The organism is Microbacterium sp. (assembly GCF_047606685.1).
Lineage (GTDB): Bacteria > Actinomycetota > Actinomycetes > Actinomycetales > Microbacteriaceae > Microbacterium.
Genome location: NZ_JASGEC010000074.1, coordinates 1 through 52,330 on the forward strand (window position 1 = coordinate 1; position 52,330 = coordinate 52,330).

Annotated in this window: 48 protein-coding genes; 24 read left to right on the plus strand and 24 right to left on the minus strand. The window is 69.9% G+C overall.

The features are described 5' to 3' along the window. A partial coding sequence (locus QM611_RS08955) for an MFS transporter (protein ID WP_415079565.1) occupies positions 1-388 on the minus strand: 388 nt, incomplete at its 3' end. A gap of 98 nt (positions 389-486) precedes the next feature. On the opposite strand from QM611_RS08955, the gene QM611_RS08960 reads away from it, so the two are divergent. Then, on the plus strand, positions 487-894 hold the full coding sequence (locus QM611_RS08960; RefSeq protein WP_415079566.1) for a winged helix-turn-helix transcriptional regulator: 408 nt from the start codon (positions 487-489) through the stop codon (positions 892-894). A 315-nt stretch (positions 895-1,209) separates the two neighbouring features. Here QM611_RS08960 and QM611_RS08965 read toward each other — a convergent pair whose 3' ends face one another. Both QM611_RS08965 and QM611_RS08970 read right to left on the minus strand, forming a co-directional pair. Then, the gene (locus tag QM611_RS08965; RefSeq protein ID WP_415079567.1) at positions 1,210-2,082 is read right to left on the minus strand and encodes a DUF2262 domain-containing protein; all 873 of its coding nucleotides are present in this window, start codon (positions 2,080-2,082) and stop codon (positions 1,210-1,212) included. A gap of 58 nt (positions 2,083-2,140) precedes the next feature. Beyond that, the gene (locus QM611_RS08970; RefSeq protein ID WP_415079568.1) at positions 2,141-2,986 is read right to left on the minus strand and encodes an SDR family oxidoreductase; all 846 of its coding nucleotides are present in this window, start codon (positions 2,984-2,986) and stop codon (positions 2,141-2,143) included. 101 nt (positions 2,987-3,087) lie between these two features. Between QM611_RS08970 and QM611_RS08975 the strand changes: the two genes are divergently transcribed. Both QM611_RS08975 and QM611_RS08980 read left to right on the plus strand, forming a co-directional pair. Continuing rightward, positions 3,088-4,125, plus strand: coding sequence for a helix-turn-helix transcriptional regulator (locus QM611_RS08975; protein WP_415079569.1), 1,038 nt, complete (start codon positions 3,088-3,090; stop codon positions 4,123-4,125). Next, positions 4,122-4,748, plus strand: a complete 627-nt coding sequence (locus tag QM611_RS08980) for a GyrI-like domain-containing protein (protein ID WP_415079570.1) — start codon at positions 4,122-4,124, stop codon at positions 4,746-4,748. The genes QM611_RS08975 and QM611_RS08980 overlap by 4 nt, the downstream gene beginning before the upstream one ends. 39 nt (positions 4,749-4,787) lie before the next feature. Here the strand turns inward: QM611_RS08980 and QM611_RS08985 are convergent, their stop codons facing one another. Then, positions 4,788-5,300, minus strand: coding sequence for a TetR/AcrR family transcriptional regulator (locus QM611_RS08985; protein WP_415079571.1), 513 nt, complete (start codon positions 5,298-5,300; stop codon positions 4,788-4,790). Between the two features lie 59 nt (positions 5,301-5,359). On the opposite strand from QM611_RS08985, the gene QM611_RS08990 reads away from it, so the two are divergent. Beyond that, positions 5,360-5,704 (plus strand): VOC family protein, encoded by a 345-nt coding sequence (locus QM611_RS08990; protein ID WP_415079572.1) that lies wholly within the window; start codon positions 5,360-5,362, stop codon positions 5,702-5,704. Positions 5,705-5,781: 77 nt separating this feature from the next. Next, positions 5,782-6,834 carry an ROK family protein gene (locus tag QM611_RS08995; RefSeq protein ID WP_415079573.1) on the plus strand — a complete coding sequence of 351 codons (1,053 nt, stop codon included), beginning with the start codon at positions 5,782-5,784 and terminating at the stop codon, positions 6,832-6,834. Positions 6,835-6,846: 12 nt separating this feature from the next. Here the strand turns inward: QM611_RS08995 and QM611_RS09000 are convergent, their stop codons facing one another. The 4 genes from QM611_RS09000 to QM611_RS09015 all read right to left on the minus strand — a co-directional run bounded on the left by QM611_RS09000 (position 6,847) and on the right by QM611_RS09015 (position 12,204). Then, complete coding sequence (locus QM611_RS09000) at positions 6,847-7,980, minus strand: FAD-dependent monooxygenase (protein ID WP_415079574.1); 1,134 nt, start codon at positions 7,978-7,980, stop codon at positions 6,847-6,849. Between the two features lie 96 nt (positions 7,981-8,076). Then, positions 8,077-9,288 carry a Gfo/Idh/MocA family protein gene (locus tag QM611_RS09005; protein WP_415079614.1) on the minus strand — a complete coding sequence of 404 codons (1,212 nt, stop codon included), beginning with the start codon at positions 9,286-9,288 and terminating at the stop codon, positions 8,077-8,079. A gap of 42 nt (positions 9,289-9,330) precedes the next feature. Continuing rightward, complete coding sequence (locus QM611_RS09010; protein ID WP_415079575.1) at positions 9,331-10,353, minus strand: hypothetical protein; 1,023 nt, start codon at positions 10,351-10,353, stop codon at positions 9,331-9,333. 9 nt (positions 10,354-10,362) lie between these two features. After that, positions 10,363-12,204: a substrate-binding and vWA domain-containing protein gene (locus QM611_RS09015; protein WP_415079576.1), complete on the minus strand. Its 1,842-nt coding sequence runs from the start codon at positions 12,202-12,204 to the stop codon at positions 10,363-10,365. A gap of 90 nt (positions 12,205-12,294) precedes the next feature. Here QM611_RS09015 and QM611_RS09020 point away from each other — a divergent pair, with 90 nt between their 5' ends. Further along, positions 12,295-12,771 (plus strand): YbaK/EbsC family protein, encoded by a 477-nt coding sequence (locus tag QM611_RS09020; RefSeq protein ID WP_415079577.1) that lies wholly within the window; start codon positions 12,295-12,297, stop codon positions 12,769-12,771. Between the two features lie 4 nt (positions 12,772-12,775). Here the strand turns inward: QM611_RS09020 and QM611_RS09025 are convergent, their stop codons facing one another. After that, the gene (locus QM611_RS09025; RefSeq protein ID WP_415079578.1) at positions 12,776-13,546 is read right to left on the minus strand and encodes an IclR family transcriptional regulator; all 771 of its coding nucleotides are present in this window, start codon (positions 13,544-13,546) and stop codon (positions 12,776-12,778) included. A gap of 61 nt (positions 13,547-13,607) precedes the next feature. Between QM611_RS09025 and hutH the strand changes: the two genes are divergently transcribed. From hutH to hutI, 3 genes are all read left to right on the plus strand, one after another. Then, positions 13,608-15,236, plus strand: a complete 1,629-nt coding sequence (gene hutH, locus QM611_RS09030; RefSeq protein ID WP_415079579.1) for a histidine ammonia-lyase — start codon at positions 13,608-13,610, stop codon at positions 15,234-15,236. A 65-nt stretch (positions 15,237-15,301) separates the two neighbouring features. Next, positions 15,302-16,954, plus strand: a complete 1,653-nt coding sequence (gene hutU, locus QM611_RS09035) for a urocanate hydratase (RefSeq protein ID WP_415079580.1) — start codon at positions 15,302-15,304, stop codon at positions 16,952-16,954. Then, a complete protein-coding gene (hutI, locus tag QM611_RS09040; protein WP_415079582.1) occupies positions 16,951-18,216 on the plus strand; it encodes an imidazolonepropionase in 1,266 nt (421 codons plus the stop codon). The genes hutU and hutI overlap by 4 nt, the downstream gene beginning before the upstream one ends. Here the strand turns inward: hutI and QM611_RS09045 are convergent. The 6 genes from QM611_RS09045 to QM611_RS09070 all read right to left on the minus strand — a co-directional run bounded on the left by QM611_RS09045 (position 18,210) and on the right by QM611_RS09070 (position 23,363). Continuing rightward, positions 18,210-18,815 carry a hypothetical protein gene (locus tag QM611_RS09045; RefSeq protein ID WP_415079583.1) on the minus strand — a complete coding sequence of 202 codons (606 nt, stop codon included), beginning with the start codon at positions 18,813-18,815 and terminating at the stop codon, positions 18,210-18,212. The genes hutI and QM611_RS09045 overlap by 7 nt on opposite strands. A gap of 26 nt (positions 18,816-18,841) precedes the next feature. Then, positions 18,842-19,315 (minus strand): SixA phosphatase family protein, encoded by a 474-nt coding sequence (locus QM611_RS09050; protein ID WP_415079584.1) that lies wholly within the window; start codon positions 19,313-19,315, stop codon positions 18,842-18,844. Between the two features lie 258 nt (positions 19,316-19,573). Next, entirely contained in the window at positions 19,574-19,918 is a 345-nt protein-coding gene (locus QM611_RS09055) for a gamma-glutamylcyclotransferase family protein (protein WP_415079586.1), read from the minus strand. A gap of 69 nt (positions 19,919-19,987) precedes the next feature. After that, positions 19,988-21,259 (minus strand): DUF445 domain-containing protein, encoded by a 1,272-nt coding sequence (locus tag QM611_RS09060; protein WP_415079587.1) that lies wholly within the window; start codon positions 21,257-21,259, stop codon positions 19,988-19,990. Positions 21,260-21,288: 29 nt separating this feature from the next. Beyond that, on the minus strand, positions 21,289-22,449 hold the full coding sequence (locus QM611_RS09065) for an acyl-CoA dehydrogenase family protein (RefSeq protein ID WP_415079588.1): 1,161 nt from the start codon (positions 22,447-22,449) through the stop codon (positions 21,289-21,291). 155 nt (positions 22,450-22,604) lie between these two features. After that, entirely contained in the window at positions 22,605-23,363 is a 759-nt protein-coding gene (locus tag QM611_RS09070; RefSeq protein ID WP_415079589.1) for an alpha/beta fold hydrolase, read from the minus strand. Positions 23,364-23,402: 39 nt separating this feature from the next. On the opposite strand from QM611_RS09070, the gene QM611_RS09075 reads away from it, so the two are divergent. After that, positions 23,403-23,807: a pilus assembly protein CpaE gene (locus tag QM611_RS09075; protein ID WP_415079590.1), complete on the plus strand. Its 405-nt coding sequence runs from the start codon at positions 23,403-23,405 to the stop codon at positions 23,805-23,807. Positions 23,808-23,822: 15 nt separating this feature from the next. Here the strand turns inward: QM611_RS09075 and QM611_RS09080 are convergent, their stop codons facing one another. After that, a complete protein-coding gene (locus tag QM611_RS09080; protein WP_415079591.1) occupies positions 23,823-25,040 on the minus strand; it encodes an MFS transporter in 1,218 nt (405 codons plus the stop codon). A gap of 359 nt (positions 25,041-25,399) precedes the next feature. Between QM611_RS09080 and nrdH the strand changes: the two genes are divergently transcribed. From nrdH to nrdF, 4 genes are read left to right on the plus strand one after another with little or no spacing between them, the layout of a single operon-like run. Beyond that, complete coding sequence (gene nrdH, locus QM611_RS09085; RefSeq protein WP_415079592.1) at positions 25,400-25,633, plus strand: glutaredoxin-like protein NrdH; 234 nt, start codon at positions 25,400-25,402, stop codon at positions 25,631-25,633. 33 nt (positions 25,634-25,666) lie between these two features. Then, entirely contained in the window at positions 25,667-26,113 is a 447-nt protein-coding gene (gene nrdI / locus QM611_RS09090; RefSeq protein ID WP_415079593.1) for a class Ib ribonucleoside-diphosphate reductase assembly flavoprotein NrdI, read from the plus strand. Next, positions 26,095-28,257 (plus strand): class 1b ribonucleoside-diphosphate reductase subunit alpha, encoded by a 2,163-nt coding sequence (gene nrdE / locus QM611_RS09095; RefSeq protein ID WP_415079594.1) that lies wholly within the window; start codon positions 26,095-26,097, stop codon positions 28,255-28,257. The genes nrdI and nrdE overlap by 19 nt, the downstream gene beginning before the upstream one ends. 19 nt (positions 28,258-28,276) lie before the next feature. Continuing rightward, positions 28,277-29,251: a class 1b ribonucleoside-diphosphate reductase subunit beta gene (nrdF, locus tag QM611_RS09100; protein WP_415079595.1), complete on the plus strand. Its 975-nt coding sequence runs from the start codon at positions 28,277-28,279 to the stop codon at positions 29,249-29,251. A gap of 236 nt (positions 29,252-29,487) precedes the next feature. Here nrdF and QM611_RS09105 read toward each other — a convergent pair whose 3' ends face one another. Then, positions 29,488-29,988: a MerR family transcriptional regulator gene (locus QM611_RS09105; protein WP_415079596.1), complete on the minus strand. Its 501-nt coding sequence runs from the start codon at positions 29,986-29,988 to the stop codon at positions 29,488-29,490. A gap of 194 nt (positions 29,989-30,182) precedes the next feature. Between QM611_RS09105 and QM611_RS09110 the strand changes: the two genes are divergently transcribed. The 5 genes from QM611_RS09110 (at position 30,183) to QM611_RS09130 (ending at position 33,761) form a co-directional block, all read left to right on the plus strand. Next, the gene (locus tag QM611_RS09110; RefSeq protein ID WP_415079597.1) at positions 30,183-30,935 is read left to right on the plus strand and encodes an amino acid ABC transporter ATP-binding protein; all 753 of its coding nucleotides are present in this window, start codon (positions 30,183-30,185) and stop codon (positions 30,933-30,935) included. A 183-nt stretch (positions 30,936-31,118) separates the two neighbouring features. Next, positions 31,119-32,057 (plus strand): transporter substrate-binding domain-containing protein, encoded by a 939-nt coding sequence (locus QM611_RS09115; RefSeq protein WP_415079598.1) that lies wholly within the window; start codon positions 31,119-31,121, stop codon positions 32,055-32,057. Between the two features lie 25 nt (positions 32,058-32,082). After that, the gene (locus QM611_RS09120) at positions 32,083-33,015 is read left to right on the plus strand and encodes an amino acid ABC transporter permease (protein ID WP_415079599.1); all 933 of its coding nucleotides are present in this window, start codon (positions 32,083-32,085) and stop codon (positions 33,013-33,015) included. Next, positions 33,012-33,344: a hypothetical protein gene (locus tag QM611_RS09125; protein ID WP_415079600.1), complete on the plus strand. Its 333-nt coding sequence runs from the start codon at positions 33,012-33,014 to the stop codon at positions 33,342-33,344. The genes QM611_RS09120 and QM611_RS09125 overlap by 4 nt, the downstream gene beginning before the upstream one ends. Before the next feature lie 168 nt (positions 33,345-33,512). Further along, positions 33,513-33,761 carry a cupin domain-containing protein gene (locus tag QM611_RS09130; RefSeq protein ID WP_415079601.1) on the plus strand — a complete coding sequence of 83 codons (249 nt, stop codon included), beginning with the start codon at positions 33,513-33,515 and terminating at the stop codon, positions 33,759-33,761. A gap of 25 nt (positions 33,762-33,786) precedes the next feature. Here QM611_RS09130 and QM611_RS09135 read toward each other — a convergent pair whose 3' ends face one another. Beyond that, on the minus strand, positions 33,787-34,410 hold the full coding sequence (locus QM611_RS09135; RefSeq protein ID WP_415079602.1) for a TetR/AcrR family transcriptional regulator: 624 nt from the start codon (positions 34,408-34,410) through the stop codon (positions 33,787-33,789). A 173-nt stretch (positions 34,411-34,583) separates the two neighbouring features. On the opposite strand from QM611_RS09135, the gene QM611_RS09140 reads away from it, so the two are divergent. Next, a complete protein-coding gene (locus QM611_RS09140; protein WP_415079603.1) occupies positions 34,584-35,003 on the plus strand; it encodes a winged helix-turn-helix transcriptional regulator in 420 nt (139 codons plus the stop codon). Between the two features lie 130 nt (positions 35,004-35,133). On the opposite strand, the gene QM611_RS09145 is transcribed toward QM611_RS09140, so the two are convergent. After that, positions 35,134-38,076, minus strand: a complete 2,943-nt coding sequence (locus QM611_RS09145; protein WP_415079604.1) for an aminotransferase — start codon at positions 38,074-38,076, stop codon at positions 35,134-35,136. A gap of 289 nt (positions 38,077-38,365) precedes the next feature. On the opposite strand from QM611_RS09145, the gene QM611_RS09150 reads away from it, so the two are divergent. Next, the gene (locus tag QM611_RS09150; protein ID WP_415079605.1) at positions 38,366-39,739 is read left to right on the plus strand and encodes an aspartate aminotransferase family protein; all 1,374 of its coding nucleotides are present in this window, start codon (positions 38,366-38,368) and stop codon (positions 39,737-39,739) included. 32 nt (positions 39,740-39,771) lie between these two features. Beyond that, positions 39,772-40,638 carry an LLM class flavin-dependent oxidoreductase gene (locus tag QM611_RS09155; RefSeq protein WP_415079606.1) on the plus strand — a complete coding sequence of 289 codons (867 nt, stop codon included), beginning with the start codon at positions 39,772-39,774 and terminating at the stop codon, positions 40,636-40,638. A gap of 132 nt (positions 40,639-40,770) precedes the next feature. On the opposite strand, the gene QM611_RS09160 is transcribed toward QM611_RS09155, so the two are convergent. The 3 genes from QM611_RS09160 to QM611_RS09170 are packed head-to-tail and all read right to left on the minus strand — an operon-like array spanning position 40,771 to position 43,978. Next, positions 40,771-42,165 carry an MFS transporter gene (locus tag QM611_RS09160; RefSeq protein WP_415079607.1) on the minus strand — a complete coding sequence of 465 codons (1,395 nt, stop codon included), beginning with the start codon at positions 42,163-42,165 and terminating at the stop codon, positions 40,771-40,773. Further along, positions 42,165-43,064 (minus strand): NYN domain-containing protein, encoded by a 900-nt coding sequence (locus QM611_RS09165; protein ID WP_415079608.1) that lies wholly within the window; start codon positions 43,062-43,064, stop codon positions 42,165-42,167. The genes QM611_RS09160 and QM611_RS09165 overlap by 1 nt, the downstream gene beginning before the upstream one ends. A gap of 29 nt (positions 43,065-43,093) precedes the next feature. Next, positions 43,094-43,978, minus strand: a complete 885-nt coding sequence (locus tag QM611_RS09170) for a diacylglycerol kinase (protein WP_415079609.1) — start codon at positions 43,976-43,978, stop codon at positions 43,094-43,096. Positions 43,979-44,084: 106 nt separating this feature from the next. Here QM611_RS09170 and QM611_RS09175 point away from each other — a divergent pair, with 106 nt between their 5' ends. Further along, the gene (locus QM611_RS09175) at positions 44,085-45,458 is read left to right on the plus strand and encodes a DUF222 domain-containing protein (RefSeq protein WP_415079610.1); all 1,374 of its coding nucleotides are present in this window, start codon (positions 44,085-44,087) and stop codon (positions 45,456-45,458) included. 30 nt (positions 45,459-45,488) lie between these two features. Here QM611_RS09175 and QM611_RS09180 read toward each other — a convergent pair whose 3' ends face one another. Continuing rightward, positions 45,489-49,253 (minus strand): multifunctional oxoglutarate decarboxylase/oxoglutarate dehydrogenase thiamine pyrophosphate-binding subunit/dihydrolipoyllysine-residue succinyltransferase subunit, encoded by a 3,765-nt coding sequence (locus tag QM611_RS09180; protein ID WP_415079611.1) that lies wholly within the window; start codon positions 49,251-49,253, stop codon positions 45,489-45,491. A 107-nt stretch (positions 49,254-49,360) separates the two neighbouring features. On the opposite strand from QM611_RS09180, the gene QM611_RS09185 reads away from it, so the two are divergent. Further along, positions 49,361-50,818, plus strand: a complete 1,458-nt coding sequence (locus QM611_RS09185; protein WP_415079612.1) for a GuaB1 family IMP dehydrogenase-related protein — start codon at positions 49,361-49,363, stop codon at positions 50,816-50,818. Positions 50,819-51,025: 207 nt separating this feature from the next. On the opposite strand, the gene QM611_RS09190 is transcribed toward QM611_RS09185, so the two are convergent. Next, positions 51,026-51,997, minus strand: coding sequence for a hypothetical protein (locus tag QM611_RS09190; RefSeq protein WP_415079613.1), 972 nt, complete (start codon positions 51,995-51,997; stop codon positions 51,026-51,028). Between the last annotated feature and the right edge of the window lie 333 nt (positions 51,998-52,330).

Sequence of the window (52,330 nt, forward strand, 5' to 3'; positions counted from 1 at the left end):
CCATCGCCGAGGCCCCGATGCCCTGGACGAAGCGTGCGGCCAACAGCCAGCCCGCGTTCTGGGCCAAGCCCCCGCCGAGGCTGGCGAGGGTGAAGACCACCAGTCCGGTGACGAAGACCCTCTTCTCCCCGAAGCGGTCGCCGGCTCGTGCGACGAACAGCAGGAAGCCGCCGAACGTCACGAGGAAGCCATTGACGACCCACTGTTGCAGATCCACGGACAGCCCCAGATCCTCGTGCATTCCGGGCAGGGCGACATTGACGATCGAGGTGTTGAGCACGAGCAGGAACTGGGCGGCGCATGCGATCGCGACGATCCACGCGACCGGCGCTCTTCGCGTCGAGGACGCGGGGGTGCCTCCGTGTTCTCTGACCTTGGGCTCTGGCATGGCGGTTAGCCCCTTCCAGTTACTTCTGGTTTGTGAGCACATTTTGTGCCTAACCAGACCGTAAGTTACTGTTTGAGTGGCGGCAAGGAGGCACTTTCATGTCCGCAGGGAACATCGAGATGCAGACCCCCCTCGAGTACGTCGATGACTGTCCGGTGCGCGAAGTCCTCGACCGTGTCGGAGACAAGTGGAGTGTGTTCGTCATCGTCCGTCTCGGCGAGCGGACCTACCGTTTCAACGAGCTGCAGCGCTCCATCGAGGGCATCAGCCAGCGGATGCTCACGATCACTGTGCGGAGCCTGGAACGCGACGGACTCGTAAAGCGCACCGTCTACGCTACGGTCCCGCCCCGTGTCGACTACGAGCTGACCGAGCTCGGCAAGACACTCCTGATCCCGCTCACAGCCCTCAGCGCCTGGGCCAACGACCACCGCAACGACATACGAGCAGCCCGGGCAGAACACGACCGCCAGGCGGCGGAGGAACGAAGCGCGGTCGCGAGGTAGGCGTCAGCCTCGTGTCCCTTGCGACGCGAACGCTTCCTCCTTCTGCGCGAGGGACAGACCGCGCCGACGCATCGGGGCACCAGGCCGACGAAGATGCGCGAACCTTTCAGATCGGCCGCGAGCATGCCGAGGCCGGAGAAGGAGCCAGGGTCGCGATCTACTCGGCGGAGCGGACCGTCATCGACTGCTTCCGGCTCATGCATCAGGACGGCAGCGATGTCGCGCACGAGGCGCTGAGGCGATGGCTTCGCCGGAGAGGGAACACTCCAGCGGCACTGTTGAAGGTCACAGCAGGGGACTGCTGCGAACAGGAGGTCATCCCGCGATGTCTGCGTCCGTGAGGCCGCCGTCCGGCTCGACTTCGATGAGGATGACATGACCCCAGAACAGGCCCCCATCGTCGTAGCACGGCGTCATCGAACCATCTGTCGAAACGGAGAGCTCAGCGAGCGAGATGCGCTCGACGAAGACCTCCTCCGTGAGGGGTGCGTCATCGGGGGCGTCCGAATCTGCTTGCCATTCGCGGGCGATCTCCAGGAGATTCGTTGCGGCGTAGCGACGCCATCGTGCATCGGTGGACTCCGCGTCCGCGAGACAGCATTCGAGACGCGCGAGCGCTGCCCCGCACGTTTCAGAGCCTTCTTGCGCGTCATCGTCGACAGACAAGTGCGCGCTCACTTCATGACCGCACCAGTCGATGGCGCCCGAAAACAGGCCGAGGGAGCGCTGTAGCTCGAAGGTGCCGACATCTGTCGTCACGATGACGGGCTCGAGGTGCCGTGCGAGCCTCTCGTCGAGCGCGGGAACATGCACATCTCGCTCGATGACCTCCTCGAGGGCGAACACGTGGCTGAAATCCGGAAGCGGCGTTCTTGGCGGCCCCGCGTAGTCCGCCGGGTCGGCGGGGAGGCGCCGGCGGACCCGAACCGTGTACTGAGTGTGCGATTTCAGGTCATGCACCCAGTCGCCGCGCTGCTCGTCCGTTGCGAGCCAGTGCAGACGACCACCGTCGAGAGTCACCGCACCGTGCTCATCCACATATCCGAGAACCTCCGCCGAGGCGGTCCACAGAATCTCTGTCCCCGCCTTTCCGGCGCCCCCGGTTGAAGAACCCGTCAGCACGGTGATCTCGATGACTTCGCCTGCGTGCGTCCGCTCGAAGCGCGCACGCTCTTGCTTTTCGCTCACGGGTTGCGAGTTTAAACGTTGCGCCGGAACTGCTGCCGGCCAGGCCTGCGCCGATTCGTCAGGCGGCGCCGAACTCGGAGCGGTGATCGCGCGCCCAGCTCTGCAGCGTGCGACCCGGGGCGCCGGTGAGGGCCTCGACGGAGCGCACCCGGTCCGGCTCCGCGACGGTGTCGCGCCAGTAGTCGAGCAGCATCGCGATGATCGGCTCCGGGACGAACTGCGCCACGTCGGCGCGGAACTCGTCGGGGCTGATCTCGACCACCTCCAGCTCGCGGCCGATGCCGGCGGCGATCGCTCCTACCTGCTCGCGGCGGGTGAGCGACTGCGGGCCGGTGATCGGGATCGCCTGCCCGATCGTGCCGTCGTCCAGCAGCGCAGCGGCGATCGCGTCGGCGACATCCGCCTCGTGGATCGGCGCCTGCGCGCTGTCCAGGTACGGCACCCGGATCGGCGCGCCCATCGAGATCGGCCACGCCCAGGACAGCAGGTTGTTCGCGAACGTTCCGGGCCGGAGGATGGTCCACGCGCTCGTCCGACGGGTGATCGCGCTCTCGACGGCGGCGTGGTGGAGCTGGCTCGCCGAGCCCTCGTCTCGCGCGAACTCGCGCGCGGCGGCGAGTGAGGACAGCACGACGAAGCGCTCAACGCCGGCGGCGACGGCTGCCGCGGCGAACGGCTCGACGTTCTGCGCGGGGAACACGAATGCGCGGTCCACGCCTGCGAACAGCTCGGGGGTGAGGGAGCCGGGGTCGGCGAGGTCGGCTCGCGCGACCTCGACGCCGGCGGGGAGACCGGCCGCCGAGGGGTCGCGCGTCAGCGCGCGCACCTCGACGCCCTGGTCGAGCAGGGCGTGCACGAGGGGTCGGCCAACGGAGCCTGTCGCTCCGGTTACCAGGATGGTCATGATGCGCCTTTCGTCGTTTCGTCGCCGGCGTCTCCGGCTTGTTCTCCATGCTTCCTAAATATGCGGTCAGAAAGTGTCCGCATATGCGAGAGACTGGGATTGTGCCCGAACTCTCCGCTGCCCGCCGCTCGCTGCGTCTGCTCGAACTGCTGCACGCGCGCCGGTTCTGGCCGGGAGCAGAACTCGCCGGCCGTCTGGGCGTGACCGCGCGCACACTCCGTCGCGACATCGACGCGCTGCGCGAGCTCGGCTACCGGATCGATGCCCGGCCCGGCCGCGACGGCGGATACGGCATAGCCGTCGGCTCGGAACTGCCGCCCCTCGTGTTCGACGCGGGCGAGGCGGTCGCGACTGCCGCCGCGCTCGCCGTCGCGGTCGACGGCCCGGTCGGCGGCGTCGCGCTGACCGCGCTCGCCAAGCTCGAGACAGTCATGCCTGCGGCGCTGCGCTCACGCGTGCGGGCGATCCGCTCGAGCGTCGCGCTCGGCGCTGTGCCGGTCTCCGATCCCGTGGATCCGGAGGTGCTCGCGGTGCTCGCCCTCGCCGCGCGCGACGGGGAGCGCGTGCGCTTCCGGCACCGGCCGGCGCCGCGCCCCGGCGACGACTCGCCCGTGGACGCGACGCGCCGCGCCGACCCGGTCGCGCTCGTCCCCCGCGGCGGGCGCTGGTACCTCGTCGCCTGGGATCTCGATCGCGCCGACTGGCGCACCTTCCGGGTCGACCGCATCAGCCGGGCGGAGCCCACCCGCGTCGCCGCAGGCACACACCACATCCCCGGGGGCGACGCGGCCGCGTTTCTCGCGGAGCAGCTCGACGCGCTCGTGCGCCAGGTGACGGCGACCGTGCGCATCTCGGCGCCGCTGGCCGAGGTCACCGGACTCCTCGGCGACTACGCCGGCGGCTTCGCCGCTGACCCGGTGGATCCCGACGCGACCCTGTGGCGCATCGCCGACGCCCGCTGGCAGGTGCTGGCCGGTGCCCTGGTCTGGCTGCCGTGGCCGTTTGAGGTCCTGGACGCCCCGGAGCTGGCGGAGATGCTCGGGCAGCTCGCCGAGCGGTTCGCCGCAGCGGCGGCCCACTCGCCGACCCTTGCAGACGGAGAGAGCCTGGTCTGCGGAACGATTGGAGAACCACAGTGAGTGAGAAGATCGACTTCACAAGGACCTTCGATGGCTATCAGGCCAAGCGGGGCCAGTTCAGAGTCATCCAGATTCCTGCCCTGCGCTATCTCATGATCGACGGCCACGGCGACCCCAACACCTCACCGGCTTACACGCGGGCCTTGCGGGCGTTGTACCCGGTGGCGTACAAGGTGAAGTTCGCCAGCAAACGCGAGCTCGGGCGAGACTACGTCGTTCCGCCTCTCGAGGGCCTGTGGTGGGCAGAGGACATGAACACGTTCACCACGGTGAGAGACAAGTCGCAGTGGGACTGGACCGTGATGTTGATGGTTCCCGACTGGATCGACGAGGCGATGTTCCACACGGCTGTCGAGCTCGTCCGCGCCAAAGGGCCCGTCGAGCGGCTGGAGGACGTGCGATTGGAGACGCTCGCGGAGGGGCTGTGTGTGCAAACGCTGCACGTCGGCTCGTTCGACGATGAAGCGGCCGTCCTGGAGCAGATGCACCACGTGTTCATTCCCCGTCAGGGGCTCAGCATCAGCGGGAAGCATCACGAGATCTACTTCAGCGACTTCCGCAAGGTCGCCCCCGACAAGCTCCGCACCCTCCTGCGGCAGCCTGTCGTTGAAGCCGCGACGTAACCCAGAGTGGGCGTGCGGCGCGCGACAGCGCACCGTCAATCAGGCGGCGAGGCCGAACTCCAGCACGCGCAGCGCGGCCCGCGTCTCGTCGACGTCGGCGCCGTCGGCGACGGCGGCGAGTGCCGCGCGCCATGCGGCTGCCAGGATGCGGCCCAGCACCGGCGAGCCGACCGCGGCGCCGAGCACGGCCGCCAGACGGTCAGCGATGCCCGTCGGCGGCACGCCGAGCAGGTGCAGGAACTGCTCGCGCACCGCGAAGTCGAATCCGACAACAAGCGCCGCGCGCACGCCCGCCGCCGCATTCTCGTGGTCGCCGACCGCGAGCGCACCCTCCATGCGGTCGAGCAACCGCCGCTCGACGTCTGCGCGCACGAACTCGTAGAGCCCGAGCTTGCTGCCGAAATGGTGGTAGATCGCACCGGTCGTGACACCCGCTGCCGCCGCGAGCTCGCCGACCGTCACCTCGCCGAATGCCCGATCGCCGAACACCCGCACCGCGGCGAGCGCGAGCCTGCCCTTGGGGGAGGTCGAGATCGGAACCCACTCGCGCATACAGCCATAATGCCGTTACGCTATAGAACAATCTAGTTACGACACGGAGGGTGTCCGCGATGAAGCTCGAGTTCTTCTACGTTCCGACCTCGGACCTGCCCGCGACGCTCGCGCTCTACCGCGACCACTTCGGCTTCACCGAACTGTGGCGCGAGGGCGAGACGACCGTCGCGCTCTCGGCCCCGGGCGGCAATGTCAACGTCATGCTCGACGCCGACCCAGACGAGGAGTCCGGGCCGACGTTCTCGGTCGACCTCGTCGCCGACTTCCACGCGAATCGTCCCGATGTGCTCGAGGTGCGGCTTGAGCCCTCGGCGATCCCGGGCGGCTTCTTCGCCTCATACCGTGAGCCGGGCGGCTCGGTCTTCTATGTCGTCGACCAGTCCACCGAAGGCGAGTCGTAGCGCCCTGGACGCACGCACGTGCCGTGCCCCGAGAAACAAGCGGGTGTTGGGGATTGCGGGCGAACGCTGGTACCGTCGTGCCACGCCGGGACGAAGGGGTTGTGATGCAGGAGAACTGGTACGTGGCCGGGGTCGATTGCGGGGGAACGAAGGATGCCGGGACGGTCTTGCGTCCGGACGGCAAGTTCCTGGTCGACCGGATGATCGAATCGCCGAGCCGCGTGCTCGAGGGGCCGGAGGCCGCGATCACCGCGCTAGAGGAGGCGCTGGACGCCGCTCTCGCTGAGGCGGGGGTGCGGCGCGAGCAGATCCGCGCGGTCGGGCTCGACACCCCGGGGCCGGCGAGCGCGACCGGGGTCATCTCGCGCAAGGGCGCGACGAACTTCAGCGGCCCGGCGTGGCGCGGATTCGATGTGCGCACCGCCCTGGAGGAGCGCATCGGTATCCCCGTCGCGTACATGAACGACGCGAACGCGGCCGCCCTCTACGCGCACAACGCGCATTTCGGGCCGGCCAGTCGGCTGTACTCGTCGATCTCGGCGATCATCGGCACGGGGCTCGGTGGCGGCCTCGTCGAGGCGGGCCGGGTGATCCCGGGCCGCTCGGGCATGGCCGGCGAGATCGGCCACGTGCAGATCCCGCTCGACGGGGTTTTGGAGGACGGGCAGCCGGTTCCGCGCTGCAACTGCGGCCTCTCCGGTGATGGCGAGAGCTTCGCCTCGCTGACCGGCATCCGGCAGAACCTGCTGCCCTACTGGCTGACCCGCTACCCCGACCACCCGCTGCACGCGATAGATGACGAGGCGCGGCGGGCGTATCAGGTGCGGACGCTGGCGGAGGAGGGCGACGAGATGTGCCGGCGCATCTTCGAGCAGCAGGCGAAGGCCCTCGGCGCGCTCTTCCGCATCGCCTCCAACTTCACCGACCCGACCGCGTACTTCGTCGGCGGAGGCGTGGTCGAGACCGCTCCCGAGTTCCGCTCCTGGTTCCTGGCCCGCGTCAAAGAGAACATGAACCTCCGCGAGGAGCAGGCCGAAGCGGCGGTCATCGCCACGGTGCCCGACCTCGACATGGCGGGCGGTCGCGGCGCCGCGCTGGCGGCGCTGGCATCCGTGCTCCCGCCCACGTGACGCGAGCGCGGCCTATCCGCTCGGCTTCGGCCACTTCTGAATGCGCGCGCTGAGCGCGCCCATCACCGCGCCCGGCAGGAGCCTCAGCGCCGTGTTGCGCACGCCGACGGCGAGCGGGCTCGAGGCCTGCGCGACGCGGCCCGTCGCGCGCGAGCGCTGCAAGACCCTCGTGGTCCGCTTCTGCCGTGTCGTCGAGTAGCGGGCGAGCGCGGACTCGAGGTCGCCGACGCGCGCACCGCGCAGCAAGAGCGCCAGCGTCGCGGCATCCTCGATGCCCTGCCCCGCGCCCTGCCCGAGGTTCGGCGTCATCGCGTGCGCCGCGTCGCCGAGCAGCACCGTGCGCCCGCGCACGAACGAGGCGAGCGGCTTCGCGAGGTCGTGGACGTCATGCCGCAACACCGCCTCGGGCGGGGTCGCGGCGACGCACTCCTGGATCGAATCATGCCAGCCGGCGAACCGGCGCCGGACCTCCTCGCGCTCGTCGGCGAACGCCGTGCCCGCCGGCGCATTGAGGGTCGCGAACCAGTAGACGCGGTCGTCGGGGAGGGGCACAATCCCGAAGAGCCGCCCGCGCCCCCACGTCTCCCCGGCCTCGCTGTGAAGGTCGACCGGATGGCGGGTGACCCCGCGCCACGCGGTGTACCCGGCGTAGCGAAGGCCGGTGTCCAGGCCCAGCACGGCACGGTTCCGGCTGCGGATGCCGTCGGCGGCCACCACGAGGTCGAACTCCTCGGCGCGGTCTCCCACGGTGACTCGCGGCGTGCCGTCCGCCGCGACGAGTGCGGCGTTGCCGGTGTGCAGGGTCCCCGCCGTCAGCTGCCCGCTGAGCGCCCGATGCAGGTCGACGCGGTGGACGCTGCGCATCGAGGCGACCGCGCGGCGGGGAACGGTGACGAGCCAGGATCCGGAGGGATGCCGCTGCCCGGCGCGCATCGACGCGATCGCGCCGCTCGACACGCTTCTGACCACGTCGCCGAGCCCCAGCAGGTCGAGGGCCTCGAACGCGTTGCCGAAGAGGGTCAGGCCCGCGCCGTCGGGGTTCGGCTCCCGCCTTTGCTCGAAGACCGCCACGTCGTGGCCGTCCGCTTGCAGACCGGCGGCGGCCACGAGGCCGCCGATCCCGGCTCCGATAACCGCGATACGCATCGTCACTCCCTCTCCCTCCCTATCCAACGGCTCCGGCAACCGCAAGGCGCGCGGCCTTGGCGTTTCCCGGTGTGCGGGGCCGGCGCGGGGCGGGTTTCAGCGCGCGGGCGGCGCCGCGGGCGCATCGCCGAAGTCGAGGATGGCGAGCCGCTCGCCGCCGCGGAGCGCGGACTGGTGGGCCACGATCCCGGGCAGCGTGTAGCGCGCCGCCACCCACGCGTTGACGGGCGGAAGCGAGCCGCCCGCGACGGCGACCGCGAAGTCGTCGACGAGGAAGTGGTGGCTGCCCTCGTGCCCGTTGGGCAGCCCCGTGAGCTCGCGGGGGAGGCGGGTCGCGTCGTGCACGGGCGCGAGGCCCGAGACGAACGCGTCCCGCAGAGCGGGGTCGACGCCGGCGAGCGACGGGTCGTCGACGCTCATGCTCGCCGAGGCCGCGAGCTGGTCGCTGACATCGGTCCAGCCATCCTTGTCTTGCCACACCGCGGTCGCCACGAGCTGCTCGAAGCTCGCCTCGGTGCCGAAGAAGCGGAACCGGCTCTCGCGCACGTGCGACGGGTAGCCGACTCGGCGGAACTCGTTGATGCGCATCGACCCGCCGCCGGCGAGCTCGAACAGCGCGGTCGCGTTCGAGAAGTCGTTGTCGAACATGCTCACGTCGCGGTCGAAGACGCCGTCGTCGCGGTCGTCGCGCACGCCGATGCAGCTCACGCTCACCGCGTGGCCGCCGACCGCGCCGAGCACGCCGCCCACGGAGTGCGTCGGGTAGAGCATGGGCGGATAGCTCGCGGTGCGCTTCCATTCGGGGCCGCCGCTGTGCTGATAGGCGGCGTAGAACCCGAGGTCCATGTCGTGGACGTAATCGCCCTCCGCGTAGAAGACGCGCCCGAGGGCGCCGGCGCGGTGCCGCTCGCGCACGAACACGGTGGCGGGGTTGTAGTAGCTCGTCTCGCCCATCATGTACACGAGCCCCGTGTCCCGAACGGCGTCGATGATGGCCGCGATCTCGTCGACGGTGATCGCCATCGGCACGGCGGAGTAGACGTGCTTGCCCGCCTGTAGCGCGCGCACGACGAGTGGCCCGTGCGTCCAGCGCTGCGTGAAGATCGCGACAGCGTCGACGTCGCTCGCGAGCATCTCGTCGAACGACCCGAACACGCCGGCCAAGCTCTCCCGGCGGACGAGATCGTCCGCGCGCTCGGCGACGGTGTCGGCAACATGCACCGACGTGACGAGCGGGTGGGCGTGGAACAGCTTCGCGAAGTGGCCGGAGAACTGCCCCGCGCCGACGATGCCGAGGGAGAAGGGGATGGCGGGTGGCACACGACGAGTCTGCCACCTGACGCGCCGGGCTCAGCGGGCCTGGTCGCGGCCGTCCTCTGACGCGCGGTCGAACTCGCGCTCCCACTCGCGCAGCTCTTTCCGGCCGCCGATGAGCCCGTCCAGCGACACCTGGAAGTGCAGCCCGCGTCGCGCGTTCACCTGCTTGATGTTCTGCACGAGCTCATCCGACACGGCGGTGACCGCGCTGCTCACCTCGGCGATGCGCTCGTCGGGGTCGTCCCACAAGTGGGGGTGGGCCAGGATGTCGAGGAGGTACTCGTGGTCGAGCGCGGCCTCCAGCTTCCGCAGCTTGTCCTCGTACTCCACGGCGGCCAGGCCCGACTGGCCGGACTTGTCGCCGCGGCTGCTCAATCGTGTGAACAGCTCGGTCGTGTTGTTCGCGATCGTGTCGATGTCGGCCGCTGTCCGAGCCGCCGTGGCGTCGCCCGACGCCCCCGCGGCCGCGTAGGCGCCGTGCAGCGACCTCAACGCGGCCACCCGCGCGCGGATCGCGTCGGGGACGGCGTGCCGGGTTCCGCCGCGCTGCCCGCGACGGCGGAGGATGCCGAACGCGCCACCTGCCGCGGCCGCCAGCACGGCCACGCCGACACCGATGGCCAGCACCACTCCGCCATCCACACCCCCCGCTGACGCCGGCGGCGACGGCTCGGCCGCGACGACCTCCTGCACGGTCTCCACGAGCGCGGGCCGCAGCCCCCCGGCCGAGCTCTCCGCTTCGTTCGCGATGCGGATCGCCTCGCCCGACGGCAGCACGTGCGAGCCGGCGGACAGGTCGTCGCCGACCGCCACGATGATCGTGTCGTACTGGGTGTTCGAAGCCAGCTCCGACACGATCTCCGGCCCGGAGGCCTCCAGCTCCGCGTTGCTGGAGAACACCGCGACGCCGATCGAGGAGTCGCCGATCTCCGAGAGGAGCGCGTCGGTGAGGCCGGAGGCTCCGCTCACCTCTTTCGACACGTAGACGTTGCTCGTCGCGAGCGCGTCGACCGCGTCGTCGACGTAGCCTCCGGACGCGGTGATGACGATGACCATGGCGGTGGCTTAGAAGTTGTTGATGACCGAAGAGAACACGAGATCGATCTTGGCAGCGTCGGAAGCGTCGAACCACTGTCCGCCCGTCGCTTCCGCAATGCGCTGCAACGCGCTGGTGTCGGCGGTGTCGCCGTACGCGATGGGGAAGACCCGCACCGGCGCCTCGTCCGCCGCCTCGCCCTCGCGTGCGCCGATCTTCGCGATGAGCGAGTCGATCGACATCTCCGAATCCGTGTCCTCCCCGTCGGAGAGCACGACGATCGCGTTGATCCGGCCGGGCTCGGCCCGCGCCGCCATCTCGTCGTACGCCTGCGAGATCGCATCGTACAGCGGCGTGCCCTGCCGGTCGGAGAACTTCAAGTCCTCGAGCTGCGAGCTCAGCGACTCGCGGTCCGCGCCGAGGGGCGAGACATCCCGCAACGACAGCACGTTGTCCGGCAGGCCCGTGGTGAAGGCCCACACGCCCACCTCGTCGGTGCTGCGGAAATGGCCGAGCGTGGTCTGGGCTCCCTCGATGGCGCCGTCCAGGCGCGAGCGGCCGTCGCCGATGAGCTCGTCCATCGAGCCCGAGATGTCGATCAGCTCGAGCACCGAGGAGGGCTTGCGGATCTTCGTCCACTGGTCGATCGCCGCAGACACGACATCCACGCCGGGCTTGGGCAGCGTCACTTCGGGCTTGTCCGGGTCGACGCCGTACTCCGAGGTGAAAAGGTCGCCGAGCGGCACGGAGTCATCGAGCGGCCGGAAGCCGAACTCGGGCAGGATCTGCTGCGCCGACTCGGTCGCGAGGAACGCCACGAACGCTTCGCCCGCCGTGCGCTGCTCGGCCGTCACCCAGTCGGCGCCGAGCACCGTGATCGGGTTGTCCGACCACATCGAGCCGCCCGACGGGTAGATCGCGACGAGCTTCTCGCGCGGCGGCGTCAGCTCGTCGCCGGGCTCCACCGTGTGCGAGTCGGGGTTTCCCTGGTTGTAGTTCAGCAGCGAGGTCTCCTCCAGCGCCACGGCGGACACGTACCCGGAGCCGCCCGTGCCGTGCTGGGTCTCGTCGTACAGCGTGGACAGCACATTGCCGGTGGTGTCGCCGTAGTGGATCACGCACTCCTCGAACGCCCGCGAGAAGTCGGCCGCCGCCTCCACGTCTTCGGCCGTGAGGTCGTCGGTCTTTCCCGCCGCCTCGTACGACTGCATGAGGATGGCCGACAGGCCCGTCGTCGACGTGTTCGGGTTCGTCTTGGAGATCTTGAACGACCCCCACAGCGGCTTGCCGACGCTGCTCCATCCCTCGGGGTCGGTGCACAGCTTCTCGAAGTCGGTGATCCCGATCTCCTTGTCCGGCCAGCCGAGAGCCCGCGCCATCGTCTCGGGCACGCCGAACACGACGGGTGTGTGGGTGAACGAGACCGGGTCGCCGACGAGGCCCGGAGACGACGCGGCGGCGACCCGATCGGTCCACACCGTCGACGCCGGAGACCACAGCGTCGGCCAGCGCCTCGTGTCCTCGTCGGGCCACTCGTCGCCGGATGTGAGGAAGCGCGCCCCGTCGCCGGAGGACACGTTGGTCGGCCGTACCGTGGCGCACGTGTCCAGCGCCTCGTGCTCGGGCGACTCCTTGAACGCCTTGGCCAGGGCGCTGAGCATGTTGACCTTCTCGGACGACGTCGCCACGACGACGCTCGTGCAGCCGTCTTCGAGGAAGTCGCCGTCGATCGTGTCGGGGTCGATCGTGGTGCCCGTGCAGCCGGCGAGCACGAGCACGCCCAGCGCGACGAGCGCCGCGGCCGGGCGCGAAAACGATGCTCGCGCGATTCGCGGCGAGCGGGGCGCTCGAGGCTGGTCTCCGGTGAACATGGGGAAAGCATAGGGGGGCCACACGGCGGCCATTCCCGCCGACAGGTCTTCTCACAGCCGTCTGGGGGCTGGCCTCTAGGCTGAGGGACTATGACCGCGCACCTGCCCCCGCGCAGCCGTCTCGTCCACGACGCGCTGCGCGCCGCCGGCATCCCCGGCGACATCGTCGTGCTGCCCGACGCCGCCTCCACCGCGGCGCTGGCCGCGGCCGCGCTCGGCGTCGAGGTCGGCGCGATCGCGAACAGCCTCGTCTTCTGGAGTGACGGCGAGCCGCTCCTGGTGATGACCAGCGGCGCGCACCGCGTCGACACGACGGCGCTGGCTGGGCGGCTCGGTCGCGGAGCCATCGCCCGCGCGACGCCGGAGCAGGTGCGGGATGCCACGGGCCAGGCGATCGGAGGCGTCGCCCCCGCGGGACACCCCGCGCCGATCACGACGGTCGTCGACGAGGCGCTCGCGGACTACCCGGAGATCTGGGCTGCCGGCGGCACGCCGCACACCGTGTTCCCGTTGACGTTCGACGAGCTCGTCCGGCTCACCGGGGGAGTCGTCGCGAAGGTCGGCTGATTCATCACGGGCGGCGGGTCGCGTAGAGGCGGCGCTCGAGCTCGGCCGCGGCCGGCGCGAGGACGGCGGCGAGCTCTGCCGCATCCCGCGCGCTGCCGTCGGGCCACGTGAGCGCCATCGCCGCCGCCGGCCAACCGGTGTGGTCGCGCACGGCGACCCCCACCGAGCGGAGCCCGACGGTGACCTCGCCGTCTTCGAGCGCGAAGCCCGCCACACGCACGCCGCGGAGCACGTCGCGCAGCTCGCCGGGGCGCGCGGGGCCCCGCCCGGTGCGGTCGGCGAACGCGGACGCGTCGGGGTACAGCGCGCGCACCTGCTCGCGCGGCAGCGCCGCGAGCATCGCCCGCCCCGTCGCGGTGAGGTGGGCGGGCAGGCGCACCCCGACCTCCGTGACCAGCGCGGGCCGGCGCGGAGCGCGCTCCTCCACGATGTAGAGCACGTCGCGCCCGCTCATGACCGCGAGGTGCGCGCTCTCGCCGGCCCGGTCGGCGAGAGCGGCCACGATGGGCCGGCCGACGCGCGCGAGCGGCTCCTGCCGCGCGTAGCCCCCGCCGAGCTCGGACGCCGCGGCGCCCAGCCCCCACCGCCGCTCGCCCGGCACCCGCACGACGTACCCGTGCTCGGCGAGCGTGGACAGCAGATGGTAGAGGCTCGAGCGCGGGATGCCGAGCTGGTCGCCGATCGTGCGCGCGGCGACCGGCCCGCGCTGCCGCGCGAGCATCGTGAGGATCCGCAACGTCTGGTCGGCGGCGGGAACCTGCGGTTTGTCTGTCATACCAGACACAGGATGCCACAGCGCGCTGCCGCAAGGGAGCGGCCGGGTGTGGAATCGAGTCATGGCCACTTCACCTGTCGCCGTCGGGACCGCACCGCTCACCCCCGCTGACGTCGTCGCGGTCGCGCGTGACGGCGCGCTCGTCGAGATCGTCCCCGAGGCGTTGGCCCGGGTTGCGAAGACTCGGGCGCTCGTCGAGTCGCTCGCCGACGACCCGCAGCCGCACTACGGCGTCTCCACCGGATTCGGCGCGCTTGCCACCACGTTCATCGAGCCCGAGCGCCGCCGCCAGTTGCAAGCGAGCCTCATCCGCTCCCACGCCGCCGGCACCGGGCCCGAAGTGGAGACCGAGGTCGTGCGTGCGCTGCAGCTGCTGCGCTTGCAGACCCTGGCGACCGGCCGCACCGGGGTGCGCCGCGTCGTCGTGGAGACGTACGCCGCGATGCTCAACGCCGGCATCACGCCGATCGTGCGCGAGTACGGGTCTTTGGGCTGCTCGGGCGACCTCGCGCCCCTCGCGCACGTCGCGCTCGCCGCGATGGGCGAGGGCGACGTGCGGGTCGCCCCCCGGTCGTCGATCGAGGAGCGCAGCGACGAGACGAAACGCACCGCCGGCGAGGCGCTGGCGGCAGCCGGCATCCCTCCGCTCGTCCTCGCGGAGAAAGAGGGGCTCGCCCTCATCAACGGCACCGACGGCATGCTCGGGATGCTGCTGCTCGCGCTGCACGACCTGTCGCTGCTGCTCGAGACCGCCGACGTCGCGGCCGCGCTGTCGGTGGAGAGCCAGCTCGGCACCGACGCCGTGTTCGCCGCCGACCTGATGGCGCTGCGCCCGCAGACCGGGCAGGCGGCCTCGGCGGCGAACCTGCGGGCGCTCCTGGCCGACTCGCCGATGGTCGCGTCGCACAAGGGGCCCGACGACAAGCGCGTGCAGGACGCCTACTCGCTGCGGTGCTCGCCGCAAGTGCACGGCGCGGCGCGCGACACCGTCGAGCACGCGCGCGCGATCGCGGTGCGCGAGCTCGCGTCGACCGTGGACAATCCCGTCCTCACCGACGACGGGCGGGTCGAGTCCAACGGCAACTTCCACGGCGCGCCGGTCGCGTACGTGCTCGACTTCCTCGCGATCGCGGTGGCGGATGTCGCATCCATCTCCGAGCGGCGCGCCGACCGCGCGCTCGACGTCGCCCGCAACCACGGGCTGCCCCCGTTCCTCGCGCACGAGCCGGGGGTCGACTCGGGCCTCATGATCGCCCAGTACGCGGCCGCAGGCATCGTGTCGGAGCTGAAGCGGCTTGCCGTTCCGGCATCCGTCGACTCGATCCCGTCGTCGGCGATGCAGGAGGACCACGTCTCGATGGGGTGGGCCGCCGCGCGCAAGCTGAGGCGCGCGATCGACGGGCTCGCGCGTGTGCTCGCCGTCGAGGTGGTGGCCGGATGCCGTGCCCTCGACCTGCGCGCGCCGCTGCAGCCGGGCCCCGGCACCGCCGCCGTGCGCGACCTTCTGCGCGGCGCGGGAGTCGCCGGCGCCGGGCCCGACCGATTCCTCAGCCCCGACCTCGAGACGGCGGCCGAGCTCGTGATCTCCGGCGCTGTCGCGCGTGCCGCGTTGGGCGGCAGGCCCCGCGCAGACAGCGAACGGCATCACCCGGATCAGGCCATTTCGCCGAGTCAGGACGATTCGGCGTGAATCGTCCTGAGCACGCCAAATCACCTGGTCTGGACAACACCAGAACACCCGATGGAGGAGGACGAATGTCCGGTCACACGCAGAGCGTCCGCGCCCCGCGCGGGCCTGAGCGCACCGCGAAGAGCTGGGGCGCCGAGGCCGCGAAGCGGATGCTGATGAACAACCTCGACCCCGAGGTCGCCGAGCACCCCGAAGACCTCGTGGTGTACGGCGGCACGGGGCGGGCGGCCCGCTCGTGGGAGGCGTTCGACGCGATCGTGCGCACGCTCGACGAGCTCGAGCCCGACGAGACGCTGCTCGTGCAGTCGGGCAAGCCGGTGGGCGTCTTCCGCACGCACGAGTGGGCGCCGCGCGTGCTCATCGCCAACTCGAACCTTGTCGGCGACTGGGCGACGTGGCCGGAGTTTCGCCGCCTCGAAGAGCTCGGGCTGACCATGTACGGCCAGATGACGGCGGGTTCGTGGATCTACATCGGCACGCAGGGCATCCTGCAGGGCACCTACGAGACGTTCGCCGCCGTGGCCCAGTCGCTGGGCCGCGAGTCGCTGGCAGGAACCCTCACCCTGACCGGCGGATGCGGCGGCATGGGCGGCGCGCAGCCGCTCGCCGTCACGCTCAACGGCGGAGCCGTGCTCATCGTCGACGTCGACGAGTCGCGGCTCGCCCGCCGGGTCGAGCACGGCTATCTGGACGAATACACCGCCGACCTCGACGCGGCGGTCGCTCGTGTCCTCGCCGCCAAGGACGCCGGCGAGGCACTTTCTGTCGGGCTGGTGGGAAACGCCGCCTCCGTCTTCCCGGAGGTGCTGGCCCGCGGCATCCCGATCGACATCGTCACCGACCAGACGAGCGCGCACGACCCGCTCGCCTACCTGCCGGCAGGCGTCGCCTTCGAGGACTGGAAGGATGCCGCCGCGACCGACCCCGAGGGGTTCACCGCGCGGGCGCGCGAGTCGATGGCCGCGCACGTCGCCGCGATGGTGGGCTTCCAGGACGCCGGGGCGGCCGTGTTCGACTACGGCAACTCGATCCGCCGCGAGGCGGAGCTGGGCGGCTTCGACCGCGCGTTCGCGTTCCCCGGGTTCGTGCCGGCGTACATCCGTCCGCTCTTCGCCGAGGGCAAGGGCCCGTTCCGCTGGGTGGCGCTGTCGGGCGACCCGGAAGACATCGCCAAGACCGACCGCGCCGTCATGGAGCTGTTCCCCGAGAACGCGGCGCTGCGGCGGTGGCTCGAGAAGGCGGGCCAGACGGTGCACTTCGAGGGGCTGCCCGCGCGCATCTGCTGGCTCGGCTACAAGGAGCGCCACCTGGCGGGCCTCAAGTTCAACGAGATGGTGGCATCCGGCGAGCTCGCCGGCCCGATCGTGATCGGCCGCGACCACCTCGACGCCGGGTCGGTGGCCTCGCCGTACCGCGAGACCGAGGCGATGGCCGACGGCTCCGACGCGATCGCCGACTGGCCGTTGCTGAATGCCCTCCTGAACACGGCGTCGGGCGCGGCGTGGGTGTCGATCCACCACGGCGGCGGCGTCGGCATCGGCCGGTCGATCCACGCCGGGCAGGTGACAGTGGCGGATGGCACAGAGCTCGCCGCCTCCAAGCTCGAGCGCGTGCTGACCAACGACCCCGGCACGGGCGTCATGCGCCACGTCGACGCCGGGTACGAGCGGGCGCGCGAGGTGGCGCGCGAGCGCGGCCTGAAGGTGCCGATGCCGTGACGTCGCTCCTGGTCACGAACATCGGCGAGCTGACGACCAACGTCGCCGCCGACGGAGACCCGTGCGGCACGCTGCGCGATGCGGCCGTCCTCGTGGAGGACGGCCGCATCGCCTGGGTCGGCCCCGCCGCCTCGGCCCCCGCTCTCCCCGGCGCCGAGAGAACACCTGGTCGCCGAGGGGTAGGGCGCTTCCCTACCCCTTGGCGACCAGAAGTTCTCTCGCGGGACGGTGACGGGGACCGGGGTGGGGACGTCGAGGTGGTGGATGCAGGCGGCGGAGCCGTCGTGCCCGGGTTCGTCGACTCGCACACCCACCTCGTGTTCGGCGGCGACCGCGCCGAGGAGTTCGCGGCGCGCATGGCAGGAACCCCGTATGCCGCTGGCGGCATACGCACCACGGTGGCCGCCACTCGCGCGGCGAGCGACGACGAGCTGCGCTCCCGGCTGGCGCGGCTCGTGGCCGAGCTGCACGGGCAGGGCACCACGACGTTCGAGATCAAGACCGGCTACGGGCTCACCGTCCGCGACGAGGAGCGCATCGCGCGCCTCGCCGCCGAGGTCACGCCCGAGGTGACCTTCCTCGGAGCGCACGTCGTGCCGGCCGAGCACGACCGCGACGCCTACGTCGACCTCGTGTGCGGCGAGATGCTCGACGCGTGCGCGCCGCACTGCCGGTGGGTCGACGTGTTCTGCGAGACGGGGGCGTTCACGCCCGACGAGTCCCGCCGCATCCTGGCCGCGGGAGCCGCGCGGGGCCTGCTCCCGCGCGTGCACGGCAACCAGCTCGGCCCGGGCGAGGGCGTGCGGGTCGCGGTGGATGCCGGCGCGGCATCCGTCGACCACTGCACGTATCTCAGCGACGAGGATGTCGCGGCTCTCGCCGCATCCGACACCGTCGCCACGCTGCTGCCGGGTGTCGAGTTCTCCACGCGCCATCCCTATCCCGACGCGCGGCGGCTCATCGACGCGGGCGCGACCGTGGCGCTCGCCAGCGACTGCAACCCGGGCTCGAGCTTCACGAGCTCGATGCCGCTCATGATCGCGCTCGCGGTGCGAGAGATGCGGATGACGCCCGCCGAAGCGGTGTGGGCGGCGACCGCGGGCGGCGCGCGAGCGCTGCGCCGCGACGACGTCGGCGCGATCGCGCCCGGCATGCGCGGCGATCTCGTGCTGCTGGATGCCCCGAGCCGCACGCACCTCGCCTACCGGCCGGGCGTGCCGCTGGTGAGCGCGGTGTTCAAGGACGGCGTGCGGGCTCAGTAGCCGCGATCCTGGCTGCCGCCCAGCGGCGCCTCCTCCAACGGAGCCCACGAGGTGCGTCTGAGGAGCGGCCATACCAACTCGTCGTCTTTCGCCGTGTCGCCCAGGGCGATGATGAGCCCGTACGGGCTCACCGGAGTCACAGCCGTGTCGCTCGCCTCGACCTCGGTGCCGCACCATGTCGCGTCCTCTGTGGCATAGACGACCAGATCGGCGCCGACGGGAATCGCCTTCGCGGCGTCGTCCGCGGTCGTGCCGGATGACGGCCAGAGCTCCAGGGTCACCGTGCGAGTCCCGCCCTCCGCGTCGAGGCCATCGATCGTCGCCACCACGCTCGATCCGCTCTCCGAGACGTCGACCACCTGGATGGCGCCGGTGATCACGGCATCGCTGGAGGCCGCCATCGCCGCTGTGCTCGCGGGCTTGTCGGCTCGGGCCTTCTCCAATGCCGCGTCGTCGCATTCGAATGCCTCGATGAGGCGGCTCGCGGACTCGGACAGCATCACGTCGCCGTCCAACGGCGAGCTCGTGCACTTCGCGGCGCTCGGCAGCGACAGGGCGCCGATGAGGAGCGCGGCCCCCCACCGGCCCCAGCCTCTCATCGCCGATCCACGCCCCTCGACACGCCTCAGCGGCCCGGGGCGTCGAACGTCCAGCGCGCGGGATCCAGTGACGACGCGGCATCCCACTCGTCGTCGTCCCACGAGAAGGTTGCGACGGCGCACGTCGGCATGTGCGCGATGGCGCCGTCGGACAGCCGGGCGGCGAGGCTCGTCATGCCCGGGTCGTGCGCGACCACGATGACGCGACGCGCTCCGCGCTCGACCGCGGCGCGCAGCAGGAGCGCCGCCGGAGCCCCGTACAGCCGTTCTTGGAGCTCGACGTCGACACCGAGCGCGTCGCCGAAGTAGCCCGCCGTCGTGCGGGCGCGCAGCGCCGTGCTCGACAGCACCGCGTCGGCCCGAAAACCCGTGTCGGCGAGCCGCCGCGCCATCGCCGGCGCGTCGCGGAGCCCGCGCTCGTTGAGCGGCCGGTCGTGGTCGTCGAGGCTCGGGTCGCCCCAGTCTGACTTGGCGTGCCGCACGAGCGCGAGCGTGGTCATGCCCACCAACCCTACGCCCGATCCGCATAGGAACCGATATATCTCGCGCGCCGCAGTGGACGTGGCGCGGCTCGTAGGGTACGAAGGAAGAACGACCGCCAGCTGGGGAGCGGTCGGCGATCTTTGCCGACGCCGCGTGACCGTGAACCCCCAACGGCACAGGTCCCGCTGCGGTCGGCTCCCTCAAGGGAGGGGGCTGCGGTCTCGAGGAGCCCCCCAAATCGCCTCGGGGCCGCAGCCCGGTCCCGGCCTCCGTCGTCAGTGTTCGACGTACACCCACGCGAACCGGCCGCTGGCCAGGGTCACGCCCACACGCCGGTACGCCGGCACCTCGTACTCGTCCGCGGCATCCAATTCCTCCTCGGTGAGGGCCAGCGCGGCGCCCACCACCTTGTCGCTCGCGTTCCCGGTCGCGCGCAGGATCGGGTGCACGGTGTGCCCGCTCACGGAGACGACGCGCGGATCGTCGATGTCGACGTAGTCCACCGTGTACCCGGGCAGCACGTCCGCTTCCCCGTCGACGACGCGGCCGAACGTCTCCAGCTGCACGTGCGGCAACCGCAACGTGCCGTAGGAGAAGAGCAAGACGCGTTCGTCGCTCATGAGCACAGCGTATGCCTCTGCGAACGCGCGCGGCAGGGGGTGTGCCCAACGGTGGCCCCGGCCGGCGCGTCAGCGGATGACCGCGTGCGCGATCGTGAAGATCACGAGTCCCGCCAGCGCGCCCACGACCGTGCCGTTGAGACGGATGTACTGCAGGTCGCGGCCGACCTGAAGCTCGATCTTCTGCGCGGTCTCGTCGGCGTCCCACCGCTCGACCGTGTCGGTGATGATGCTCGCGATGTCGTGCCGGTAGCGGTCCACGAGGAAGGCGGCGGCATCGGTGACCCACCCGTTCACGCGGCGGCGCAAGACCGCATCCGTCTCCAGTCGCGCGCCCGCCTCGACGAGCGCCTCCTGGGCGCGCTGTCGCAGGCCGCTGTCCGGGTCGGCGAGGGAGGCGAGCAGTCCGGTCTTGGCAGCGTCCCACGCCTCGGCGGCGAGCTCGCGCACGCGGGGGCTGTCGAACACCGCGCGCTTCGCGTCTTCGAGGCGCCCGATCGTCGCCGGGTCGTGCTGCAGGTTCTCGGCGAGGCGCGCGAGATAGCCGTCGAGCGCGTGGCGGGCGGGATGCCGCGAGTCGGCGCGCACGGCGTCCACGAACCGCACCGCCTCGCGGTACACGGTGTCGTCGACGAGGCGGTGGGCGATGCCCGGCACCCACGACGGGAGGCGCCGGGACACGAGCCCCTCGAACGCGGAGTGGTTAGCGTGCAGCCACGCCGAGATGCTGTCGGCGGCGAGGTCGACGGCACCGTGGTGGGAGCCGGCGGCGACCACCCGCTCGAGCCACGCGCCCGCGGGCGGGCCCCAGTCGGGCATCAGCAAGTGCTCGCGCGCGAGCTCTGCCAGCACCTCCTGCACGTCGTCGTCGCTGAGGGCGCGAAGGATGCCGGAGGCCATCGCCGACCCCTCCTCGACGACGCGCGTGGCGTGCGCGGGAACAGCGAGCCACGCGCCCAGGCGCGCGGAGACATCCATCGACTCGAGCTTGCGGCGCACGACGGGGCCGGAGAGGAACTCGGTCTCGACGAACTCGCCCAGCGTGCGGCCGATCTCGTCCTTGCGCTTCGGGATGATCGCGGTGTGCGGAATCGGGATGCCCAGCGGATGCCGGAACAGCGCCGTGACGGCGAACCAGTCCGCGAGCGCCCCCACCATGCCGCCTTCGGCGGCCGCGCGCACGTACGCGAGCCACGGATGCTGCCCCTGCAGCGCGAACGCGACGACGAACACGACGGCCATCAGCCCGAGCGCGCCGAGCGCGACGCCCTTCATCACGCGCAGGTCGCGCAGGCGCGCGCGGTCGGCGGGGCTCAGCAGAGCGGTCGGGGTGCGCGCCATCCCGTCATCCTCGCACGGAGCGGGAGCGGCTACTCGTCGATCGGGCCGAGCCACGCGGCGGCCACCGTGGAGTGCGCCGACTCGGGATCGGACGGGTGGAAGAGCCCGGCGAGCACGTCGCGGGAGAGGCGGCCGAGCTCGGAGCGGGTGAAGTACGACGACCCGCCCGCGACGAGCACGGCGTCGTCGACGACGCGCTTGGCCATCGTCACGGCGCGGTGCTTGACACCGCTCATGCGCGAGAACCAGAAGCCGTCGGGCGGCGTGGCATCGTCGACCGCGCGGCACAGCGCGTCGATCTCGGGCGGCAGCGCGTCGTACGCGAGCGCCATGTCGGCGACGCGCCATCGGATGTCGGGGTCTTGGCTGAGCGGCGCGCCGGTCTTCTTCGAGCGCCGCCCGTGCGCCGCCGACACGGCGAGATCGAGCGCGCGAGCGGCGATGCCGGTGTAGACCGACGCGAGGAGCAGCTCGAAGACGCTGAAGATGCCGAACACGATCGGGTCGGGGTTCGGTCCGGGGTCGACGCGGCGCACGACCCGGTCGGCGGGCGCGACGGCGCCGTGCAGCTCTGTCGTGCGGCTCTGCGTGCCGCGCATGCCGAGCGTGTCCCAATCGTCGCGCGTGACGACGGCGTCGGTGCGCGGCACGAACGCGTACACGATCTTCGGCGCGTCGGGCGACGTCGTGTCCAGGCCGTGCAGACCGAGTTGCGTCCACACGGGTGCGAGCGAGGTGAAGATCTTCGTCCCGGTGAAGGCATACGAGCCGTCGGGCTGGGGCGCGGCATCCGTGTCGCTGCCGAACAGCACGAGGTCATTGCCGGCCTCGCTGATGCCGAATGCGAAGACCTCGCCCGCGGCCGCACCCTCCTGCACGAACCGCAGGCTGTCGACGCCGCGGTCGGCGAGGGCCTTGGCGACGCCCGTCCACACGAGGTGCATGTTCACGGCGAGCGCCGTCGCGGGAGCGGCGGTCGCGAGACGCTGCTGGAGAAGGGATGCCTCGGCCAGCCCGAGCCCCGAGCCGCCCAGTTCGCGCGGCACGAGGATCGCGAGGTAGCCCGTCGCCTGCAGGTCGGCCAGGTCGTTGTCTGGGAACGTGTTCTCGCGGTCGTGGACGACCGCGCGCTCGCGGAACCGCTCGAGGAGCTCGTCGGGGAGGGTCGTTGCGGGGTCGAAGCCGGTCACGGTTCCATTCTCGTCTCTTCCAGCGCGCGTTCGGTTGCCGCGATGTGCGGGCAGGGGCCGCGTTTTGCGGCAACTCAGGCGTTCGTGCCGGGCCAGCGTGCGTTCGGTTGCCGCGATGTGCGGGTGCGGGGCGCGAAACGCGGCAACGGAGGGGATCAGCGGGGGAGGACCGCGCGCAGCGCCGCGATCGTCGCGTCAGGCTTGTCGCGATGCGGGCTGTGGCCGGCCCCGGCGATCACCGTCATCGAGAAGCGCGGGTTGGCGAGCACGGCCTCGGACACCTCGCCGCGGAAGATCGAGTACACCGCCGGGTCGGCCGCGATCACGTGGGTCGGCACGGCGACGCGGGCAGCATCCGCCCGCACGTCCCACTCCGTGTTCTGCGCGCTCGTCTGCTCGATCGCCCACCGGCTCGCTTGGCTCGTCGCGGTCGCCTTCAGCTCGACGTCCTGCTCGTGCCAGTGCGGGTTCGCGCGCCGCGCCGCCTCGTGCGACGGGTCGGCGAACGACGCCTCCTGGCCCTCGCGCACCCACTCGCGCTCGTCGTCGGTCAAGAAGAGCCCGGGGTCCACGAGCACGAGCGAGCGCGTCCACTCCGGATCGGCCGCCGAAGCCACCACGACCGCAGCTCCGCCCAGCGAGTGCCCGACGGCGAGATCCCACGCCCCGCCGTCGTCGGGCCGGGTGGCGGCGACGTCGGCCGCGTACGCCGCGATCGTGTAGTCGAGCGCGCGCGGGGCGACGCCGTGGCCGCGCAGGTCGACGGCGACAGCATGCCAGCCGGCGTCGGCGAGCGCGGCGCCGAACCGCCACATGAGCGCCCCGTTGGAGCCGAGGCCGTGCACGAGCAGCGCCCGCCGCGAGGCGGAAGGCGAGCCCCACGCGATGCGGGGGAGGACCAGGGGAGTCGGCACGGTCCCAGCCTAGGCGCGCTGAGACGGCAAGATGGGGATGTGATCTCCACCGAGCTGGCCAGGGCCCTCCGCGACGCGGGCCTGACGTGGCATCCACGCTCGGGCGACCGGTTCCAACTCGACGAGCCGGAGTTCGAGGCCGACATCTTCACCGTCAGCGAGATGACGATCGAAGCGCGCACGTACCCGACCGGGAGCCTCCTCGCCTTCAACGGCACGACGGAGTGGGCGCTGGACTCAGTCGCGCAGGACGACGCCTTGTGGCTGCCATCGGAGGAGCAACTGCGCGAGCTGTTGCGCGGCACGTTCCGCGCGCTGCGGCGGCTGCCTGACACGTACGAGGTGGAGATCTCGGTGGGGGACGAGCCTCTCGTGTTCCCGCATCCCGAGCCGTCGGATGCCTACGCGCTCGCCTTGTTGGAGCTGCTGCGCCGCATCGCGTGAACTGGTCCTCGCCGGTCAGGACACGATCGGGGCGACCGGCTCCGTGTCGGGGATGGGGCTCGCATCGCGGTGCCGGAGGTCGGGGAACCCGCGCACGAACACGACCGCCACGACGAGTCCGACGCCGGCGAAGGCTGTGGCGGCCCCGTACGCGCCGGCTTCGCCGACGCCGTCGATGAGGAAGCCGGCGATCGCCGACCCCGCCGCCGCGCCGATCAGCTGGCCGGTGCCGACCCAGCCGAACGCCTCGGCGGTGTCGCTGAACTTGACGCTCGCCGACGTCATGGCGAACAGCACCGCCAGCGCCGGCGCGACGCCGATGCCCGCGAACAAGAGGCTGCTGCCGAGCCACCACACATTGAGCGAGAACATCGTGAGGGCGAGTCCCGCCGTCACAATCGCGAGGCGGCGCGCCATCGCCCAGCCGCCGATCGGGATGCGGCCGGAGCCCAGTCCGCCGACGAGGCTTCCCACCGAGAACACGGCGAGCACGATGCCGGCCTCGAGCCCGCCATGGCCGAAGGTCGCGACGATGCCGGCCTCGACCGCGGAGCACGCGCCGACGAGCAGGAACCCGATGACGGTGGCCAGCAGCACCGGCGGCCGCGTGAGCACCTTGCCGAACGAGCGCCGGCTGCGCGGGATGCGCACGCGCCCGACCTCGGGGGAGAGCACGAACCACGCGCCGCCGCCGAGCAGGAACGCGACGACCAAGAGCAAGCCGGCGACGGTGCTGGCCTGCGTCGAGACGAACGTGATGACCACCGGCGCGAGGATCCAGATGATCTCCTGCAGCGAGGCGTCGAGCGAGAACAGGGGAGTGAGCTGTTTCGCGCTGACGAGCTTGGGGTAGATGGTGCGCACCGCCGACTGCACGGGCGGGGTGGACAGGCCGGCGAGGAAGCCGATGAGCATCAGCAGCGGGAGGGATGGCGGTGCGAACGTGAGGGCAAGCAGGGCCGCCGCGCACACGGTTGTGGTCAGGGCGAGCACGCGCCGCATCCCCCACCGGCCCATCCAGCGGCTGGTGACCGGTCCTGACACGGCCTGTCCGATGGATGCCGCGGCCAGCACGAGCCCTGCCGCGCCGTACGAGCCGGTCAGTTGCTGCACGTGGAGGAGGACGGCCAGGCTCGTCATCCCGTTCGGGAAGCGTGCCGTCAGCTGCGCGGCGATGATGCGCCCGACGCCCGGAGTGCGCAGCAGATCTCGATATCCCGCCGTTGCCGCCACCCTTCCACGCTACCCACTCGCCGTCGTGGCGACGACACGCCGCGACACGCCGAGGGAGCGCTTTCCACAGGAAATCGAATGTCGGACCCCCGGCGTAGCGTCGCAGTTGTGGAGGAGCTCGGGCGGGTGTCGCGAAAACGGCGGGATTCAGGGATTTTCCAGGCTTCCGACAGGATGCCGGCCTGTGGATGAAACGGTGGACAACCTGTGTTGTACCGAAGGAGAGCGGTGGAAAACTACATCAATGTAACTACTACCCCTTGTGGTGCGCCCCGGAGCGTCGCCCCATATGTAGTATTGCTATCCCGGCGGGGGGCCTGCCGGTCAGAACTCGAAGTTGAGGGGAGAGACGGGTCGAAATGACGATCACTGTCTACACCAAGCCGTCCTGTGTCCAGTGCAACGCGACGTACCGCGCGCTGGACTCGAAGGGCATTGATTACGAGATCCACGACCTCTCCGAGGACCCGGCGGCGCTCGAGCACGTAAAGGCGCTCGGCTACCTGCAGGCGCCCGTCGTGATCACCGACGAGGACCACTGGTCGGGCTTCCGCCCCGACAAGATCGACGAGCTGGCCGGGCGGCTGGCCTAGCCCTTCGACAAGCTCAGGGACCGGAGGTGGACGATGAGCGCAGTTGCAACGCAGGCGCCGCTCCTCGTCTACTTCTCGAGCGTCTCGGGCAACACGGCCCGCTTCATGGAGAAGCTCGGGATGCCGGCGCGCCGCATCCCGCTCCACTCTCCCGAGCACGGCGGGGGCGAGCCCCTCGTGGTGGACGAGCCCTTCGTCCTCGTCACACCGACCTACGGCGGCGGCCAGGGGCGGAGCGAGGAGAAGGGCGCCGTTCCCCGGCAGGTCATCCGGTTCCTCAACGATGAGCGCAACCGCAGCCTGATCCGCGGAGTCATCTCCGCGGGAAACACGAACTTCGGCGAGGCGTATTGCCTCGCCGGCGACATCATCAGCCGCAAGTGCCACGTGCCGCACCTGTACCGGCTGGAGCTTTTCGGCACGTCGGAAGACGTCGAGCGCGTGAGCGCCGGATTGGAACGATGGTGGAAGCAGCAGTGACCCAGACCGCATCCGACTTCAAGCAGAACCCTGCGTTCGAGGGGATGGACTACCACTCCCTCAACGCGATGCTGAATCTGTACGACGCGGACGGCAACATCCAGTTCGACGCCGACCGGCGGGCGGCGCGCGAGTACTTCCTGCAGCACGTCAACCAGAACACGGTGTTCTTCCACTCGCTCAAGGAGCGCCTCGACTACCTGGTCGAGAAGGAGTACTACGAGCCGGAGGTGCTGGCCAAGTACCCGTTCTCGTTCGTGCAGGAGCTCACCGACCGCGCGTACGCGGCGAAGTTCCGGTTCGAGACCTTCCTCGGGGCATTCAAGTACTACACGAGCTACACGCTGAAGACGTTCGACGGCAAGCGCTACCTCGAGCGCTTCGAGGACCGCGTGGTGATGACCGCGCTGGGCCTGGCCGACGGCGACCAGCAGCTGGCGACCGCGCTCGTCGACGAGGTCATCTCCGGCCGCTTCCAGCCGGCGACCCCGACGTTCCTGAACACCGGCAAGGCGCAGCGCGGCGAGCTGGTCTCGTGCTTCCTGCTGCGCATCGAAGACAACATGGAGTCGATCGCCCGCGGCATCAACTCGGCGCTGCAGCTGAGCAAGCGCGGCGGCGGCGTGGCGCTGCTGCTGTCGAACATCCGCGAGTCGGGCGCGCCGATCAAGCAGATCGAGAACCAGTCCAGTGGCATCATCCCCGTCATGAAGCTGCTGGAGGACTCGTTCTCGTACGCGAACCAGCTGGGCGCGCGCCAGGGCGCGGGCGCGGTCTACCTCAACGCGCACCACCCCGACATCCTGCGCTTCCTCGACACCAAGCGCGAGAACGCCGACGAGAAGATCCGCATCAAGACGCTGTCGCTGGGCGTGGTCATCCCCGATGTCACGTTCGAGCTGGCCAAGAACGACGAAGACATGTACCTGTTCTCGCCGTACGACGTGGAGCGCGTGTACGGCGTGCCGTTCGGCGACATCTCGGTGACCGAGAAGTACCACGAGATGGTCGACGACGCGCGCATCAAGAAGTCGAAGATCAACGCGCGCGAGTTCTTCCAGACCCTCGCCGAGATCCAGTTCGAGTCGGGCTACCCGTACATCATGTTCGAAGACACGGTCAACCGCGCCAACCCGATCAAGGGCCGCATCAACATGTCGAACCTGTGCTCGGAGATCCTGCAGGTGAACACGCCGACCACCTACAACGAGGACCTCTCGTACGACCAGATCGGCAAGGACATCTCGTGCAACCTGGGCTCGATGAACATCGCGCTCGCGATGGACGGCGGAGACCTCGGCCAGACGGTGGAGACCAGCATCCGCGCCCTCACCGCCGTGAGCGACCAGAGCCACATCTCGTCGGTGCGCTCGATCGAAGACGGCAATGACCGGTCGCACGCGATCGGCCTCGGCCAGATGAACCTGCACGGGTACCTTGCCCGCGAGCACATCCGCTACGGGTCGGAAGAGGGCCTGGACTTCACGAACATCTACTTCTACACCGTGTTGTTCCACGCTCTGCGCGCGTCGAACCGCATCGCGATCGAGCGCGGCCAAACCTTCGACGGGTTCTGGGAGTCGACGTACGCCAGCGGCGAGTTCTTCGACAAGTACACGGATGCCGCGTGGCAGCCGCAGACCGAGAAGGTCAAGGAGCTGTTCGCCGGCATCCCGATCCCGACGCAAGACGACTGGCGCGCGCTGAAGGCGTCGATCCAGGAGCACGGCATCTACAACCAGAACCTGCAGGCGGTGCCGCCGACCGGGTCGATCTCGTACATCAACAACTCGACGAGCTCGATCCACCCGATCGCGTCGAAGATCGAGATCCGCAAGGAGGGCAAGCTCGGCCGCGTGTACTACCCCGCGCCGTTCATGTCGAACGAGAACCTCGAGTACTACGAGGACGCGTACGAGATCGGCTACGAGAAGGTCATCGACACGTACGCCGCCGCCACGCAGCACGTCGACCAGGGCCTGTCGCTGACGCTGTTCTTCAAAGACACGGCGACGACCCGCGACATCAACAAGGCGCAGATCTACGCGTGGCGCAAGGGGATCAAGACGATCTACTACATCCGCCTGCGGCAGATGGCCCTCGAGGGGACCGAGCTGGCTGGCTGCGTCTCGTGCCAGTTGTGACCACGGAGAAGAGAAAGCCATGAGCGAGAAGCTGCAATTGCTGGACCACGTCCAGGCGATCAACTGGAACCGCATCCAGGACGACAAGGACCTCGAGGTGTGGAACCGCCTCGTGAACAACTTCTGGCTGCCCGAGAAGGTGCCGCTGTCGAACGACATCCAGTCGTGGAACACGCTGACGCCGGAGGAGCAGCAGCTCACGATGCGCGTGTTCACGGGTCTCACCCTGCTCGACACGATCCAGGGCACGGTGGGCGCGGTCTCGCTCATCCCCGACGCGATCACTCCGCACGAGGAGGCGGTGTACACCAACATCGCGTTCATGGAGTCGGTGCACGCGAAGAGCTACTCGTCGATCTTCTCGACGCTGTGCTCGACGCGCGAGATCGACGAGGCGTTCCGCTGGTCGGTGGAGAACCCGAACCTGCAGCGCAAGGCGCAGATCGTCATGGAGTACTACCGCGGCGACGAGCCGCTCAAGCGCAAGATCGCCTCGACGCTGCTCGAGTCGTTCCTGTTCTACTCGGGCTTCTACCTGCCGATGCACTGGTCGTCGCGCGCGAAGCTCACCAACACGGCCGACCTCATCCGCCTCATCATCCGCGACGAGGCCGTGCACGGCTACTACATCGGCTACAAGTTCCAGAAGGGGCTCGAGCGGGTCGACGAGGCGGGGCGCCAAGACCTCAAGGACTACACGTTCTCGCTGCTGTACGAGCTGTACGACAACGAGGTGCAGTACACGCAAGACCTGTACGACTCGGTCGGCCTCACCGAAGACGTCAAGAAGTTCTTGCACTACAACGCGAACAAGGCGCTCATGAACCTCGGCTACGAGGCGATGTTCCCCGACTCGGTGACGAACGTGAACCCGGCGATCCTGTCGGCGCTGTCGCCGAACGCCGACGAGAACCATGACTTCTTCTCGGGGTCGGGCTCGTCGTACGTCATCGGCAAGGCCGTCGCCACGGAAGACGAGGACTGGGACTTCTAGCGTTCCCGCGCCGACCGATGATCGTCGTCGATCTCCGGGCCTGCTAGTGGACGTCGGCTCGCGGGCTCTCGGAGGCCCGGTGTCGACGCGTAAAGCACACGATGCCGACGACACCTGCGGCGATTATCGGCGCGACGTTCTCCAGAGGCTCCGGGAAGGGAACCTCCTTTTGCGCAAGGGCGTTCAGGGCCGTTAGTTGCCCGGAGTCGAGACTGTACCAACCCCCGATTGTCGGGTCATTTATGACGGTCGCGTCTTCCGGGAGGGTCATCAGCCCCGCAGCTGCGTCGGTACCCGAGTCGTACCCAGCAAACTCCGCAGGCTGCCCATCGGATCGCCACACGCGGTAGGTTCCGACCGGCCCGCACACGGTCGAGGTCGCGCAGCAGCGCCGCGTCCTGCTCGAGGCGCTCCCGCGTGCGGGCGATCAGTCGGTCGACGACCGCGGCCGGGCTGAACGACGGGTCGGCGAGCGCGTCCGCGATCTCGCGCAGGCCGAGCCCCACCGAGCGCAACGCCTCGACGTGGAAGAGGCGGCGCATGTCCTCCTCCGAGTAGCTCCGGTACCCGCTCGCCGTGCGGCCGGCGGGCGACACGAGCCCGATGCGGTCGTCGTGGCGCAGCATCCGCTCCGGGTCGGCCATGATCCGCTCGGTGGCGAGCATGCTGTCTGCGTGGTGGACTTTCGCGTGCTCGTGGCGCGTCGATGCCTCTGCGGCATCCCATCCTGAGGTCACAAACTATACGTTGAGTTTATGAAATATATGCGGAATTTAGAAAATATTTGACCACTTGTGAATCGCGCCCTACTGTTGCGTGCAGGTTCCCCGTTCAGGGACCGCACGCAGATCGCGAGGACGATGAGGGCGAGGACGTGAGCCACGAGGAATTCGAGTCGACCACGGCTGTCAGGGAAGCGCTGGCAGTGCCGATGGTCAAGGCCGAGGGGGTCCGCAAGAAGTTTGGATCCGTCACCGTTCTCGATGGGGTCGACCTCGAGGTCGCCAAGGCGTCCGTGACCTGCATCATCGGTCCCTCAGGCTCGGGGAAGACCACCTTCTTGCGGTGCATCAACCATCTGGAGGAGATCAGCGGAGGGCGGTTGAGCGTCAACGGGGAACTCGTCGGCTATCGCGAGGCGCGGGGCAAGCTCTATGAGCTCGCGGACCGCGAGTTGCGGATCCAGCGGTCGCATATCGGGATGGTGTTCCAGCGGTTCAACCTCTTCAGTCACCTTACTTCGGCCGAGAATGTCATGCTTGGGCAGACCCAGGTGAGGAAGCGGAGCAAGGCCGAGGCGCGTGAACGCGCCGAGGAGCTGCTGGACCGGGTCGGCCTCGGCGATCACGTCGATCACTATCCTTCGCAACTCTCGGGAGGGCAGCAGCAGCGTGTCGCCATTGCCCGCGCGCTGGCGATGGATCCCGACCTCATGCTGTTCGACGAGCCCACTTCTGCTCTCGACCCTGAGTTGGTCGGCGATGTGCTCGATGTCATGAAGGACCTCGCCCGATCGGGGATGACCATGGTGGTCGTCACGCACGAGATCGGGTTCGCTCGAGAGGTCGCCGACCACCTCGTCTTCATGGATGGCGGCAAGGTCGTCGAGGAGGGCGATCCTCGTGAGGTGATGGCGCGCCCGCAGCACCAGCGCACGAGGGCGTTCCTCTCGAAGGTGATCTGAGCGCGGTTCCCGTTCCTGTGCGGCCGGGCTGTGGGCCCGCCCGTTTCGAGGCAATTAAATTCGCATTTCAAGATACATATCTCCGTACCAAATTCTTGACTCGGAGTTCAAAAATCGCATACGGTGTGAGCGGTCGGGATCCACCCTTCCTCCGCCAACCACGCAACGGAGAGGTTTCTCACAATGGCTTCTGTATCACCCTCGCAGCGCGGCGTTCGCCGTAGCCTCACAGTTGCCGGGGCGGCTCTTGCCGCCGTCGCGCTGCTCGCCGGATGCAGCCAGACTTCAGCCGACGACACCAGCGAATCGGCCTCGGACGAGTCGTCGAAGAGTGAGCTTTTCGACATGCTGCCGCAGTCCGTCAAAGACTCGGGCAAGGTGGTCATCGCCTCCGATGCTTCGTTCGGTCCGCCCTGGGTGTTCCACCCCGAGGAAGACCCCGAGCAGTGGCAGGGAATCGACGTGGACATGTCCGACCACCTGTTCAAGGAGGTCTTCGGCGTTGAGGTCGAGCGACTCGAGATGCCCTTCGACGGCATCATTCCGGCGCTGAAGGCCGGGAAGTTCGACGTGGTGGTCAACGGCATGACCGCGAGCGCGGAGCGCCAGGAGCAGATTGACCAGGTGTACGTCATCAACTCGGACACGGGCATCGTGGTCGCTGAGGGAAACCCCAAGGGCGTCCAGGAATGGGAGGACCTGTGTGGACTGGTCGCCGCCACGATCTCTGGCACCAACGAACAGCACTTGCTGGAGGAGCTGGCGGCGGAGTGCCCGGCGGACAAGCCGCTTGAGGTGCTGCCCTTCCCGACGGCCACCGCGCAGACGCTCGCGGTCACGTCGGGTCGAGCCGATGCGCTGATCGGTGGGTACGCGACATTCACGTACCTCGACGAGAACGAGCTGCCTTCCTTCGACGGCTTGGAACTGCTCGATGTGATCGTGCAGTCGAACCCTCTCGGATACGGTTCGTCGAAGGCCGTGCCCGAGATGGGCGAGGCGATCGAAGCAGGCATGAACCAGATGATCGAGGACGGCAGCTACCAGGAGATTCTCGACAAGTGGGGCGTGGGCGATGCCGCGGTCGAGCGCGCCGTGCTGAACGCGCAGCTCAACGAGTAGCACCGAACGGCAGGACGAGGAGCGGATGCGCGAAATGGTCGCATCGAACGATATCGTCGCGATTCCACAGCGGCATTGGGGACGCAAGGTCGCGGGCGTGTTCGTGGCAGCGGCGGCCCTGTGGGTGGTCTCTCTGTTCGTGTTCACCCCGAACATCAACTGGGAAACCGTCTGGGAGTACCTCACCTTCCGCACCATCATCGCGGGCATCGGGGTCACGATCGTCCTCACGGTGATCTCGATGATCGGCGGCGCCATTTTCGGCGTCATCGCCGCGCTGATGAGGCTCTCGCAGAGCACGGTGCTGCGGACGGTGAGTTGGGTCTACCTGTGGGTATTTCGCGGCACTCCGTTCCTCGTCCAGATCATTTTCTGGTACAACCTCGCACTGTTCCTGCCTCGTATTGGCTGGGGGACGTTCAGCGTGTCGACCAACGTCGTCATGACGAGCTTCGTCGCAGCCTCGATCGCGCTGACGCTGAACTCGGGCGCGATCATGGCGGAGATTATCCGCGGAGGCATCCTCTCCGTTGACGCGGGCCAATCCGAGGCCGCAACCGCGCTGGGCATGTCGCGGCTGAACACGATGTTCAAGGTGGTGCTGCCGCAGGCTTTCCGCGTGATCGTCCCGGCGACCGGCAATCACCTCATCGGAATGCTCAAGGAGACGTCGCTCGTCTCGGTGATCGCCGCGCAAGAGCTCCTCACCCAGACGCAGATCATCTATGGCAGGAACTATCAGGTGATCGAACTGCTCATCGTCGCAAGCTTCTGGTACTTGGTCATGACCAGTATCTGCACATTCCTGCAGCAGCGGCTCGAAGCCCGACTCGCGCTCAGCGTGAGCGGAAGGGGAGACCCGAAAGACCGCCGCGGCAAGAGGCGCCGCCCTGCGGTGGATCTCGAGGCGCCTCTGACCGACATCGTGTCCCCACAACCAAGGAACGAAGAGAAATGACATTTCATCAGGTGCACTCCGAGAGCGCGGCCGACTACCACGAGTATTTGTCCGGCATCTGGGTCGCGAAGGAGTACTCCAACGGCGGTATGACCCGCCTCGGCGGTGGTTTCGTGAAGTGGACCGAGGAGCAGACGATGCACTCCGCGCACAAGCACGACGAGGTGATCGTCGTGCTCGAGGGCGCTCAGCACACCGAAACCCAGGATGGCGCATTCATCGCCTACCCCGGCGACGTCATCGTCGTCCGCGGCGGCACCAACGCCGTGCACTACTCGGAACCGGGAACCAAGACCAGCTATGTGCTGGCGCTCGACTCGGAGATCTGAGCACACCTGTCAGCCACGCAGCCGCTGGGTCGACCACCGCTGCTGCGACGAACGAAAGCCAACATCATGAGCAAGCCTTTCCACCAGCTCTTTCGAGAGTCTGAGGCGCAGTACCAGCCCACAGAGTTCCCGGGAATCGTGTCCACCACCTCCATCACAGACGGTCGCATGACTTCCCTCGGCGGCGGATTCGTGAAGTGGATCGAGGACGGCGCCGAGATCCGAGAAGTGCACAACCACGACGAGGTCATCATCGTGCTGGAGGGGGAGACCACGATCACCACTCCCGACGGGCGGGTGACGATCGGCAAGGGCGGCTCGATCATCGTCAAGAACGGCACACCGGCCGTGCACACGGCGGTCGCCGGCACCAAGACGTTCTACACGATTCTGCTTCACGGCGACGAGCGCGTCTGACGACTCGACGACGCACGGGTGGATCTCAGGACTGCTCGACGTGCTCTTTGTCTTGGCGGAGCATCCGATCGCAGCTGATGCGGAGCGCGCTTAACAGGCTTTCGGCGCGACTGGGATCGCGCGACACGGCCAGGCCAATCTCGCGAAGCGAGCCCGAGAGAAGAAGAGCCAAATCCTCGGTGTCGGCAGGGGAGTCGAGCAGGCCGTCGGCCTTGGCTTGCTTGACATCCGCCGTGATGTGCCGAAGAAACAGCGAGGAGGCAGTGCCCGTCACCCCATTGAGCGGGCCGATTGTTCCCGCGCCCATGGCCCCGTAAAAGCGGCCCTCGGGCGTGGCGGCCACGGTCGCAAAAGCAGTGGCGACGGCGACTATGCGATCCGTGAAGCCCGTGCATCGTTCGCGCCGCGCCGTGCCGTCGTTCGAGACGGCCGTCGAGATCTGCAGGTATGCGTCTCGCACGAGCTGATCGCGTCCGTCGGGGAAGTAGGTGTAGATCGTCCCCCGCGAGACACCCGCCCGCTTCGCGATGTCGTCGATCGAGATGTTCTCGTATGCGCTCTCGCCCAGCAATGTCGACATGGCATGGAGAATGTCGTCTCGGGTACGTATGCGATTTCGTTCGCGCAGTCCCAGCGGCTTGTTCGACAAGGAGTGGACACCTTACGGTCTACGGCCAATGAGTGAGGACTTCAGTCAAGCACAAGAGGGCGGGGCGCGGGCTCGGCACGGAACGAGAGGCCCAGAATCGCGCCCAGCGGGTTTATGCGGCAGGTCAGCTGCATGAAACACGCGCGACGGAGGGCCGTCACTAGCATGGGTTCGTGTCCGAGCGTCCGCCCTTCAGCCCCGTCGTCGCCCTGCTGACGGTGTCGGCGGTGTGGGACGCCCGTCTCGGCGGCGCGCTGAAGGACATCGGGCTGACGACGCGCAAGTACGGCCTGCTCGCCCACCTGCAGGCGACGCCCGGCATCTCGTTCTCAGAGCTCGCCCGCCGCTCGCAGATCACGGTGCAGACCGCGCACACGGCGATGCGCTCGCTCGTCGACGACGGGTTCGCCTCCGACGGCACCGCGCACGCCGGCGCGGCGTCGGATCTGCGGGTCACCGAGAAGGGCGCGCAGGCGCTCGCTGAAGCCGACGCGCTGCTCGCCGAGCTCGACGCGTCGTTCGCGGCTGGCGCGCCGGTGTTGACCAGCGCGCTCGAAGGGCTGCACGAGGAGCCGTTCGAGCCGCCGGCGTGAGCCGCTCATCCCCTCGTCGCCCCGGTCGCCGACGCTGAGACTCCACCTGATCGCCGAGAGTGCGGGGGCCGGCCACGGTCTCGGCCGCCCTATGGAGTCTCAGCGACGAGGGGCACCGCTTCGCGACGGCTCACCAGCCGGTCGTGAGCACGCGGTCCAGCGCGTCGACGAAGGCGTCGGCGCTGTCGCGTGTGAAACACATCGGCGGCTTGATCTTCAGCACGTTCTGGTGGTCGCCCGTGGGCTGGACCATGACGCCGAGCCGCCGCATCCGCTCGCAGATCGCCGCTGTCGCCTCGGTCGCCGGCCTCGACGGGTCGCCGTCTCGCACGAGCTCGGGGCCGAGGTAGAAGCCGTGCCCGTGCACGGCGCCGAGGAGGGGATGCCGCTCGCCCAGCTCGAGCAGGCGCCCCTTGAGGTACGCGCCCGTCTCGCGCGCGTTGCGCTGCAGCTGCTCGTCGCGGATCACGTCGAGCACCGTGAGTCCCACGACCGACGACACCGGGCTGCCGCCCGCCGACGAGAAGAAGTAGCCCTCGTTGCGGTAGCTCTCGGCGATCTCGCGCGTCGTGACGACGGCGCCGAGCGGATGCCCATTGCCCATGGCCTTGGCGACGGCGACGATGTCGGGCACGACGCCCTGCTGCTCGAAGCCCCAGAACCACTCGCCGAGCCGCCCGTACCCCACCTGCACCTCGTCGGCGACGGCGACCCCGCCGTGCGCCCGCACTGCCGTGTACACCGCGTCGAGGTAGCCGTCCGGCAGTGCGATGCCTCCGGCGTTGCCGTACAGGGTCTCGGCGAGGAACGCCCCGACCGGTGTGCCGGCGGCCGCGAGGCGCTCGACCTCGGCCACGGCGTCGCGCGCGTACCGCGCGGGGTCGTCGCGGTGCCGGCCGCGGAAGCTGTTCGGCGCGTCGACCGTGTGCACCCACTCCGGCCGCGTCGCCAGCGCGTTGGGGTTGTCGGCGACCGACGTGGACACCGCGTCGGTCAGGTCGGTCCAGCCGTGGTAGGCCTCGCGGACAGCCAGGATGTCGCGGCGCGCCGTGTGCGCGCGGGCCAGCCGCAGCGCGAGGTCGACGGCCTCGGAGCCGCTGTTGACGAGGAAGACGTGGTCGAGGCCGTCGGGAAGCAGCTCCGCGAGGCGCTCGGAGAACTCCACGACCGCAGGGTAGAGGAAGCGCGAGTTGGTGTTGAGCAGCCGCCACTGCTCGGCGACCGCCGCGGCCAGGCGCGGGTGTCCGTGACCGATCGAGGTGACGTTGTTGAGGGTGTCGAGGTAGACGCGCGCGTCGGCGTCGAGGAGGTGCTCGCGCCACCCGCGCACGATCACGGGCGGGTCGGCGAAGTAGTGCTCTTGGACGGCAGCGAAGTGAGCGGTGCGGCGTGCCAGCAGGTCGCCCTTCGACAGGCTCAGGGGCCGGGTGGTCGCCAGGGAGGTCGTGCCGCCGAACAGCAGCGGCGTCGGGTCGGCCGCCACAGCGCGCCACGCCGGCGCGAGCGATGCGGTCACGGCCTCCGGCAGGTCGGCTCCGGCGTCGACGGTGATCCGCACCGCGCCGCTGAATCGACCGACGGGGTCACCGGCCACCACGTCTGCAGAACTCCTTCTCTTGACAGTGATGAGGCCGGGTTCCGGGCCGGAAGCGCCTTCGAGCCCGCCGATCGACGGAGTTGTGCAGACGCTCAGGCGGAGACCCGCCTCCGTCGTCACGGTGACGCCAGTCGCGGAGTGCCGCACGCGGCCGCTCCACGGGGCGACGAGTTCCACGGGCGTGCGGGCGGTGAGCTCCACGCCCAGCACCACGTTCGCCGGCTCGTGCTGCGACGGGCGCGAGCGGGTAAGCCGCGGCTCGGCGAACCGCGTCGCGACGACTCGCGCGCCGGCGTCGAGGGCCTCGGCGGCAAGGGTCGTCTCCACGCCGTCGACGAGCCACCGGCCCTCGTGCAGCAGCGGGCTCGCCGCGGAAAGGTCGAGCACCGCGACCTCCGCCGCGTCGACGCCCGCCAGCAGCGCTCCGTGTCGGGGCAGCGCGAGCCCAGCGGCATCGGCCCCGACCGCGCGCCGCACGAGCGCCGTGCCCACCGCGAGCGGCACCGACGTCGCGGCGTCGAGGATTCGCTCCTCGTGCGCGAGGTTGTCGGCCGCATAGGCGTTGCCCGGGTCGGTGCGCAGCACGTGGTGGCCGCTCGCGACCAGCACGGCGGCACGCACGACGACGAGCGGCCACAGGGCGTCGAGCTCGGCGGCCTCGAGCGGCAGCGCCGAGTGGTAGGCCGACACGGCGCGCACGGCGTCGACGAGCCCAACCCCGTCGTGGTGCAGCAGCGACGACAGCGTGATCGCCGGCTCGCTCGCTCGCCACGTGCGGACGAGATCGCCCAGGTCGATGACGCCGTCGGGCAGCCCGTCGGCGCCGGCGACGACGTTGTCGTCGGTGAGGTCGCCGTGGATCGGCTGCACCGGCAGCGTGTCTGCAACCGCTGCGACCGCCTCCCACGCGGCATCTGCCGTGTCCCGCAGGCGGGCGCGCAGTGTCGCGTCGGCCACGGACGGAAGCAGCGCCGCCAGCACGTCGGGCGCGTGCCGCAGATCCCACTGCGTCGCTCGGTCGGCTCCCGGGGCGGACAGGCCGGCGAGCGAGCGGTCGACGGATGCCGCCAGCTGTCCGATCGCGTCGATCGCCGCGGGGGAGAGGTAGTGGCTCCCTGACAGCGTGCTGCCATCGAGGAAGTCGAGCAGCCGCGCGCCGAGCGCCACGCCGCCCACCTCGACGGCGCGCACCGTCGAGCCGTCACTGAACCTGTGCGCGCGCGGCGCGCGCACGCCGGCGTCGGCGATCAGGGCTGCGGCGCGGGACTGTGCCTCCAGTTCTGCCGCCGTCGTCGCCGGGTTGGCGAGCTTGAGCAGGCGCGGCGCGGCATCCGTCTCGATCACGAAGTTGCGGTCCTGATTGCTGCCGAGAGAGCGCGCCCTGCCGTCCACGCCGAACACGTCGCGCGCGATCGCTGTCGCGTCGAACTCGGAGATCTCGGGCGGCGCAGGCTGCACCAGCTGGGGCTCTGTCACGAACGAGATTCTCCCAGGTCGTGGGCCGTGCTGCCGCAGCGCCCACCCCACCCCTTCCTGCCGACCCGGCCGCTTATGTACGGAATCTAGAGGGTGGGCTCGGGCGCACGGGGTGGGCTCGGCGACCCGCCTGTTGCGTGAGTCAAGCCCGAGCACTGCGCCCGAGCGACACCTCTGATATCCTTCAGGCGTCTTCGGACCGCTCCCGGGGCCAGGCCGACCGGTGAGCGACTCCTTTCCTGCAAACGTCGACGCCAGGCCGGTCGGCGTGAACCATGCGGGAGGAAGCATGAGCATCACTATCGATCGGGCTCGCATTGCCGAGCTGACAGCGCGCGAGTCGGCGCGCCTGGACGAGCGGACCACCGCGTCGCGCGATCTGTATCGACGGGCGTCCGAGCACTTGTCGGGCGGTGTCGCGTCGTCGTACCAGTTGCGCGACCCGTGGCCCCTCTACATCGCCAGCGGCTCCGGTCCGAAGGTGCGGGACGTCGACGGCAACGAGATGTGGGACTTCCACAACGGCTTCGGCTCGATGGTGCAGGGCCACGCGCACCCGGCGATCGGCGCGGCGATCGCCGCGCGGTACCCGCTCGGCACGCACTTCGGGTGCCCGACCGAAGACGATGTTGTCGTCGCGAACGAGTTGGCCGCGCGGTTCGGCCTGCCCAAGTGGCGGTACACGAACTCGGGCTCGGAGGCGACGATGGATGCGATCCGCATCGCCCGCGCTCTCACCGGCCGCGACACGGTCCTGAAGATCTTCGGCTCGTACCACGGCCACCACGACACGGTCATGGTGTCGATCGGTGTCGCGTACGACGAGATCGGCGACCGGGAGAACCTCGCGTCGCTGTCGTACGGCGCGGGGATCCCGCAGTCGGTGGTCGACATGACCATCGCGGTGCCCTTCAACGACGCGGGCGCGATGGAGCGGCGCATCGAGCGGCTGACGGCGGAGGGCCGCAAGCCCGCGTGCGTCATCATGGAGGCCGCCATGATGAACCTCGGGGTCGTGCTGCCCGAGCCCGGCTACCTGCAGGCGGTGCGCGAGATCACCCGCAAGCACGGCATCGTGCTGATCTTCGACGAGGTCAAGACCGGCTTGTGCATCGCGCCCGGCGGCGCGACGGACAAGTTCGGCGTCACGCCCGACATGGTCACGCTCGCCAAGGCGCTCGGCGGCGGCCTTCCCTCGGGGGCCATCGGCGGCACCGAGGAGGTCATGTCGGTCGTCGCCGACGGCTCGGTCTACCAGGTGGGCACCTACAACGGCAATCCGCTCTCGATGGCGGCCGCCCGCGCGTCGCTCGAGCAGGTGCTGACAGCCGAGGCGTACGCGCACTTGAACCACCTCAACGACCGCATCGTCGACGGATGCCAGAGCGTCGTCGACAAATACGACCTGCCCGGCTACGCCGTCGGGATCGGCTCGAAGGGCTGCGTCACGTTCTCGACGAAGAAGGTCGTCGACTACGAGAGCTTCAAGGAGAACCAGGATGCCGAGCTGGCCGACCTGGCCTGGCTCTACAACTTGAACCGTGGCATCTTCATGACGCCGGGTCGCGAGGAGGAGTGGACGCTGTCGGTGACCCACACCGACGAGGCGATCGACGCGTATGTCGCGGTGTTCGAGGAGCTGGCCTCCGAGCTGACCGCGTAGCCCGTGTCGGACGCGAGTGGAACAGTGAGATCATGACGCGCGTCGGAGCCATCTTCAGCCCGTATCCGAATCCGCCCGAGGCGTTCCACGACGCCGTGCAGGCGGCCGAGGCGGCGGGGCTGCCCGAACTGTGGGTGTGGGAGGACTGCTTCCGGGAGTCGGCGTTCGCGGCCACCGCCGCCGCACTGGCGTGGACGGAGCGCCTGAGGGTCGGCATCGGCATCGCGCCCATGCCGCTGCGGAACGTCGCCGTCACGGCGATGGAGGTCGCGACGATCGAGCGGATGTTCCCGGGGCGGCTGCTGCCGGGCGTCGGGCATGGAGTGCTGCCGTGGATGGGCCAGGTGGGCGCGCGCGTCGCGTCGCCGTTGACACTGATGCGCGAGTACGTGCCGGCGCTGCGGGGGCTGCTCGCCGGTGACGAGGTCACGGCCTCGGGCCGGTACGTGTCGCTGGACCGCGTGCGCCTGGACTGGCCGCCGGCGCGTCCGCCCCGTGTCTACGCGGCAGCGGAGGGGCCCAAGACGCTGCGGCTGGCCGGTGAGGTGGCCGACGGCATCGTGCTGGACAGCCGGCACACCCCCGCCGAGTACGCCTCGATGATCGCGGGTGTGCGGGCGGGCCGCGCGGAGGCGGGGCGCGAGGGCGAGCCCGACATCGTCGCGTACGTGGTGGCCGCGTTCGGGGCGGGCTCCGACGAGCGCGTGCGCGTCGAGTTGGGCGAGCGCGGCGTCGACGACGACCGCGCGCTGTGGGGGAGCGCGGCCGAGGTCGCCGCGGGCGTGCGGCGATTCGCGGATGCCGGAGTCGACGATGTCGTCCTGCTGCCGGCGGGCGATGAGACCGACCTCGCCGCGTTCTACACGGAGGCGGCCGAGGTCGCGAGGCTCGTCGCCTAGCCCCACCGCCAGCCGAACGGCATCCGCGCGCCTCACGCTTTGATCACCAGCAAGATCAGAGCGTGAGGACCGCAGAGCCCATTGGCAGCACAGCGGCAGGGCGCCCTCCCAGCGCGCGCGGCAGCGGCGAACTCACGTGTCGGCGATCGGCACGTGCGGCAGCAGCAGTCCCGACAGCAGGAGCAGCACCGCCGCCGCGACCGTGGCCACGAACACGCCGGTTCCGCCCGCCTGCACGGCCGCGGCATCCGTCCCTCTCCCGGCGATGATGGCGTTGGCCATGGCTCCGTACACCGCAACGCCAAGCGAGCTGCCGATCGATCGAGCGAGCGTGCTCGCGCCCGAGACGACGCCGCGTTGGCGCAGGTCCACGCTGGACTGCGCCGCGATGAGGCTCGGATTGGCGACGAGCCCGAGGCCGAGGCCGAGCACGAAGCATCCGATCGCCGTCAGCACGATGGACGGGAACAGCGAGAACGCCGCGAGGCACACGGCGCCGACGAGTGCCCCGGCCGAGCCGATCAGCACCGTGGCGCGGAAGCCGATGCGCAGGTAGAAGTGGCCGGCGAGCGCGCCCGTGAGCGGCCAGCCGAGCACGAGGGCCGACACCGTGAGCCCGGCCACCAGCGGCGTGGAGCCGGTCGTGACCTCGATAAACGTCGGCACGAACGAGACGACGCCGATCATCACGACGCCCACGACCAGCGACACGAGCGAGCTCGTCGAGATGATGCGGCTGCGGAACACCCACGGCGGAAGGACGGGGTCGTCGGCGGCCCGCTCGACGAGGACGAACAGCACGAGCAGCAGGATGCCGCCGCCGAACGCGACGGCGGTCTGCCACGACATCCACTCCCACGCGCTGCCGCCCTCGAGCACGCCCAGCACGAGCAGCACGAGCGCGGCGGTCAGTAGCGCCGCCCCCGCGAAGTCGATGCGACGGCGGTGGCGCTCGAAGCTCTCGTCATAGCGCAGCCACAGGATCCACGCCGCGAGCACCGACAGCGGCACGTTGACCCAGAAGATCCACTGCCACGACACGAACTGCACGAACAGGCCGCCGAGCGTCGGCCCGACCACGGCGGACAGCGCCCACACGCTCGCGATGTACCCCTGCGCCTTGGCGCGCTCGCGCACCGTGTAGATGTCGCCGGAGATCGTCATCGTCATCGGCATGATCGCGCCGGCGCCGAGCCCTTGGACGGCGCGGAAGACGATCAGCGCGGTCATGTTCCACGCCAGCGCGCACAGCATCGATCCGACCAGGAACAGGCCGATGCCGACGAACATCACCGGCTTGCGCCCGAACGTGTCGGCGAGCTTGGCGTACACCGGGATCGAGGCCGCTTGCGCGAGCAGGAAGATCGAGAACAGCCACGGGAACTGCGCGAACCCGCCCAGGTCGCGCACGATCGCGGGAACGGCCGTGGACAGGATGGTGGCGTCGATGGCGACGAGGAACGTCGCGAGCATGAGGCTCAGCAGGATGGGGCCGCGCTCGGAGCGCAGCCCGACACCGTCCGCCATCAGCGCGCGCCGTCGGCGAGGCGCACGTGGCGGACGTTGCCCTCCTCACGCAGGTCGGCGACGCCCGCGTTGGCGCGGATGAAGTCGGTGAACGAGCGGTGCCCGAGGTCTTTCTCGCTGAACGACGGGTCCATGCGCTTGAGCAGGTCTTTCACCGCCGACGCGTTCACCCACTCGTCGTCGGTGCGCTCGCTCTCCAGTCGCAGCGCGCGCTCGAGGAGCGCGGCGGACTCCTTCTGCGACGGCGAGGCCGCCGCATCCTTCGCCCTTCTCGCCGCCGACCGCGGCCCGGCGGGCTTTTTGGCCGGAGGGTTCGCGACCGGCTCGGGGTCGGGCGGCGCGGCAGGCACCCCGGGCAGCCGGTCGTACGCGGCGAACTCGTCGCACGCGGCCGCGAGCGACTTCGCCGTCGATCCCGCGACCCCGACGCCGATGACGTACCGGCCCAGCCGCTTGCAGCGCTGCGCGAGCGGCACATAGTCGGAGTCTCCTGCGACGATCACGACGTGCGTGAGATCGGGCAGGCGGAACATGTCCTCCACGGCGTCGACCGCGAGCCGGATGTCGGCGCCGTTCTTGCTGTACGCGGCCGCGGGGAACAGCTGCACGAGGTCGACGGCGCGGCCCACAAGCTGCGCCCGGTAGTCGGCGTTGACCGGCGTCGACCAGTCGGCGTACGCGCGCGTGAGCACAATCGTGCCGAAGGACGCCGCGAAATCGACGATCGCGCCGATGTCGACGGTGGCGCGCTTGAGCCGTGCCGCGAACTCAGCGGCGGGCTTGGTCGTGCCGCGGTCCTTCATGAACGAGCCGCGGCCGTTGACCTGGTCGTAGCGCGAGATGACGATGTTGTCGAAGTCGATGTAGACGGCGACGCGGGAGTCGGAGGCCTCGGGCATGACTCCAGTCTGTCAGGCTCGCGGGCCCGTCAGGGCACGACGACGGTGAGCGCGCGCGGCACGGCCTCGATCTGCACGGGGAGCGCCGCGATCGGGTCGCCGTCCGCGTACGCGGTGACCCCGTGCGCGCGCAGGGTCACCTGTCGCCCCTGGAACGTCTCCACCTCGGGCCGGTCGACGTGGGTGCCCCGGTACACCGTGGGCAGCAGTTGCAAGAGTCGCAGCCGACCCCGCGGGCGCACGATGGTGACGTCGAGCAGGCCGTCCTCCGCGTCGGCGGCGGGGCAGATCGGGATGCCGCCGCCGTAGGCGGGCGTGTTGCCCACGCTCGCCATCACGAGCGGGCCGTCGACGTGCTCGCCGTCGACCTCGAGCGTGAACGGGATGCTCCTCAGACCGAGGAACTCGAGCAGGATCGCGAGGTTGTACCGGGCTTCGCCGCGCGGCCAGCGCATGCGATTGGCCCGGTCGTTCACCGCCGAGTCGAAGCCGCTCGCCAGCACCGTCGTGTACAGCCGAGACGAGCCGTCGGCACGGGTGAGGCGAGCGAGGTCGATAGTGCGCGTGTGGCCGGCGTCGATGATGTCGGCCGCTTGCTCGGGTCGGAGCGCGGGGATGCCGAGGTGCGCCGCGAGGTCGTTGCCGCTGCCGGCGGGGATGACGCCGAGGGGCACGCCGGTGCCTGCGAGCTCCTGCGCGGCGAGGTTGACGGTGCCGTCGCCGCCGACGACGCCGAGCGCGTCTGCCCCGGCGCCGAGGGCTTCGCGGATGAGAGCGGATGTCTCCTCGGCGCTGCCGCCGCTGATCGCGGTGACGGTGTGCCCGTGCTCGCGCAGCCGGCGGGCGGCGCGGTCGGCGGTCTGCGTGTGCGCGCCGGAGCGGGCGGCGGGATTGACCACGACGGCGATGCGCACGAGACGAGCATGGCAGGTGTGTGGCCGTGCGGGCGATGGCTGTTGGCCGGCGGGGCGTGAGGAGCAGATAGATATCAATGTCGGAGGCTACTCATACACTCGAAATATGAACAAATCCACGCTTCTGTACGCGGGCGAGACCCGCGGATGGGACGTGGATGCCGCGTGGCACGACCTGGTCGATCCGCGCGATGTGGCGGGGCTCGACCCCGCCGAGTACGCGCCGCCGCCCGGCGACCCCGAGGCGTCGGGGCAACCGGCTGACGCGCTCGCCGAGCTCGAAGACGCGCACGCGCGGGCGCGAGTGCTGGTGGCGGCGCAGTACCGCGCGATCGCCGACATCCTCGCCGAGGCGGCCGTCGATCCCGACCCGTGGACCGGGCCCGACCCGACGCTCGACGGTGCCTGGGCCGACCCGCGCGGGCGGACGACATCGGCGGTGCGCCGCGAGCGCCGCGACCTGGCCGTGCGGGCGGCAGTGGCCGACATCGCGGTGCGACTGCGGATGTCGGAGACGACCGTGCGGGCGAAGGCCGCCGACGCCGACGCCCTGCGCTCGCGGTGCCCGCGGCTGTGGGCGCTGTTCCTGGGCGGCGCGATCAGCGAGCAGAACGCGCGGATCGCCGCCCGCGACGCGGCGTCGCTGCCCTCGGCCGCGCACGCGGCGTGGGCGGCATTCGACGAGCAGCTCGTGTCGTCGGCCGCGGTGCTCACGCCTGCGAGGTTCCGGGTGCGAGCGCGGGTGGTGCGCGACCGGATGCATCCCGCCTCGATCGACGAGCGGCACCGCGAGGCGGCGCAAGAGCGCAGCGTGTGGATCGTCGACGGCGACGACGCGATGTCGACGCTCTGCGTGCAGGCGCCGACGGCCGACATCCACGCCGCCTGGAACGTGGTCGACGCGCACGCCCGCAGCCTGCGCGCCGAGCCCGACGAGGAGCGCACACTCGCGCAGCTGCGCGCCGACGTGCTCGTCGGCATCCTCGCTCGCGGCGAGAGCCGCGGCATCGATCCGGTTGTCTCGGTGACCGTGCCGATGATGACGCTGCTCGGGGAAGACGACACGCCGGCCACCCTCGACGGCTACGGCCCGATCGACCTCGACACGGCGAAGCGGCTCGCCGGATCGGCGAGGAGCTGGATTCGCGTGCTGACGCATCCTGTCACCGGCACCGTGCTCGACGTCGACCGCACGACGTACAGGGTGCCCGCCGACCTGCGCCGATGGGTGACGATCGAGAACGCGAGCTGCTTGTTCCCCGGCTGCGCCCGCTCGGCGCGCGAGTGCGACATCGACCACCGCGTGGACTGGCAGTTCGGCGGGCCGACCGCGGCGACGAACCTCGGGCCAACCTGCGAGCACCACCACATCGTCAAGCACGGCACGCGGTGGCGGCTCGAACGCGACTCCGAAGCCGGCGAGCTGCGCTGGACCAGCCCGAGCGGCGCGACGACGGGCCTCGACCCGCCCCCGTTCTAGCCCGTCGATGCCGGCTCGGCCGGCGACCCGCTACAGCGTCGTGGCCGTGCGCAGGATCTCAGCGCTCTCCTCCGCGTGCACCTTCGGCGAGCCCGTTGCCGGCGACGCCGCCGACGACCGCGACACGCGCTGGATCGTGCGGCCGTGCAGGTGCTTGACGACCTCGAGGGCGATGAACGGCCACGCGCCCTGGTTCTCCGGCTCGTCCTGCACCCAGACCAGCTCGGCGCCGGGATAGCTGTCGATCACCGCGTTGAGCTCGTCGATGGGGGCGGGGTAGAACTGCTCGAGCCGCACTAGGGCGATCTCGGGGTTCGGGTTCTTGTCGAGCTCGGCGCGCAGGTCCCAGTGGATCTTGCCCGAGTGCAGCAGCACCCGCTTCACGACGCTCTTGTCGACCCCGCGGTCGTCGTCGAGCACCGGTTCGAAGCGCCCCGTGATGAACTCCTCGACCGCGCTCGTCGCGCCGCGCAGCCGCAGCATCGCCTTCGGCGTGAAGACCACGAGGGGGCGGCGGGGGCGGCTGTACGCCTGGCGGCGCAGCAGGTGGAAATAGGATGCCGGCGTCGAGGGCCTTGCCACCGTCATGTTGTCCTGCGCGCACAGCTGCAGATAGCGCTCGATGCGTGCAGACGAGTGGTCGGGGCCCTGCCCCTCGTAGCCGTGGGGGAGCAGCAGCACGATGCTCGATTGCTGGCCCCACTTCTGTTCGGCCGCCGAGATGTACTCGTCGATCACCGACTGCGCGCCGTTGGCGAAGTCGCCGAACTGCGCCTCCCACAGCACGAGCGCGTCGGGGCGCTCCACCGAGTAGCCGTACTCGAACGCCATCGCCGCGTACTCGCTGAGCAGCGAGTTGTAGACCCAGAACCGGCCCTGGTTCTCGCCGAGGTTCGTCAATGGGATCCACTCCTGGCCGTTGTCGCGGTCGTGCAGCACCGAGTGCCGCTGCACGAACGTGCCGCGCTGCGCGTCTTGGCCGGCCAGGCGCACGTTCGTGCCTTCCAGCAGCAGCGAGCCGAACGCGAGCAGCTCGGCAAAGCTCCAGTCCACGGCGCCGTTGCGGCTCATATCGAGGCGCTTCTCCAGCAGCTGCTGCAGCTTGGTGTGCACCGTGAAGCCGTCGGGCTTGTTCACGAACGCGTTGCCGACTTTCTCCACGATCTCGCGCGACACGGCGGTGGTCGCCAGCACACCCGGCGCACGATCGGCTTCGGCCAACTCGATGGTGGCGGTGTCAACGACATCCGTCGTTCCCGTCTGCGCCTCGTGCGTCTCGGTGAACGCGATCTCAAGGCTCTCCTGGAAGTCCTTCTTGGCGTTCTCGTACTCCTCCTCGGTGATGTCGCCGCGTCCGACGAGTGCCTCGGTGTAGAGCCGGCGCACCGACCGCTTCGCCTCGATGAGGTTCGTCATCAGGGGTTGCGTCATCGACGGGTCGTCGCCCTCGTTGTGGCCGCGGCGGCGGTAGCAGACCAGGTCGATGACGATGTCGCGGTGGAACTCCTGGCGGTAGCGGAACGCGACCTCGGCGACGTGCACGACCGCCTCGGGGTCGTCGCCGTTGACGTGCAGGATCGGCGCCTGGATGGTCTTGGCGACGTCGGTGGCGTAGATCGAGGTGTATCCGTCGACGGGGGTCGTGGTGAACCCGACCTGGTTGTTGACCACCACGTGGATCGTGCCGCCCGTGCGGTATCCGCGCAGCTGCGACATCTGCAGCGTCTCGACGACGACGCCCTGTCCGGCGAACGCCGCGTCACCGTGCACGAGCACCGGCAGGTACGAGAACGAGCCGATCGGCTTGCGGTCCTGCTTGGCGCGGACGATGCCCTCCAGCACGCCGTCGACGGTCTCCAGATGCGACGGGTTGGCCGCCAGATGGACCGGGATCTGCTGCCCGCCGTCGGCGACGAAGGTGCCGTCGGTGCCGAGGTGGTACTTGACATCCCCCGAACCTGCTTTGTTGCCGACGGCGACCGAGCCTTCGAACTCGCGGAAGACCTGGCCGTACGTCTTACCCGTGATGTTGGTGAGCACGTTGAGCCGGCCGCGGTGCGCCATCCCGATCGCCGCTCCGTCCAGGCCCGCCTCTGCGGCGCCCTCCAGGATCTGGTCGAGGAGCGGGATGAGCGACTCGCCCCCCTCGAGCGAGAAGCGCTTCTGGCCGACGAACTTCGTCTGCAGGAACGTCTCGAACGCCTCGGCCTGGTTCAGCTTGCTGAGGATGCGCAGCTGCTCGTCGTGCCCGGGCTTTTGGTATTTGACCTCCATGTTGTCCTGGAACCACTTGCGCTGCGAAGGGTCCTGGATGTGCATGTACTCGATGCCGATCGTGCGGCAGTAGGAGTCGCGCAGCACGCCGAGGATCTCGCGCAGCTTCAGCACGCGCTTGCCGCCGAACCCGCCCGTGACGAACTCGCGGTCCAGGTCCCAGAACGTGAGGCCGTGGCTCTCCAACTCGAGGTCGGGGTGCGTGCGCTGCCGGTACTCCAGCGGGTCGATGTCGGCCATCAGGTGGCCGCGCACGCGGTAGGCGTTGATGAGCTCCTGCACGCGGGCGGCCTTGTCGACGCGCTCGGCGAGGTCGACGTTGATGTCGTTCGCCCAGCGGATCGGAGCGGTCGGGATGCGCACGGCGGCGAAGATGTCGTCGTAGAAGCCGCGCTGCCCGATCAGCAGCTCGTGCACCTTCTTGAGGAACTCGCCCGAGCCCGCCCCCTGGATGACGCGATGGTCGTACGTGCTCGTGAGCGTGATCGTCTTGCCGACCGCGAGCTCGCTGAGCGTGCGTTCGCTCATGCCCTGGAACTGGGCCGGGTACTCCAGCGCGCCGGCGCCGATGATCGCGCCTTGGCCTTTCATCAGGCGCGGCACCGAGTGCACCGTGCCGATGCCGCCGGGGTTGGTGAGCGAGATCGTCGTGCCCTGGAAGTCGGCGGGCGTGAGCTTGTTCGCGCGGGCGCGCGCGACGAGGTCTTCGTAGGCGGCCAGGAACTCGCTGAACGACATCGTCTCGGTGCGCTTGACGCTCGGCACGAGCAACGCCCGAGTGCCGTCGGGCTTGGGCAGGTCGATCGCCACGCCGAGGTTGATGTGCGCGGGCGCGACGACCGACGGCTTGCCGTCGACCTCGGCGTAGAACACGTTCTGGCTCGGGAACTCCTTGAGCGCCTGGATGATCGCCCAGCCGATGAAGTGCGTGAAGCTGACCTTGCCGCCGCGCGTGCGCGACAGGTAGTTGTTGATCACGATCCGGTTGTCGATCATGAGCTTGGCGGGGATCGTGCGCACGCTCGTCGCGGTCGGGACCGTCAGCGACTGGTCCATGTTGGCCGCGAGCGCCTTCGGCATCCCGCGCAGCGGAGTGACGGTGTCCTCCTCGGCCGACCCCTCCGACGTGTGCGTCGTGACCGGCGCCTGGGCGGGAATGGGCTGCGGCCTCGCCGGCTTTCCGGTGGTGCGGGCCACCGGCTGCGCGCCGAGCACCGGGATTGGCGTGGTCAGCGGGCGGGGCTCGGATGCCGCCGGCGCGGCCTGCGGCTCAGGCTCGGCGGGGGCGGGGGCGGGGGCTGGGGCTGGGGCTGGGGGAGCTTCGTTCGTCGTCGTCGGCCCCGCGCCATCCGTCCGCGCTCCGCCATTGGCGGGGCGGAACGACTCGAGGACGGGCCACCATTCCTTGTCCACCGAGTTCTTGTCGGACTTGTACTGCTCGTAAAGCTCTTCCACGAGCCATTCGTTGGCGCCAAACTCGCTTTCGCTCGACACCCCTGCGCCCGTGACCTGGCTGGACACGCTCGATCGCCTGCTCTCATCGGTGAAAATCGCCGCGCGCACAGCGTCGAAGCGGCGCCACGCGCGCTCATCAAGCCTAGCGCTCAGACTCACTACTGTTGACTCACATGGAGTTCTATGGCGAGCGGCCGGATGTCGACCTGACGTACTCGGACGTGTTCCTCGTTCCTCGGCGGTCGGCGATCTCAAGTCGCCTCGATGTCGACCTCGCGCCCGGCGACGGCACGACCGCGACGATTCCCCTTGTGTCGGCGAACATGAACTCGGTCACCGGGCCGCGGCTGGCCGCGACGCTGGCCCGCCGCGGCGGGCTCGGCGTGCTGCCGCAGGACATGCCGCTGCAAGAGCTCGACGCCGCGATCCGCTGGGTCAAGGACCAGCCCGTGCCGTGGGACACGCCGATTGTGCTGCCGCCGGATGCGAGCGCCGCCGACGCCGCGAAGCTCCTTCCGGCCACTCCCGGCCACGGCATTGTCGTGGCCGAAGGGCCCGCCGACACGCTCGCACTGGAGCGCGTGCGCGGAATCGTTCCGGCGTCACGGCTCGGGCGCGCGCTGCCCGATGCGCGACTGGGCGACCTTGTGCGCGGTCGCACGCCCTCGATCGACGCCGACGACGTGGAAACGCCCCGGCACGCGTTCGACGTGATCGTCGGGGCGGACGCCGACGTCGTGTGCGTGCTGCGCCACGGCTTCGTGGTCGGCACGCTGTCGCGGCGCACCGCGCTGCGCTCCGCGCTGTACCGGCCGGCCGTCGACCGGGACGGGCGGCTCATCGTCGCCGCCGCGGTCGGCATCAACGGCGACGTGGCGGCCAAGGCGCAGGCGCTGGCCGCCGCGGGCGTCGACGTGCTCGTCGTCGACACCGCGCACGGGCACCAGGAGGGGATGCTGCGCGCCCTGCGCGCCGTGTCGGAGCTGAGGCTCGGCATCCCGGTCGCCGCGGGCAACATCGTGACGGCCGAGGGCGTGCACGATCTGGTGACCGCGGGCGCGTCGATCCTCAAGGTCGGCGTCGGTCCCGGCGCGATGTGCACGACCCGGATGATGACCGCGGTCGGTCGCCCGCAGTTCTCGGCCGTGCTCGAGACGGCCGAGGCCGCGCGCATCATGGGCGCCCACGTGTGGGCCGACGGTGGCGTCCGCTACCCGCGCGATGTCGCCCTGGCTCTCGCGGCCGGAGCGTCGTCGGTCATGGTCGGCTCGTGGTTCGCGGGCACGATCGAGGCGCCTGGCGAGCTGCAGACCGCCGCCGACGGCCGCGTGTACAAGGAGTCGTGGGGGATGGCGTCGACGAAGGCCGTGCACGCGCGGTTTGGCCGGCTGGACCCGTACGAGCTGGCGCGCCGCGAGCTGTTCGCCGAGGGCATCTCGTCGTCGAAGATCTACCTCGACCCGCTGCGGCCCGGCCTGGAGGACCTGCTCGACATGATCACGTCGGGCGTGCGCTCGTCGTTCACGTACGCGGGGGCGTCGTCGGTCGCGGAGTTCCACGATCGCGCCCGGGTCGGCCTGCAGTCGGCCGCCGGCTACGACGAGGGCAAGGCGCTCCCGGTCAGCTGGTGACGCGGGACTCTGGCGCGCTGCAGAATCCCGCGTTCGCGCGTGTGTTCTTGTGACGGGGGTGCCGTTTGCGCTACAGAAACCCGCGCTCGCGCGTGTTTCCCACACGTGGGCACCTCTCGCGCTACAGAAACCCGCGCTCGCGCGCGCTATTCGCAGGCGCGATTGCGGGTCTCTGTAGCGCGCGGCGCGCGGGCGCGGCGCGGGGTGTCAGGGCCGCGGGAGGCGACTGCGCAAGCCGTCGCGGGTGAGCACGTCGTAGACGAGGCGCGGATTGTCGGCGTCCGTCGCCTCCAGACGCGAGAAGCCGCGCACCTCGCGGCGGATCTCGTTCTCGCGGTTCTTCTCGTCGATCACGATCATCGCGGGATCGCGCTCGAGCCCGAACTCCGGACTGAGGTACTTCCCGCGCCCGTCGACCTCGAGCCAGTGGTCGTCTTCGGGGAAGTAGAGATCGCCGTAGGCGACGCGTCCGCTGGGAAGCACGCGTCTCTCCTGCGGTCGTGGCGTGGAGAACCCGAGCGCGACGACGAGCACACGCATCTGCGACTCGCGCACGTTTGCGGCGAGTGGCGAGGCGAATTCGAGCACGCGCCGCGCGCGCACGTCACCGCGCCGTGGCTCGGCGAGCTCCAACAGATCTTCGACCTCGCCCAGCGTGGTGAGCGGTCCGCCATCCCGGCCTTGCCATATGGCTTGATCGACGGCGGCCACTGCCTCTGCGAACGGAAGCGAGCGGGCCAGGTCGAGCGCGGTCTGCGCGGGGACTGTGACGTGCCGGCCGGCGAACGGCATCCTCTCCACGTCGCTCAGGCCCAAGCCGTACCGCCGCACCAGGCCGCTCGTGCGGCCGCCGCTCGCGCGCTCGGTCGTGATCTCGACGTGCCGGGGCCAGGCGCCCAGAGTGTCGATGCCCCACGCCGCCGCCACGGAGCGATGCGACACGACGGCGGGCGCCGTCATTCGGTGCAGTGTCTCGAGCACCTTGGCGCGGTGGCGCTCGATGGGCTTGAGCGCCCGCCAATCGACTGCCCGTGCGAAGACGCCGGGAACGATCCGCACCCACTCGCGCGTTTCGAGCATTCGCCGCAAGCGGCGGTCGTCGACGCGATCGAGCTGCCCGCGCCGACGGACGACCTCGATGGGGGTGGTCTCGTGGGGGTGCAGGGTCGCGACATCCATCGGCCCAGGATGACGGCTGCCGGGCGCGCCTCGGCGCCGATCGAGCGCGATTGTGGACATCCGCCGGCGCACGGCGGGCTGTGCAGGAGCACGCGCCGCGTCGCGCGGCGAGGCGCCCGCGCTGCCGACACCCGCACTCGCGTGAGTTCCCAGCACACCGACACCGCCGCGCTACAGAAACCTTCAATCGCGCGTGTTCCCACCGCGGCACCTCTTCGCGCGCTATAGAAACCCGCATTCGCGCATGACGCTCGCAGGCGCGAATGCGGGTTTCTGGCGCGCGGGGCGCGCGGGTGGCGCGGGGGACGCGGGTGGCGCGCGAGCGCGCGCGGG

Coding starts and splice junctions, on each gene's coding strand:
- QM611_RS08960 (WP_415079566.1), top strand. CDS start 487: ATGTCCGCAGGGAACATCGAGATGCAGACCCCCCTCGAGTACGTCGAT.
- QM611_RS08970 (WP_415079568.1), bottom strand. CDS start 2,986: ATGACCATCCTGGTAACCGGAGCGACAGGCTCCGTTGGCCGACCCCTC.
- QM611_RS08985 (WP_415079571.1), bottom strand. CDS start 5,300: ATGCGCGAGTGGGTTCCGATCTCGACCTCCCCCAAGGGCAGGCTCGCG.
- QM611_RS08990 (WP_415079572.1), top strand. CDS start 5,360: ATGAAGCTCGAGTTCTTCTACGTTCCGACCTCGGACCTGCCCGCGACG.
- QM611_RS09000 (WP_415079574.1), bottom strand. CDS start 7,980: ATGCGTATCGCGGTTATCGGAGCCGGGATCGGCGGCCTCGTGGCCGCC.
- QM611_RS09010 (WP_415079575.1), bottom strand. CDS start 10,353: ATGGTCATCGTCATCACCGCGTCCGGAGGCTACGTCGACGACGCGGTC.
- QM611_RS09015 (WP_415079576.1), bottom strand. CDS start 12,204: ATGTTCACCGGAGACCAGCCTCGAGCGCCCCGCTCGCCGCGAATCGCG.
- QM611_RS09020 (WP_415079577.1), top strand. CDS start 12,295: ATGACCGCGCACCTGCCCCCGCGCAGCCGTCTCGTCCACGACGCGCTG.
- QM611_RS09025 (WP_415079578.1), bottom strand. CDS start 13,546: ATGACAGACAAACCGCAGGTTCCCGCCGCCGACCAGACGTTGCGGATC.
- hutH (WP_415079579.1), top strand. CDS start 13,608: ATGGCCACTTCACCTGTCGCCGTCGGGACCGCACCGCTCACCCCCGCT.
- hutU (WP_415079580.1), top strand. CDS start 15,302: ATGTCCGGTCACACGCAGAGCGTCCGCGCCCCGCGCGGGCCTGAGCGC.
- QM611_RS09045 (WP_415079583.1), bottom strand. CDS start 18,815: ATGAGAGGCTGGGGCCGGTGGGGGGCCGCGCTCCTCATCGGCGCCCTG.
- QM611_RS09050 (WP_415079584.1), bottom strand. CDS start 19,315: ATGACCACGCTCGCGCTCGTGCGGCACGCCAAGTCAGACTGGGGCGAC.
- QM611_RS09055 (WP_415079586.1), bottom strand. CDS start 19,918: ATGAGCGACGAACGCGTCTTGCTCTTCTCCTACGGCACGTTGCGGTTG.
- QM611_RS09060 (WP_415079587.1), bottom strand. CDS start 21,259: ATGGCGCGCACCCCGACCGCTCTGCTGAGCCCCGCCGACCGCGCGCGC.
- nrdH (WP_415079592.1), top strand. CDS start 25,400: ATGACGATCACTGTCTACACCAAGCCGTCCTGTGTCCAGTGCAACGCG.
- nrdI (WP_415079593.1), top strand. CDS start 25,667: ATGAGCGCAGTTGCAACGCAGGCGCCGCTCCTCGTCTACTTCTCGAGC.
- nrdE (WP_415079594.1), top strand. CDS start 26,095: ATGGTGGAAGCAGCAGTGACCCAGACCGCATCCGACTTCAAGCAGAAC.
- nrdF (WP_415079595.1), top strand. CDS start 28,277: ATGAGCGAGAAGCTGCAATTGCTGGACCACGTCCAGGCGATCAACTGG.
- QM611_RS09110 (WP_415079597.1), top strand. CDS start 30,183: ATGGTCAAGGCCGAGGGGGTCCGCAAGAAGTTTGGATCCGTCACCGTT.
- QM611_RS09115 (WP_415079598.1), top strand. CDS start 31,119: ATGGCTTCTGTATCACCCTCGCAGCGCGGCGTTCGCCGTAGCCTCACA.
- QM611_RS09120 (WP_415079599.1), top strand. CDS start 32,083: ATGCGCGAAATGGTCGCATCGAACGATATCGTCGCGATTCCACAGCGG.
- QM611_RS09125 (WP_415079600.1), top strand. CDS start 33,012: ATGACATTTCATCAGGTGCACTCCGAGAGCGCGGCCGACTACCACGAG.
- QM611_RS09130 (WP_415079601.1), top strand. CDS start 33,513: ATGACTTCCCTCGGCGGCGGATTCGTGAAGTGGATCGAGGACGGCGCC.
- QM611_RS09150 (WP_415079605.1), top strand. CDS start 38,366: ATGAGCATCACTATCGATCGGGCTCGCATTGCCGAGCTGACAGCGCGC.
- QM611_RS09155 (WP_415079606.1), top strand. CDS start 39,772: ATGACGCGCGTCGGAGCCATCTTCAGCCCGTATCCGAATCCGCCCGAG.
- QM611_RS09160 (WP_415079607.1), bottom strand. CDS start 42,165: ATGGCGGACGGTGTCGGGCTGCGCTCCGAGCGCGGCCCCATCCTGCTG.
- QM611_RS09165 (WP_415079608.1), bottom strand. CDS start 43,064: ATGCCCGAGGCCTCCGACTCCCGCGTCGCCGTCTACATCGACTTCGAC.
- QM611_RS09175 (WP_415079610.1), top strand. CDS start 44,085: ATGAACAAATCCACGCTTCTGTACGCGGGCGAGACCCGCGGATGGGAC.
- QM611_RS09185 (WP_415079612.1), top strand. CDS start 49,361: ATGGAGTTCTATGGCGAGCGGCCGGATGTCGACCTGACGTACTCGGAC.
- QM611_RS09190 (WP_415079613.1), bottom strand. CDS start 51,997: ATGGATGTCGCGACCCTGCACCCCCACGAGACCACCCCCATCGAGGTC.